Source organism: Pseudomonas sp. FH1 (genome assembly GCF_000510895.2).
GTDB classification, from domain to species: Bacteria; Pseudomonadota; Gammaproteobacteria; order Pseudomonadales; family Pseudomonadaceae; genus Aquipseudomonas; species Aquipseudomonas azotoformans_A.
The window spans coordinates 1-57,671 of record NZ_AOHM01000045.1; the positions used below are offsets into that span (position 1 = coordinate 1).

At 61.0% G+C, this 57,671-nt stretch carries 51 protein-coding genes and 1 pseudogene; 29 read left to right on the forward strand and 23 right to left on the reverse strand.

The window, feature by feature from the left end:
* Positions 1-245 (forward strand): hypothetical protein (locus H096_RS34370; RefSeq protein ID WP_033899644.1); only part of this gene is annotated, 245 nt, incomplete at its 5' end.
* Between the two features lie 2 nt (positions 246-247).
* Positions 248-2,140, forward strand: coding sequence for a penicillin-binding protein 2 (mrdA, locus tag H096_RS15320; RefSeq protein WP_016974809.1), 1,893 nt, complete (start codon positions 248-250; stop codon positions 2,138-2,140).
* 1 nt (position 2,141) lies between these two features.
* Here the strand turns inward: mrdA and H096_RS15325 are convergent, their stop codons facing one another.
* Entirely contained in the window at positions 2,142-2,543 is a 402-nt protein-coding gene (locus H096_RS15325) for a GFA family protein (RefSeq protein WP_033899646.1), read from the reverse strand.
* A gap of 133 nt (positions 2,544-2,676) precedes the next feature.
* Here H096_RS15325 and H096_RS15330 point away from each other — a divergent pair, with 133 nt between their 5' ends.
* The 5 genes and pseudogenes from H096_RS15330 (at position 2,677) to H096_RS15345 (ending at position 7,297) form a co-directional block, all read left to right on the forward strand.
* Positions 2,677-3,207: a sigma-70 family RNA polymerase sigma factor gene (locus H096_RS15330; protein WP_033899648.1), complete on the forward strand. Its 531-nt coding sequence runs from the start codon at positions 2,677-2,679 to the stop codon at positions 3,205-3,207.
* A gap of 2 nt (positions 3,208-3,209) precedes the next feature.
* Positions 3,210-4,160, forward strand: a complete 951-nt coding sequence (locus H096_RS15335; protein ID WP_033899650.1) for a FecR domain-containing protein — start codon at positions 3,210-3,212, stop codon at positions 4,158-4,160.
* A 233-nt stretch (positions 4,161-4,393) separates the two neighbouring features.
* Positions 4,394-6,214, forward strand: a pseudogene (locus H096_RS15340) (TonB-dependent siderophore receptor); the annotation flags it as partial.
* 116 nt (positions 6,215-6,330) lie between these two features.
* Complete coding sequence (locus H096_RS34735; protein WP_277621470.1) at positions 6,331-6,750, forward strand: TonB-dependent receptor; 420 nt, start codon at positions 6,331-6,333, stop codon at positions 6,748-6,750.
* Positions 6,751-6,829: 79 nt separating this feature from the next.
* On the forward strand, positions 6,830-7,297 hold the full coding sequence (locus H096_RS15345) for an SRPBCC family protein (RefSeq protein WP_033899651.1): 468 nt from the start codon (positions 6,830-6,832) through the stop codon (positions 7,295-7,297).
* A gap of 41 nt (positions 7,298-7,338) precedes the next feature.
* Here the strand turns inward: H096_RS15345 and H096_RS15350 are convergent, their stop codons facing one another.
* Complete coding sequence (locus tag H096_RS15350) at positions 7,339-7,926, reverse strand: hypothetical protein (RefSeq protein WP_016974815.1); 588 nt, start codon at positions 7,924-7,926, stop codon at positions 7,339-7,341.
* Between the two features lie 87 nt (positions 7,927-8,013).
* The gene (locus H096_RS15355) at positions 8,014-10,245 is read right to left on the reverse strand and encodes a TonB-dependent siderophore receptor (protein ID WP_033899652.1); all 2,232 of its coding nucleotides are present in this window, start codon (positions 10,243-10,245) and stop codon (positions 8,014-8,016) included.
* Positions 10,246-10,442: 197 nt separating this feature from the next.
* Between H096_RS15355 and H096_RS15360 the strand changes: the two genes are divergently transcribed.
* The 7 genes from H096_RS15360 (at position 10,443) to H096_RS15390 (ending at position 18,927) form a co-directional block, all read left to right on the forward strand.
* On the forward strand, positions 10,443-12,800 hold the full coding sequence (locus H096_RS15360) for a DNA polymerase II (RefSeq protein ID WP_033899654.1): 2,358 nt from the start codon (positions 10,443-10,445) through the stop codon (positions 12,798-12,800).
* 70 nt (positions 12,801-12,870) lie between these two features.
* Entirely contained in the window at positions 12,871-13,449 is a 579-nt protein-coding gene (locus tag H096_RS15365; RefSeq protein ID WP_033899656.1) for a GNAT family protein, read from the forward strand.
* Positions 13,450-13,461: 12 nt separating this feature from the next.
* The gene (locus tag H096_RS15370) at positions 13,462-14,094 is read left to right on the forward strand and encodes a glutathione S-transferase (protein WP_033899657.1); all 633 of its coding nucleotides are present in this window, start codon (positions 13,462-13,464) and stop codon (positions 14,092-14,094) included.
* Positions 14,095-14,258: 164 nt separating this feature from the next.
* Complete coding sequence (locus tag H096_RS15375; RefSeq protein WP_033899659.1) at positions 14,259-14,840, forward strand: DUF4174 domain-containing protein; 582 nt, start codon at positions 14,259-14,261, stop codon at positions 14,838-14,840.
* 112 nt (positions 14,841-14,952) lie between these two features.
* Positions 14,953-15,465, forward strand: a complete 513-nt coding sequence (locus tag H096_RS15380) for a sigma-70 family RNA polymerase sigma factor (RefSeq protein ID WP_033899664.1) — start codon at positions 14,953-14,955, stop codon at positions 15,463-15,465.
* Positions 15,465-16,424, forward strand: coding sequence for a FecR domain-containing protein (locus H096_RS15385; protein WP_033899666.1), 960 nt, complete (start codon positions 15,465-15,467; stop codon positions 16,422-16,424). Before H096_RS15380 ends, H096_RS15385 begins: the two co-directional genes overlap by 1 nt.
* 139 nt (positions 16,425-16,563) lie before the next feature.
* Positions 16,564-18,927, forward strand: a complete 2,364-nt coding sequence (locus H096_RS15390; protein WP_033899793.1) for a TonB-dependent receptor — start codon at positions 16,564-16,566, stop codon at positions 18,925-18,927.
* A 21-nt stretch (positions 18,928-18,948) separates the two neighbouring features.
* Here the strand turns inward: H096_RS15390 and H096_RS15395 are convergent, their stop codons facing one another.
* Genes H096_RS15395 through H096_RS15450 form a run of 12 tightly spaced genes read right to left on the reverse strand, consistent with a single transcriptional unit; the run spans position 18,949 to position 34,318 of the window.
* Entirely contained in the window at positions 18,949-20,004 is a 1,056-nt protein-coding gene (locus tag H096_RS15395) for an acyltransferase family protein (RefSeq protein ID WP_033899668.1), read from the reverse strand.
* Positions 20,005-20,026: 22 nt separating this feature from the next.
* On the reverse strand, positions 20,027-21,436 hold the full coding sequence (locus tag H096_RS15400) for a lipid II flippase MurJ (RefSeq protein WP_033899669.1): 1,410 nt from the start codon (positions 21,434-21,436) through the stop codon (positions 20,027-20,029).
* Positions 21,436-22,863, reverse strand: a complete 1,428-nt coding sequence (locus tag H096_RS15405; RefSeq protein WP_033899671.1) for an O-antigen ligase family protein — start codon at positions 22,861-22,863, stop codon at positions 21,436-21,438. Before H096_RS15405 ends, H096_RS15400 begins: the two co-directional genes overlap by 1 nt.
* Positions 22,864-22,865: 2 nt before the next feature.
* Positions 22,866-23,969, reverse strand: coding sequence for a glycosyltransferase family 1 protein (locus H096_RS15410; RefSeq protein WP_033899672.1), 1,104 nt, complete (start codon positions 23,967-23,969; stop codon positions 22,866-22,868).
* Complete coding sequence (locus tag H096_RS15415; protein ID WP_033899674.1) at positions 23,960-25,177, reverse strand: glycosyltransferase family 4 protein; 1,218 nt, start codon at positions 25,175-25,177, stop codon at positions 23,960-23,962. The genes H096_RS15410 and H096_RS15415 overlap by 10 nt, the downstream gene beginning before the upstream one ends.
* An 8-nt stretch (positions 25,178-25,185) precedes the next feature.
* The gene (locus H096_RS15420) at positions 25,186-26,514 is read right to left on the reverse strand and encodes a cellulase family glycosylhydrolase (RefSeq protein ID WP_033899675.1); all 1,329 of its coding nucleotides are present in this window, start codon (positions 26,512-26,514) and stop codon (positions 25,186-25,188) included.
* Positions 26,504-27,694, reverse strand: coding sequence for a glycosyltransferase (locus H096_RS15425; protein WP_033899676.1), 1,191 nt, complete (start codon positions 27,692-27,694; stop codon positions 26,504-26,506). The genes H096_RS15420 and H096_RS15425 overlap by 11 nt, the downstream gene beginning before the upstream one ends.
* On the reverse strand, positions 27,694-29,685 hold the full coding sequence (locus tag H096_RS15430) for an exopolysaccharide transport family protein (protein ID WP_033899679.1): 1,992 nt from the start codon (positions 29,683-29,685) through the stop codon (positions 27,694-27,696). Before H096_RS15430 ends, H096_RS15425 begins: the two co-directional genes overlap by 1 nt.
* A gap of 14 nt (positions 29,686-29,699) precedes the next feature.
* Positions 29,700-30,476: a polysaccharide biosynthesis/export family protein gene (locus H096_RS15435; protein ID WP_033899680.1), complete on the reverse strand. Its 777-nt coding sequence runs from the start codon at positions 30,474-30,476 to the stop codon at positions 29,700-29,702.
* A gap of 29 nt (positions 30,477-30,505) precedes the next feature.
* Complete coding sequence (locus H096_RS15440; RefSeq protein ID WP_033899681.1) at positions 30,506-31,417, reverse strand: glycosyltransferase; 912 nt, start codon at positions 31,415-31,417, stop codon at positions 30,506-30,508.
* A gap of 1 nt (position 31,418) precedes the next feature.
* Positions 31,419-32,879: a mannose-1-phosphate guanylyltransferase/mannose-6-phosphate isomerase gene (locus H096_RS15445; RefSeq protein ID WP_033899682.1), complete on the reverse strand. Its 1,461-nt coding sequence runs from the start codon at positions 32,877-32,879 to the stop codon at positions 31,419-31,421.
* The gene (locus H096_RS15450) at positions 32,879-34,318 is read right to left on the reverse strand and encodes an undecaprenyl-phosphate glucose phosphotransferase (RefSeq protein ID WP_033899683.1); all 1,440 of its coding nucleotides are present in this window, start codon (positions 34,316-34,318) and stop codon (positions 32,879-32,881) included. Before H096_RS15450 ends, H096_RS15445 begins: the two co-directional genes overlap by 1 nt.
* Before the next feature lie 626 nt (positions 34,319-34,944).
* On the opposite strand from H096_RS15450, the gene H096_RS15455 reads away from it, so the two are divergent.
* Positions 34,945-35,574, forward strand: a complete 630-nt coding sequence (locus tag H096_RS15455; protein WP_033899685.1) for a LysE family translocator — start codon at positions 34,945-34,947, stop codon at positions 35,572-35,574.
* An 803-nt stretch (positions 35,575-36,377) separates the two neighbouring features.
* Here the strand turns inward: H096_RS15455 and inhA are convergent.
* Positions 36,378-37,058, reverse strand: a complete 681-nt coding sequence (gene inhA / locus H096_RS15460; RefSeq protein ID WP_033899691.1) for an isonitrile hydratase — start codon at positions 37,056-37,058, stop codon at positions 36,378-36,380.
* Between the two features lie 90 nt (positions 37,059-37,148).
* On the opposite strand from inhA, the gene H096_RS15465 reads away from it, so the two are divergent.
* The gene (locus tag H096_RS15465; RefSeq protein ID WP_033899693.1) at positions 37,149-38,153 is read left to right on the forward strand and encodes a GlxA family transcriptional regulator; all 1,005 of its coding nucleotides are present in this window, start codon (positions 37,149-37,151) and stop codon (positions 38,151-38,153) included.
* Here the strand turns inward: H096_RS15465 and H096_RS15470 are convergent.
* The 7 genes from H096_RS15470 to H096_RS15500 all read right to left on the reverse strand — a co-directional run bounded on the left by H096_RS15470 (position 38,087) and on the right by H096_RS15500 (position 43,928).
* Positions 38,087-39,001, reverse strand: coding sequence for an alpha/beta hydrolase (locus tag H096_RS15470; RefSeq protein WP_033899796.1), 915 nt, complete (start codon positions 38,999-39,001; stop codon positions 38,087-38,089). The two genes, H096_RS15465 and H096_RS15470, sit on opposite strands and share 67 nt — an antisense overlap.
* Before the next feature lie 90 nt (positions 39,002-39,091).
* Positions 39,092-39,454 carry a glyoxalase/bleomycin resistance/dioxygenase family protein gene (locus tag H096_RS15475; RefSeq protein ID WP_033899695.1) on the reverse strand — a complete coding sequence of 121 codons (363 nt, stop codon included), beginning with the start codon at positions 39,452-39,454 and terminating at the stop codon, positions 39,092-39,094.
* The gene (locus H096_RS15480) at positions 39,451-40,083 is read right to left on the reverse strand and encodes a BRCT domain-containing protein (protein ID WP_033899696.1); all 633 of its coding nucleotides are present in this window, start codon (positions 40,081-40,083) and stop codon (positions 39,451-39,453) included. Before H096_RS15480 ends, H096_RS15475 begins: the two co-directional genes overlap by 4 nt.
* Before the next feature lie 149 nt (positions 40,084-40,232).
* A complete protein-coding gene (locus H096_RS15485; protein WP_033899698.1) occupies positions 40,233-40,793 on the reverse strand; it encodes a GNAT family protein in 561 nt (186 codons plus the stop codon).
* Entirely contained in the window at positions 40,790-41,263 is a 474-nt protein-coding gene (locus H096_RS15490; protein WP_033899699.1) for a cysteine hydrolase family protein, read from the reverse strand. The genes H096_RS15485 and H096_RS15490 overlap by 4 nt, the downstream gene beginning before the upstream one ends.
* A 48-nt stretch (positions 41,264-41,311) precedes the next feature.
* On the reverse strand, positions 41,312-43,135 hold the full coding sequence (locus H096_RS15495) for a glycoside hydrolase family 15 protein (RefSeq protein WP_033899701.1): 1,824 nt from the start codon (positions 43,133-43,135) through the stop codon (positions 41,312-41,314).
* Positions 43,128-43,928: a glucose 1-dehydrogenase gene (locus H096_RS15500; protein WP_033899702.1), complete on the reverse strand. Its 801-nt coding sequence runs from the start codon at positions 43,926-43,928 to the stop codon at positions 43,128-43,130. Before H096_RS15500 ends, H096_RS15495 begins: the two co-directional genes overlap by 8 nt.
* Positions 43,929-44,181: 253 nt before the next feature.
* On the opposite strand from H096_RS15500, the gene H096_RS15505 reads away from it, so the two are divergent.
* The 13 genes from H096_RS15505 to H096_RS15565 all read left to right on the forward strand — a co-directional run bounded on the left by H096_RS15505 (position 44,182) and on the right by H096_RS15565 (position 57,180).
* Positions 44,182-44,886: an HAD-IA family hydrolase gene (locus H096_RS15505; RefSeq protein ID WP_033899703.1), complete on the forward strand. Its 705-nt coding sequence runs from the start codon at positions 44,182-44,184 to the stop codon at positions 44,884-44,886.
* A 17-nt stretch (positions 44,887-44,903) separates the two neighbouring features.
* Complete coding sequence (locus H096_RS15510) at positions 44,904-46,127, forward strand: transaldolase family protein (protein WP_033899704.1); 1,224 nt, start codon at positions 44,904-44,906, stop codon at positions 46,125-46,127.
* Entirely contained in the window at positions 46,124-46,852 is a 729-nt protein-coding gene (locus H096_RS15515) for a sulfotransferase family protein (RefSeq protein WP_033899706.1), read from the forward strand. The genes H096_RS15510 and H096_RS15515 overlap by 4 nt, the downstream gene beginning before the upstream one ends.
* 10 nt (positions 46,853-46,862) lie before the next feature.
* Complete coding sequence (locus tag H096_RS15520) at positions 46,863-47,588, forward strand: SDR family oxidoreductase (RefSeq protein WP_033899707.1); 726 nt, start codon at positions 46,863-46,865, stop codon at positions 47,586-47,588.
* Positions 47,585-48,721, forward strand: coding sequence for a hypothetical protein (locus H096_RS15525; protein WP_033899709.1), 1,137 nt, complete (start codon positions 47,585-47,587; stop codon positions 48,719-48,721). The genes H096_RS15520 and H096_RS15525 overlap by 4 nt, the downstream gene beginning before the upstream one ends.
* A 7-nt stretch (positions 48,722-48,728) precedes the next feature.
* A complete protein-coding gene (locus H096_RS15530; RefSeq protein WP_033899711.1) occupies positions 48,729-49,499 on the forward strand; it encodes a class I SAM-dependent methyltransferase in 771 nt (256 codons plus the stop codon).
* Between the two features lie 10 nt (positions 49,500-49,509).
* Positions 49,510-50,739, forward strand: coding sequence for an MFS transporter (locus H096_RS15535; RefSeq protein WP_033899713.1), 1,230 nt, complete (start codon positions 49,510-49,512; stop codon positions 50,737-50,739).
* Positions 50,736-51,338, forward strand: a complete 603-nt coding sequence (gene cysC / locus H096_RS15540; RefSeq protein WP_033899714.1) for an adenylyl-sulfate kinase — start codon at positions 50,736-50,738, stop codon at positions 51,336-51,338. Before H096_RS15535 ends, cysC begins: the two co-directional genes overlap by 4 nt.
* 96 nt (positions 51,339-51,434) lie before the next feature.
* Positions 51,435-52,079: a CGNR zinc finger domain-containing protein gene (locus H096_RS15545; protein WP_033899715.1), complete on the forward strand. Its 645-nt coding sequence runs from the start codon at positions 51,435-51,437 to the stop codon at positions 52,077-52,079.
* Between the two features lie 83 nt (positions 52,080-52,162).
* A complete protein-coding gene (locus H096_RS15550; RefSeq protein ID WP_033899716.1) occupies positions 52,163-52,663 on the forward strand; it encodes a sigma-70 family RNA polymerase sigma factor in 501 nt (166 codons plus the stop codon).
* Positions 52,664-52,689: 26 nt separating this feature from the next.
* Positions 52,690-53,643, forward strand: coding sequence for a FecR family protein (locus H096_RS15555; RefSeq protein ID WP_033899717.1), 954 nt, complete (start codon positions 52,690-52,692; stop codon positions 53,641-53,643).
* A 97-nt stretch (positions 53,644-53,740) separates the two neighbouring features.
* Positions 53,741-56,146, forward strand: a complete 2,406-nt coding sequence (locus H096_RS15560; RefSeq protein ID WP_033899718.1) for a TonB-dependent receptor — start codon at positions 53,741-53,743, stop codon at positions 56,144-56,146.
* 224 nt (positions 56,147-56,370) lie between these two features.
* Positions 56,371-57,180 carry a hypothetical protein gene (locus tag H096_RS15565; protein WP_241495508.1) on the forward strand — a complete coding sequence of 270 codons (810 nt, stop codon included), beginning with the start codon at positions 56,371-56,373 and terminating at the stop codon, positions 57,178-57,180.
* The last annotated feature ends 491 nt before the right edge of the window (positions 57,181-57,671 follow it).

Here is a 57,671-nt window from a genome sequence, read left to right on the forward strand (position 1 = left end):
AACCCCATTTGCGAAAGCAGATGGGGTTTTGTTTTGGGCGGTCGAAAATCAAGCCACCATACATCAACCTCATAAACACCAAGCGTCCTCAGCGCAATTCCTCTCAAAAACGGCTCATTAGCATGCCGTTCGGGAATTCGATGCAAAGTGTTTCCGCATTTTTGGTATGGTGCAGCACATTTTCACAGGGATTGATCTTTTATCCGCAGGACGCGGCGTCGACCTTCTTCAACGAGATGCTGTAGAAATGCCTGAACCGATACCGATCAAAGATCACGAAAAAGAGAACCGCCTGGTCAACAAGCGCCTGCTCGCCTGTGCACTGTTGGTGATTGGCATCACCTGCGCGCTGGTAGGGCGCATGTACTTCCTGCAGGTCGTACAGTTTGACTACCACTCCACGATTTCCGAAAACAACCGTGTCCACGTGTTGCCGATCACCCCGACGCGTGGGTTGATCTACGACCGTAACGGCGTGGTACTGGCCGACAACCGCCCCAGCTACAACCTGACAATCACCCGTGAACGCACCACCGACCTCAAGGGCGAGCTGGACGCTATCGTCAGCCTGCTGCACCTGCCGGCCGAAGACCGCGCGGTCTTCGACAAAGCACTGAAGCAGGCACGCCATCCCTTCGTCCCTGTGACCTTGTTCTACGAACTGACCGAAGAGCAGATCGCGCTACTGGCCGTGAACGAGTTCCGCCTCCCTGGCGTAGACGTAGAACCGCAGTTCGTCCGCCATTACCCGTTGGGCGCTCACTTTGCGCACTCCATCGGTTACGTAGGCCGGATCAACGAGAAAGAATCCAAAGCTCTCGACTCCGTGGAGTACCGCGGCACGCAGTCCATCGGCAAGACCGGTATCGAGCGCTTTTACGAATCCGAGCTGCATGGCCACGTCGGCTATGAAGAAGTCGAGACCAATGCGCAGGGCCGCGTACTGCGCGTACTCAAGCACACCGACCCGATTCCCGGCAAAAACATCGTGCTGAGCCTTGACGTGCACCTCCAGGAAGCGGCGGAAGAAGCCTTGGGTGATCGCCGTGGCTCGGTGGTTGCACTGGACCCGCAAACCGGCGAAGTTCTCGCCATGGTCAGCAAGCCCAGTTTCGATCCGAACTTGTTTGTCACCGGTATCAGCTTCAAGGAATACGCTGCACTGCACGATTCTATCGACCGGCCGCTGTTCAACCGCGTGCTACGGGGTCTCTACGCGCCAGGCTCGACGATCAAACCGGAAGTCGCCATCGCCGGCCTGGACAGTGGCGTTGTCACTGCACAAACCCGCGTGTTCGATCCTGGCTACTACCAATTGCCGGACTTTGACCATAAATACCGCAACTGGAACCACAGCGGTGACGGCTGGGTAGACATGGACGCGGCCATCATGCGCTCCAATGACACCTACTTTTACGACCTGGCCCACAAGCTGGGCATCGATCGCCTGCACGACTATCTGGCTGAGTTCGGCCTGGGCCAGAAGGTCTCATTGGACATGTTCGAAGAGTCCGCCGGCCTGATGCCTTCCCAGGCCTGGAAGCGCGCCACGCGCCGGCAACCCTGGTTCCCGGGCGAAACCGTGATCCTCGGCATTGGTCAGGGCTACATGCAGGTCACGCCACTGCAACTGGCCCAGGCCACCGCACTGATTGCCAACAAAGGCGTGTGGAACCGACCGCACCTGGCCAAGACCATCAACGGCGTGCCGCCGGTGGATGAAAACCCGATGCCCAACGTGGTCCTCAAGGATCCACGTGATTGGGAACAGGTCAATCACGGCATGCAGTTGGTGATGCACGACCCACGCGGCATTGCACGTGCTGCCGCACAAGGCGCGCAATATCGCATTGCCGGCAAGAGTGGTACGGCGCAAGTGGTGGCGATCAAACAGGGCGAGCGTTACAACCGTGAGAAGACCCTCGAGCGCCATCGCGACAACGCCCTGTTCGTCGGCTTCGCGCCAGCGGAACACCCGAAGATCGTGATTTCGGTGATGATCGAAAACGGCGAGGCCGGCGGTCGCGTGGCGGGTCCGGTGGTTCGCCAGATCATGGACGCCTGGCTACTCGACCAGGAAGGCCACCTGAAACCGCAATATGCGACGCCGGCCAAAGCGCCCGGCGACCCCAAGGTTTGATTCAGGTCTTCCACTCATCCCACTGGTCTACGCCTTCGTAGGCCAGCCAAGGCACATCATGGGCCGTCCAGATGTGCGCGGTGGGCCTGACGCCCGGATCATCGTCCAGCGTCGCCACCCGTACAATGACGTGGGGCTGATGCCCACGCTCCGCCATCAGGTGTGAGCCGCAGCGCGAGCAGAAATGCCGAAGTTTGCCCGGCGACGATTCGAAGGACGCCAGCCACTCCTGGCCCTGTGTCCAGCGAAAGTGCTCACGCATCACGCCGGCTGTCGCCACAAATGCCGCCGCGTGCACCTTGCGGCAGCTGTCGCAATGGCAGTGGCTGATGGGCATATCCAGGCTGTCGAGTTGATAGTGCACGGCCTTGCAGAAGCAACTTCCATGGAGCTGTTGAGTCATCGTGATCACCTCAGGGGGAGGGGAACAATTTACCTTTCGCCGACACGCTGCGCATCACAGTCATACAAGCCATTGCCCTTATTCCTACATTGCTCTAAATTGCGAAGCGTTCTCATTCGTGCGCAATATCATTATGCCTTTGTCTGCTGGGCCTCATTCTTCCCACGAACCCATTGGCCAACTCTATGGTGACCACCACCGCTGGTTGGTCAGCTGGCTGCGTTCGCGCCTGGGTTGCTCCCATCAGGCGGCTGACCTGGCTCAAGACACCTTCATTCGTTTATTGCTGGCCGAACGCACGCAGCCGGTGGCCGCTGAGTTGAAGGAACCACGGCATTTCCTGGTGACAATTGCCAAGCGCGTCATGATCGACAGCTTTCGCCGCAAAGCCCTGGAGCAGGCTTATCTCCAAGCCATGGCCGAGCAGCCGCAGGCCTATGCCATCTCGCCGGAGGAGCGGCTGTTGGTCATCGAAACCCTGCAGCGTCTGGATGCCATGCTCAATGGTTTGGGGCGCAAGGCCAAACGTGCCTTCCTGCTTTCGCAGTTGCAGGGCATGCCTTACAAGGACATTGCTGAACAGCTACAGGTCTCGGTAAGTTCGGTGACCAAATACATCGCCAAAGCCACCGAGCATTGTCTGATCTTCGCCCTGGAGCATTGACGGTGACCCGTGACGCGCAGCGCCAAGCCCTCAGCGGGGCGGCCCACTGGGTCGCACGCCTGGCAGCCGACCCGGGCGACCCTGAGTTGCACGCGGCTTGGCTTGCCTGGCGAGATGAAAACCCGCTGAACCAATGGGCGTGGCAGCGCGTGGAACTCCTGCAAAGCCAACTCCAGAGTCTGCCCGGCACGATGGCCGTCAATGTGCTGGACGTCGCTGCCGACCAATCCCGGCGATTTGGCCGCCGCGCACTGCTCAAGAGTGTGGTGATCGGTGCCGGCGTGAGCGCCATCGGTTGGTCTGGCTATCGACAGGCGCCGCTGTGGATGGCTGATCAACGCACCACCACCGGCGAGCGCCACAGCCTGCGCCTGGACGATGGCACGCGGCTGTCCCTCAACACCGCCAGCGCCGTGGACATCCACTACACCGCCGAGCAACGCTTGCTGATTTTGCGTGCCGGCGAAATCCTCGTGGAAACCGCCCCCGACCCACGCCCTTTGCGAGTACGCAGCGCCCAAGGTGAAATGCGCGCGTTGGGCACGCGTTTTACCGTTCGCCAGTTCGATGACTTCACCGGCATGAGCGTATTGCAACACGCGGTGGCGGTCCGTCAGGTCATCGAACCGGCGGAAACCGTGATCACCGCCGGCCAGACTGTCACGTTCGATACCCGGCGCATGCTCTCCCTTCGGGCCAATGAACCTGGCGAAGGCGAATGGGCGCAGGGTCGGCTGATCGTCGACAACTGGCGCCTGGATCGCCTGCTGGCCGAATTGTCGCGCTACCGGTCGGGTTACCTGGGATGCGCGTCTGAAGTCGGCCATCTGACAGTCTCGGGGGCTTATTCACTGGACGATATCGACCTTGCCCTCAACGCCCTGACTCACGCGCTGCCGGTGCGTCTCAGTGCACGCACCCGTTATTGGACGACCGTCGTCCCGCGCGGCTGAAAATAATTATCAACAACTGTTGTCGATTGGCCGCACCTCGTTCGACTCCTCCTGCAAACCCCTTCATTCGCTTTAAACCATCAGGAGTCAACATGCGCGCAGGGCAAACCTCAGTCGCCACTCAGCCGCTTCGGTCATTTCGCAAAAAGCCTTTGCAGGTCGCGCTGTTTGGCGTGTCGTTGATGGTGCAAACCGGGCTGCTGGCCCCGCTGTTTGTGACAGGTTCCAGCGCAATGGCTGCCAGCCAACAGCAGGCTTTCGCCATTGCCCCTGGCCCGCTGGGCTCGGTATTGAGCCGATTTGCCAGTGATGCCGGCGTGGTGTTGTCCTTCGATTCGGGCCTGACCGCCGGCAAGCAAAGTGCCGGTCTGCAAGGTACTTACAGCATCGAACAAGGCTTTGCCCGACTGTTGGCGGGCAGCAACCTGGCGCTGTCCGTCAATAACGACGGCAGTTATGGCCTGGCGCCCCAAGCCAGCACGGGCACCCTGAGCCTTGGCGCCACCAGCATCAACGCTGAAGGGCTGGGGCTGACTACCGAAAACAGCGGTTCCTACACCACGGGTGCGGCCAGCACGGCGACGAAACTGCCGCTGTCCCTGCGTGAAACCCCGCAGTCGGTCAGTGTGGTCACCCGCCAACTGATGGACGATCAACACCTGTCGACCCTCAGCGAAGTGCTGAGCTTCACACCCGGCGTCAGCAGCAACCATCGAGACAGCGAGCGCTACTCCTTTTACTCCCGTGGGTTCGAGATCCAGAACTTCCAGTACGACGGTATTCCGTCCCAAGTCGCCAACGAATCCCAGCAGTACATCGGCCCGCTTTCCGACATGGTCATCTACGACCGCGTCGAGGTCGTGCGTGGTGCCACCGGCCTGATGAGCGGTGCAGGCACGCCGTCGGCCACCATCAACCTGGTGCGAAAGCGCCCGACCAAAGACTTCCAGGCGCACATCGCGGGAGAAGCAGGCGCCTGGGATCGCTATCGCTCCGAAGTCGACGTGTCCGGCCCGTTGACCGAGACCGGTAATGTGCGCGGGCGTTTTGTCGCGGCGTACCAGAAACAGAAGTCCTTCGTGGACTGGTACATGCAAGAGAAGCGTGTGATGTATGGCGCGCTGGATATCGACCTGAATGACTCCACGACCCTGCGCACCAGCCTGGATTACCAGAACAACGATGCCAATGGCACCAGCTACGGTCATATTCCGTTGTTCTACAACAATGGCCGCCAGACCGATTTCTCGCGCTCCTTCAACCCGGCGACGCGTTCCAGCTACATGGACAACACCAGCTACACCTTCACCACGATGCTGGACCATAAACTCGACAACGACTGGAGCTTGAAGACTGCCTACAGCCATCAGTATTCCTATCGCAAAGGGCAGGGCGCTTCCGCCAGTGGCAGCTACCCGGACCCGATCACCGGCCAGGGCGCCAAGGCGTTCATCTACCGTCTCGACAGCTACCAGACCCAGGACACCCTGGATGTGTATGCCAATGGCCCCTTCCAGCTGGGAGGGCGTGAGCATGAGTTGGTGGTCGGCGCGAGCACTTCGCACACTCACCTGAATTTCCCCAACTACAGCAGTTCCCTGGCCGGCCAGGACAATGACTATGGTGATGTGGACAACATCTTCACGTGGGACGGCCGGCAGTATGGACGCCGTTCCTACAATGAAGTTGGGGGGGCCGTTACCACCCTGCAACAGACCGGTGTGTATGGCGCGCTGCGTTTGAAACCGATGGACCCGCTGACCCTCATTCTCGGCACCCGCGTCAGTTGGTGGAAGCAGCTCGATGAGGTGACGGAATATGCTCCTTACTCGCAAAAGACCGACAAGACCAAGAAGACTGGCGTTGTGACGCCCTACGCGGGCATCATCTACGACCTGAACGACACCTATTCGGTCTACGCCAGCTACACCAGCATCTTCCTGCCGCAGACGTTCTACAAAACCGCCAGCGGCGGCTCGCTGGCGCCGTTGGAAGGTGACAACTACGAGATCGGGCTCAAGGGTGAATTCTTCGACGGTGCGTTGAATGCGAGCATCGCCCTGTTCGACATCGAGCAAAAAAACACCGCCGCCGACTCGGGTAACGACGCCAGTGGCAAACGGTCTACAAGGCCATCGCCGGCACCACCACGCGCGGTGTCGAAACGGAGATTTCCGGTGAAGTTGCCGCCGGTTGGAACGTATTCGGCGGCTACACCTACCGCGAGTCGCACTCCAAGGACGGCGAGCGCGTGCAGGTCAACCAACCGCTCAACCTGTTCAAGCTGGGCACCACTTACCGCCTGCCGGGCGCCCTGAACCGTTTGACCGTGGGCGGCAATGTCACCTGGCAAAGCGAGATGTACGCCACCACCCAGATCAACTACACCGGGCCGTACTACAAGGCGGTCCAAGACCCCTTCGCCGTGGTGGGCCTGTTGGCCAACTACCAAGTGGACGAGCATTTGTCGGTGGGGCTGAACGTCAACAATCTATTCGACAAGAAGTATTACGACGGCATGGGCACGTTCAACTCGGGCTCCTACGGCGAGCCGCGTAACGCGATGGTCAATGCCAAGTGGACGTTCTGAAGTAAGTCGCAACACCAATGCGTGGCTGAAAGGTTGCGCATTGTTCGATGTCGCCTACTGTCAATGGAGGAGGTGACTTATGCACGTATTGGATCGAATCGAACGAAAAGTCCTGCTCAACGCTTCACGTAAACAGGTCTGGGAAGCCCTCACCGATGCCGAGCAATTCGGCCGTTGGTTCGGTATCGCACTCAAGGGTAAAACCTTCGTTGCCGGGCAAAGTATCGAGGCGCCGATCACTTATACGGGCTACGAACATGTGATCTGGAAGGCCAGGATCGAACGTATCCTGCCGCAAACACTGTTTTCTTTCTGGTGGCATCCCTTCGCGGTAGAGGAGGGTGTCGACTACGACCAGGAAACCCCAACCTTGGTGGAGTTCACGATTGAGGATCGGGCGCCGGGCATTCTGCTGCGGGTGGTCGAATCCGGGTTCGATGCCGTGCCTGAGGCACGACGGCAGAAAGCCTTCAAAATGAATTCCCGTGGTTGGGACGAACAGATGGGCAACATCGAAAACTACCTGAGCCAGGCCCGCCAGGCTTGAGGGTAGCGGGCATCATCAGTGATGCCCGCCTTTCACCGGTCTCAGCCTTCGTGAGCGGTGGTGATCTCCAGGGTGTCGGTGTAAGTCACCACCACACTCTGCCCGACCTTGAGGTCTTTGAGGCCGGCGCGGATTTCCGGTTTCTCAACGTTCAACACCTTCGTCGCACCGGCTGGATTCTCCAGGGTGACCTGGTTTTTCTTCAGGTCGATATGGGTGATCTTCAGCTGCACCTGCACCTGACGGAAGGCCGCGCCGCCTGGGTTGGGGTTGTCGGCGGTGGCGCGGATCACGCCGGTTTTTTCGCTGGCGTCCGGTGCGCTCTTGTCTACGTCGGTGTCCAGCACGGCCGCAACCGAGTGGGTGGTCAACACCTTGACCTGGTCGCCGACCTTGAGGTTGCCCAGGTCCTTGGCGGCATCGGTGAGTTGCACATGCACCTCACGGCCCTCGGCACCCGCAAGCACGACTTGATGCTTGGCGGCATCTACCGCCAGCACCTTGGTGGTGACTTCATCGGCTTCAAGGGATTTGGACAGCGGGATATCGGCGGCATGGGCCACCAGGTGGCCGGCGGACAGTAGAGTGGCCAAGGCGATTGCCTGGCGAAGGGAGCGAGATAACTTCATTGTCGGGACTTCCATGTGAGAGGAGTCCTGAGTCTAGTGGTGAGCCGGCGATGCGCAAATCTGCCGGCTCACGTTGTTGCCGTTCTGTTAGAAGTCCACGCTGGCCGACAGCTTGGCGACGCGCGGATCGCCTTGGCTCAGGAAACCGCCCTGGGCCGATTCCCAGTACTTCTCGTTGGCGACGTTCTCCACGGTGGCGCCGAGGGTGACATCACGCTGGGCCACCTTGAAGTTGTAGCGCGCGCCGATATCGAAGCGGTTCCATGCGGGCAGGCTCAGGTTGTTCGCGGCGTCGGCGTACTGCCCACCGGTGCGCAACATGCGACCGTTGAGGGTCACACCTTGCAGGCCGGGCACATCCCAATCCACGCCGGCATTGAGCTGGAACGAAGGCACGCCGATGGCGCGGTTACCGTCGTTGGCGCCGTTTTGTGTGTCCTTGAGTTCGGTCTTCATGACGGTCACACCGCCCAGCAAGCGCAGGCCGCTGACCGGTTCGCCGAAGACGTTCAACTCAACGCCTTTGTTGATCTGCAGGCCTTCGCGAACGTAGCGTGCTGTCGTCGCATCGATGACTTGAACGTAGCCGGCCCCAGGTTGTTCGATACGGTAAACACCCAGCGTTGCTCCATAGGTGCCCATATCCACCTTGACGCCTGCTTCGATTTGCTTGGAACGGGCCGGTGCAAAGGGCTGGCCGCCGCCAATCACGGTCCTGCCCCCGGAATTGACAGGCGACGTCGGGCCTTGGGCCAAGCCTTCGATGCGGTTGGCATAGAAGGACACATGCTCCCACGGCTTGAAGACCAGGCCGTAGACCGGCGTGGTGATCGACTCGTCGTAGTTGGCGGTACGCGTGCCGCTCATGTAGTTGTAGCCCTGCACCACGATCTGCTGGCGGCGTGCACCGACCGTCACTAGCAGGCGGTCATCGAAGAACCCCAGCGTATCGGACACAGCCGTACTGCGCACAAAGGTCTTGGCGGTGATGGTCGGGTCGCTGAAGTCGGTGCCCGGTGTATTGCGTGGGTTGTTCAAGGCCGGTGGCGCACCGGTCACAGGGTTGTAGATATTGGTTAGGGTGCGTGGGCTGGCGAACACATAAGCGTTGCGCGCCTGGGTCCAGATGCCGGCCAAGCCGAAGTTGAGTCGATGGCTCACAGGGCCGGTCTGGAACTTGCCGTTCAGGCCTCCCATGACGCTGCTGTTGTCTTCTTCGTGGGCGATGGTCGAACCGCTGGCGGTGGCATTGCCCAGGTTATCGGTCAGGGTCACCGACGAGTAGCGTCCCATTTCCCGAGTGTGCTTGGCACCGGCCGCCGCATAGGCCGTCCAGTTATCATTCAAGTCATACTCTGCGCGCAGCATCCCCAGGGTGTCCTCAAGGTTGGTGCTGCTCCAGCTCGGCGCGTAGTTGGTGTCGGCCGACGGTGCATCCGGGACATGGGTGGCGGTGCCCAGGAAGACCGAGTTACGCCCGCCGTTGATGCGCTGCTTCTGGTACACAAAGTCACTCGACAGGCGCAACGCATCGCCACGGTAGTCCAGGCCGACGGCAAACAGCTTCGAGCGCTGGCTTTCATCATCGATGCCGGTATCGCCTTCGCGCTGGGACAGGTTCACCCGTGCGCCAAAACGGTTGTCTTCACCGAAGCGCTGGCCAATATCCAAGTGTTCGCCCACCCGGCCATCACTGCTGATATCAGTGCTGAACCGACGCAACGGCACATCATCGGCACGCTTGGGTTGCAGGTTCACACCACCGCCGATCCCCGAGCCGCCGGGCGTCACGCCGTTGATGAAGGCGTTGGGGCCCTTGAACACTTCCACGCGCTCCAGGGCGTCGGTGGAGATGATCTGGCGCGGCAGGATGCCGTACAAGCCGTTGAAGGAAATGTCGTCGCCATTCAGTGGCAGGCCTCGGATCATGAAGGTCTGCGCCTGGTTGGCAAACCCCGACGCCTGGCGCACGGACGAATCATTGAGCAGCACATCGCCGACGGTTTCGGCCTGCTGGTCGCGAATCAGTTTCTCGGTGTAGGAGGCCATGCTGAACGGCACGTCCATGATGTCCTGGTTGCCCAGCACACCCAATTGGCCGCCGCGTGCCACTTGGCCGCCGGCGTACACCGGGGGCAGGGCGCTTGGCGCGGGGGCGTCGGCATTGATGTTGGTGGCGCCCAGCTCCAGCGTGTTGCCTTCCTGGCTGGTGTTCGCATCCTGCGGGGTGGCTGGGGTTGCAGCGTGAGCGCTGAGGCTCAGGGAGCAGCACAGGGCGAGCAGGGTTGGGCGCAACGGCACGGCGAATGGGGCGGGCATGGGCGATCCTGACGGCTAACCGTCATGTGTGAGGAAAAGGGCAACGGCGTTGCGCGTCCTCACTGCGCGGATACGACTCCGGCGCGAATGATAGTAATTATTATTAACGTCACGCAACAAATTTTTACTGACACGGTCTGCGCGCGCGGATGCCGAGTAGAATCACGCCCTGAAAGCGATTCCTGAGGTGCGGTACGGTGGATTTACAGCAGGGTTTTGTCCTGACCCGGCATTGGCGCGATACCCCGGCGGGCACGGAGGTCAGCTTCTGGCTGGCCACCGACCAGGGCCCGAGGTTTGTCCGCCTACCCGTGCAGACCTCGGTGATGTTCATCCCTGAGGCCCATCGCAAGCCGCTGGATTGGCTGCTCAAGGGCGAGCGCGACATCGAGCTGCGCTCCTTGCAGCTGTGCGATTTCCACCACCGGCCCGTCCTCGGCCTGTACACCCGCCAGCACCGCCAGGCGATGGACGTGGAAAAACGCCTGCGCGCGGCGGGCGTCGACGTCTACGAAGGCGACGTGCGCCCGCCCGAACGCTACATGATGGAGCGTTTTATCACCGCCCCGGTGTGGTTCGGCGGCACGCCCGACGCCAACGGCGTACTGTGCGACGCACAGATGAAACCCGCGCCCGACTACCGTCCGCCGCTGAAACTGGTGTCCCTCGACATCGAGACCACCGCCCAGGGCGATCTCTATTCCATCGCCCTCGAAGGCTGCGGCGAGCGCCAGGTGTACATGCTTGGCCCGCCGAACAAAACCGACGCCGTGGACTTCAAGCTCGACTATTGCGACACCCGTGCCCAACTGCTCGAACGCCTCAACCAGTGGCTGGCGCTGCACGACCCCGATGCGATCATCGGCTGGAACGTGGTGCAGTTCGACCTGCGCGTGCTGCACGAACATGCCCAGCGCCTCAATGTGCCGCTCATGCTCGGCCGGGGCGAAGAACCGATGGCCTGGCGCGAACACGGCAGCCGCAATCATTACTTTGCCGCCGCAGCGGGGCGCTTGATCATTGATGGCATCGAAGCCCTGCGTTCGGCCACCTGGAGCTTCGAATCCTTCAGCCTGGAGAACGTCGCGCAAACCCTGCTGGGCGAAGGCAAGGACATTTCCACGCCGTACCAGCGCATGGACGAGATCAACCGCATGTTCGCCGAGGACAAGCCCGCCCTGGCGCGCTACAACCTCAAGGACTGCGAGCTGGTCACGCGGATTTTCGAGAAGACCGAACTGCTCAAGTTCCTGCTGGAGCGCGCCAGCGTCACCGGCTTGCCGGCCGACCGCAACGGCGGCTCCGTCGCCGCGTTCACCCATTTGTACATGCCGTTGATGCATCGCCAGGGCTTCGTCGCGCCGAACCTGGGCGACAAACCGCCCCAGGCCAGCCCCGGCGGATTTGTCATGGACTCACGCCCTGGGCTTTACGAATCGGTGTTGGTGCTCGACTACAAAAGCCTCTACCCGTCGATCATCCGCAGTTTCCTGATCGACCCGGTGGGTCTCATCGAAGGCCTCAAGTACCCCGACGACAGTGACTCGGTAGAAGGCTTTCGCGGCGCACGGTTTTCCCGCACCCGGCATTGTCTGCCGTCCATTGTCGAGCGGGTTTCCGAAGGCCGCGAGGAGGCCAAGCGCGAACACAACGCGCCGCTGTCCCAGGCCCTGAAAATCATCATGAACGCCTTCTACGGCGTACTCGGCTCCAGCGGCTGCCGCTTCTTCGATACACGCTTGGCCTCGTCGATCACGATGCGTGGCCACCAGATCATGCGCCAGACCCGCGAACTGGTCGAAGCCCAAGGTTATGAGGTGATCTACGGCGACACCGACTCCACCTTCGTGTGGCTCGGCAGCGCGCATTCCCAGGAGGACGCCAGCCGTATCGGCAGGGCCTTGGTGCAGCACGTCAACGATTGGTGGCGCGAGCACCTGCTCACCGCGTTCGGCCTGCAAAGCGCCCTGGAGTTGCAGTACGAAACCCACTTCACGCGGTTCCTCATGCCGACCATCCGTGGCGCGGAGGAGGGCAGCAAGAAACGCTATGCCGGTCTGGTGGTGCGCAGCGATGGCAGCGAAGACATGGTCTACAAAGGCCTGGAAACCGTGCGCAGCGACTGGTCGCCCCTGGCCCGTCGATTCCAGCAGGAACTCTACCAGCGCATCTTCCATCGCCAGCCCCACCAGGACTACATCCGCGACTACGTACGCCGTACCCTCAGTGGCGAATTCGATGAATTGCTGATCTACCGCAAGCGCCTGCGCCGCCGGCTGGACGACTACGAGCGCAACGTGCCACCCCATGTGCGCGCCGCGCGTCTGGCCGATGAGTACAACGACCGCCTGAACCGCCCGCGCCAGTACCAGCGCGGTGGCTGGATCAGCTACGTGATCAGCGTCAACGGCCCGGAACCGCTGGAAGTGCGGCAAGCGCCCATCGATTACGACCACTACGTCACCCGGCAATTACAGCCGGTGGCGGATGCGATCCTGCCGTTCGTGAATGACGATTTCAGCACCCTGGTGGGCGGTCAGATGGGCCTGTTTTAAAACGCTTGATTCGTCAGGGCGGCAGCCTGCACTCTCTGTCTCTGATGACCACCCAGACGGCGCTGCCACCATGACCCTGATCACACTGACCGGCACCACGGTCGAACTCCTGCCCCTGCAAAGGGAGCACAAGGCCGCCTTGCTCGACGCCGCCGCCGATGGCGAATTGTGGAACCTGAAGGTCACCAACGTACCCGGCCCGGGCACGGTTGATCAGTACATCGACACTGCCCTGGCGGGGCGTGATGCCGGTAGCGTGATCCCGTTCACCTTGGTGCGTCGTGAAGACGGCCAAGTGGTCGGCAGTACGCGGTTCTGGAAGGTCGACCGGGTCAATCGCAAGTTGGAAATCGGCCATACCTGGCTGGCGCTGTCCACGCAGAAAAGCGCGATCAACACCGAAGCCAAGCTGCTGTTGCTGACCTACGCGTTCGAAGTGCTCGACTGCGTGCGCGTGCAATTCACCACCGATGAACTCAACGAAAAGTCCCGCGCCGCGATCCTGCGCCTCGGCGCCGTGCAGGAAGGCATCGTGCGCCACGAGCGCATCATGCCCGACGGGCGCAAGCGCAACTCGGTGCGGTTCAGCATCATCGATTCGGAATGGCCGCAGGTGAAGGCCCACTTGCAGGCCAAACTGCACCGTTAGGAGGAAAAGCCCATGTACACGCTGTATGGCATCGACGAATCCGGCTCCTGCATGATCGAAATCGCCTTGCAGCGCTGTGCAGTGCCGTGGCGACGGGTGGACGCGGCCTCCTGGGCGGAGGGTGAGGGCAGTGATGAACTGGCCCGGATCAACCCGCTCAAGCAGGTGCCCACCCTGGTCACCGCCGATGGCCAGGTGCTGACCGAAAGTGCCGCGATCCTGATCCACCTCGGCCTGGAATACCCCGTCTCGGACCTGCTGACCGGCAACTGCGCGCAGATCATCCGTGGTCTGGTGTACATCGCGGCCAATTGCTACTCGGCCATCGGCATCATCGACTACCCGCAACGCTGGCTCGGCAACGTCAACGAAACCGTGCAGGCACAATTGGTGACGGGCACCCGGCGCTACCTGCATCAGGCCTGGGTGGTGTTCGCCGATCAGTTCGACGAGCAACTGTTTGCGCCCAACGGCGTGCCGAATGCGTTGGGCCTCATGGCGGCGGCGGTGTCGCGCTGGGATGAAGCGCGAGAGGCATTGAACGGCTTGGCGCCGGGCTTTGCCCAGAGCCTGGCGCAGGTGGATGCCGACCCCATCGTCGCCCCCGTATTTGCACGGCATTGGCCCGAGTGGAAGGTCTCATGATGTTTCCGAAATCAGTGGAAACAATGACACTTGAGCCTACCAAACCCTTGCGTAGCGGGCGTCCTGTCCTACGCTTTCTTAAAGTGGTGTAGGAATCATCCTTGAATTTGACTGTCGCAGACATGAAACTCAAGAACCCTGCATGGAATACAAAGGAGGTGCGCATGCTCATCCGGTCGCTGACCCTGGCTACCTTGATGGCTTTTACGGGGCCGCTGTTGGCTGCTGATGATATCAACCCGCTCAAGCAAGACTTGGGCAAGGCCCGGCCGCTGGTGGTGGTAGAGCTTGATTCCGGCAACGACACCTTGGCGACCCTCAAGAAACAGTTGGACGAGCCTGCAACCAAGCAGTCTTTCGAAGAACGCAACATGGTGTTCTACACCGTGAAGTTCGGCAGCATCGGCGCCGAAGGCGAGAAGTTCGCCAAGGACCCCAAGGACAATAAAAAGCTCACGCCTCCGGAAACGAATGCACTGATCCGTGCCCTCAAACTGGGTGCCGGCAGTGGCACCAAAGTGATCCTGGTGGGCAAGGACGGCGAGAAGAAAGTCGAGAAGACCGTGCCACCGGATACCCTCGACCTGAAGGAGTTCTTCAGCGCCATTGACCAGATGCCGATGGCCGAGAAAGAAACCGCCGCTCCCGCCGAGCCTGAACCGGCTGCCGCTGCTCCGGCGGCGAAACCCGGTGCCAAGGCCGGCAAACCCGCCAAGCACGCAGCCCCGCAACCACTGGACGATTGACCCCCGCCAGGAGCCGGCCAGCCGGCTCCTGCAGCAGAAACTTGCAGCATCGACGCAACGAAGAATATGATAACCGTTATCATTTACGCCTCATTCTTCGCGCGCGCCTTCCATGTCTTCGACTCCTGCGGTAAGCCCCACTGATCTGGCCACCCTGTACCGCCAACAACATCGCTGGTTGCAGCAATGGCTGTGGCGTCGCTTGAACTGCCCGCAGAGTGCCGCCGATCTGGCTCAGGACACCTTTCTGCGGCTGCTGGCAAAAAACCAGCCGGTTGAAATTCTGGCGCCGCGCAGTTTCCTGGCGAAGGTGGCGCAGAGTGTGCTGTCCAATCATTTCCGTCGGCAAAAGCTGGAAAAAGCCTACCTGCAAGCCCTGGCCCTGTTGCCGGAAGAGTCTGCGCCCAGCGCCGAAACCCAGTGGATTCTGCTGGAAACCCTGATGGCCCTCGATGAAGTGCTCAGCCGCCTGGCCTTGCCGGTGCGCCAGGCATTCCTGTGGTCGCAGCTTGATGGTCTCAGCCACGGCGAGATTGCCGAGCGCCTCGGCGCCAGCATTACCACGGTCAAGCGCTACATCGTCAAGGCGGGTGCGCAGTGCATCCTGCTGGACAGCCAACGTTGATGAATCCATCGCCGTTATCCCTCGAAGCCGCCGAGCAGGCGATGCACTGGCAACTGGAATTACAGGCGCCGGACGTCACTGAACAGACCCGCGCCGACTGGCAGCGCTGGCGCGAGCAGGACCCGGCCCATGAACTGGCCTGGCAGCATTCCCAGCGGTTTCTCCAACGCATGCAAGACGTGCGCGCGCCGGCTCATCAGGCCTTGGCTCGCGCAACGTTGCTGCCGGCAATGTCCCGTCGTCGAGTGATCAAGCACCTTGCCGTGCTGCTGGCGGCGGGCACTACTGCCTGGAGCGTCAAGGACACGGCGTTGGTGCAGCACTGGACCAGCGACTACAGCACCACCGTCGGCGAGCAGTGGCGCATCGGCCTGGCGGATAACACCCAGGTGCAGCTCAACACCGACACCGCCATTGATGTGAAATACACGGCGCACGCACGGAAAATCCAGGTGCTGCGCGGTGAAATCCTGGTGGACCCCAACCTCACCGACGCCCGTCCGCTGTGGGTGCAGACCGCCGAGGGCCTGACCCGTGCCGTCAGCAGTCGCTTCAGCGTGCGCCAGCGCGATGGCTTTACGCAGTTGGGGGCCGACCAGGGCGCACTGTCGGTGCAGATCCCGTCACGCAGCCTGGTGCTGCAAGCGAATGAGCTGGTCAGCTTTGATGCCCACACCTTGCTCGCCCGTCGTCCGCAACGGGATGGCGAGCTGGCCTGGAGCCGGGGCATGATCGTCGCCGAAGGCATGCGGTTGGAGGACTTCCTCGACGAGTTGAGCCGCTACCGGCGCGGGCGCCTGGCCTGTGACCCGGCAGTGCGTGGCTTGCGTGTGTCCGGCACTTATCCGCTGTCCGACACCGACCGCATCCTTGCCGCGTTGGGGCAGACCTTGAAGCTGGACGTGCAGCATTTCACACGTTTCTGGGTCACCCTCAACCCCCGCCAGAACCGGGTTTGAATTTAGTTCGCGCCAGGGTGGTCCGTTTGCGTTTCTCACGAGACTTATATCCCCAGACACTACCTTCACTGGGGAATTGGGCATGCAGCCACGCACACCACATCGCAGAACGTTGAACACCTCTCTGGCCCTGGCCGTCATGCAAGGCATCGCCAGCGTGACAGTCGCCACGCCATTGTTGCTGACGTCGGCCTGGGTTCAAGCGGCACCGGACCTGGATTTCGATATTGCGGCCGGCTCATTGGCCGGGGCGCTCAATCAGTTCGGTCAGGCCAGTCAGATCCTGTTGTCGTACCCGGCGACGCTCACGGATGGCAAGACCAGCCCCGGCCTGCACGGCCGGCATGACCTGGACACTGGCCTGGCGATCCTGCTCAGCACCAGCGATCTGCAAGCGGTGCATGGCAGCGGTAACACCTATTCACTGGAGCCACGCCCGGCGGGTGGCGCGCTGCAACTGGGCACCGTATCGATCTCGGGCAAGGCACCGGGCTCGACCACCGAAGGCACCGGTTCCTATACCACGCAGTCGTCCAGCAGCTCGACGCGCCTGAATCTGACGCCTCGGGAAACCCCGCAGTCGCTCACCGTAATGACCCGCCAGCGCCTGGATGATCAGCGCCTCACCAACCTCAGTGACACCCTCGATGCCACTCCCGGCATCATTGTGTTGCGCGATGGCCTGGGCTCGGAGAGTGACGGTTATTTCTCGCGTGGCTTCCAGATCCAGAACTTCGAAATCGATGGTGTGCCCACCGCCACGCGCATGGACAACTACACCCAAAGCATGGCCATGTACGACCGTGTCGAGATCGTGCGCGGCGCCACTGGCCTGATCAGCGGCATGGGCAATCCGGCGGCCACCATCAACCTGATCCGCAAACGCCCGACGGCCGAGGCTCGCGCCAGCGTCACGGCTGAAGGGGGCACCTGGGACCGTTATGGCACGGGCCTGGACGTCTCCGGCCCGCTGACCGAAACCGGCAATGTGCGCGGCCGGCTGGTCGCGGACTACAAGACCGAACACGCCTGGATCGACCGCTACAAGCAGGAAACCCAACTGCTCTATGGCATCACCGAATTCGACCTGGGCGAAGCCACGCTGTTGACCCTGGGCTTCAGCTACCTGCGCACCGACGTCGATTCGCCAGCGCGTTCCGGTTTACCCACACGGTTTACCGACGGTTCGCGCACTAACCTTAACCGTTCGCTGAACACCGCTCCGGCCTGGTCCTACAACGATCATGAACAGACCAGCTTCTTCACGGCGATCGAACATAAGTTCGACAGCGGCTGGAGCGCCAAGGCCGAATTCACCCACACCGAAAACCAGTTCGACGAGGTCTTCAACTACGTCAACGGGTCCCTCAACCCGGATGGCAGCGGCACCACCCAATTGCCGGTGCGTTTCTCCGGTACACCGCGCCAAGACAACCTCGATCTTTACGCCACCGGCCCCTTCGACCTGCTCGGCCGTGAGCACGAGCTGATCGCGGGTATCACCTTGTCAAAATATAAGGAAAGCGTACCGAGTTACGGCGGATGGCATTACGACTATTCCAGCTCGCCTGCCGGTGCCATCGACAACCTGCTCAACTGGGACGGCCAGTCAGCCAAGCCCGTGTTCAATGTCACCGGTAAATCCTCGGTGGATGAGAGCCAGTACGCCGCTTACCTGAGCACGCGGCTGCGGGTCACCGATGACCTGAGCGTGATCCTCGGCAGCCGCGTGATCGACTGGAAGCGCGAAACCGAAGACCGCCCTTACGGCGGCACGGCGACACGCTCCGACGAATCGGAAACCGGCGTCTATATTCCTTACGCTGGCGTGGTGTATGACCTCACCGACAATTGGTCGGCCTATGCCAGCTACACCAAAATCTTCAACCCTCAGGCCAGTTGGGTACGCGACATCAATAACAAGGCGCTGCCGCCCATGGAGGGCAAAGGGTATGAAGTCGGCCTCAAAGGCAGCTTCTTCGACGAGAAGCTGAACACCAGCCTGGCGTTGTTCAAGCTGGAGCAGGACAACCTGGCCATCTGGATCGATACCCCGGGCGGCAACACCTATCGCAACGAGCAGGGCACCACCACCGAAGGCGTGGAGCTGGAACTCAACGGCGAACTCGCTGACGGCTGGCAGGCCTCCGCCGGCTATGCCTATGCGGTCAGCACCGATGCCGACGACAAACGCATCGTCACCACCTTGCCGCGCCAGAGCCTGAAAACCTTTACCTCCTACCGTTTGCCTGGCGCGTTCAACAAACTGACCGTGGGCGGGGGGGTGAACTGGCAGAGCAAGGTCGGGGAAGACCTGCACACCTTCAGCCAGGGCAGCTACGCCATCACTCACCTGCTGGTGCGCTACGACGTGACCCCCAAACTGAGCGCCTCGCTGAACCTCAACAACCTGTTCGACCGTGAATACCTGAGCTACGCCGGCAACCACGGCATGTACGGGCCGCCGCGTAACCTGATGACCAGCGTCAAATACGACTTCTGACGTAGCGATTGAACGGCGCCCTCAAGGCGCCGTTTTTGCGACAGGCGCCTTGCGCACCGGAAACGGAAAGTAGAAAAACCGCAAAAACGCCACCCGCTTGATCACTTCCCCGATCAACAAAGGCACCACCACAGCCACCACGAAACCCACGCAGGCCGCGACAAGCGCGTGCAGCCCCAGGCGCTCCAGCAGGTCCACGGTCTTGTGCTGGATCTCGCCGTGGAAGATCAGCAGGATCAAGGTGTTCTGGCCAATGTAGGTCATCGCCCGTGTGATGACGGTCGACACCATCAGCACCCGCGCCAGCGACCAGCACGCATACACGCCGAGCACCGCCAGCAGGCTGGTCCACAGCCAGTGGTCGTAGCGGCGCTGCGCCAGGTCCATGGTGGCGTGGCTGTAGAGGAACACGGCGGCGAACAACGCCACCGACATCAGCAGCCCCAGCCACGATCCCTCATGTCGACGCAGCCAGTCGCGCAGCAGGTAACCGCAGATGAAGTACGTGCTGCTGATCAGGGTGATTTCCAGGCCGAAGGGCAGGCCGGGCAACGTCCAGGTCTGCCCGCCGACGCTCACCGGTATTTGCCAGAACCACGGCAGAACCCAGATGCCGATCAACAGTTGTACTGCCATCAGCAGGCAGCTCACCGGCAGTGACAGCTTCAAGCGCTGGATCAGGCGTAGCATCACCCAACTGAACAGGATCGCTACCCAGAAATGCGGCAGAAACCACAGTGCCTGCCAGGGAATGGTATCCACCGAGGCATACAGCACGCCGCCGATATCCGGCAACAGGGCTTGGCCGCGGAGCACGTCGCGTACGATCACGTACACCAGCATGGTGAAGAAAAACGGCTTGAGCAGGCCATCGGCCTTGCGCACGGCCATCTCCACAAACGGCTGCTCGGGCTTGAAAAAAACGCCGGAGAGGAAAAAGAACAACGGCAAGATGAACGAGGCGATGATCGGGTACTGCAACTCCAGCGAGTTCGCCACGAACCAACTGTGACCGTACACGATCATCAGGATGCCGATGCCCTTGGCAATGTCCATTTGAATCCAACGATGTTTCATCCGCCTATCCCCGATCGATCATTCATGCCTTGCGCCACGGCTTGAGCCACAGCCCCATGCCCAGCAACACCACGGCGCCGGCCAGGGTGCTCAGCCCCAGTTGCAGCCACACGCCTTCAATCCGAAACAGCGCCAACGCCGCGACGCCCATCAGCACGGCACTGAGCAGCCAGCTCCGCGCCCAGGGCAGGGCGCCGAGCAAGGCCTGGCGTTGCATCAGCAGCAGCGCGGTGCAGATCACCCCGGCCAATGCCGCCAAAGGAATCCCCGCCAGGCCGAACACAAACGGCAGCACGCCGAGCAGCAATACGTTGACCAGGCTGCCGAGCAATTCGCAGCGCAGTGGCTGGCGCGTGTCCCCGGCCGCGTAGGCATACCGCGCGAGCAAAGCGTTCCAGGCGCCGAATACCAACGGCACGGCAAACCAGGCCAGCAGCAGCGGCAATGGCGAGTCCAGCGATTGCTTGGGCAGCAGCAACGCCACCAGGCTCGGAGCCGCCGCCACCAGGCCGACGCCGGCGGGCAGGGTCAGTACGCTGGCGGTTTCCAGGCCGCGCTTGAGCAGGGCCAGGCGTTCATCGCCCTGACGGCGGCTCATCATGCCCAGCAGCACTTGGTTGAGGCTCATCAGCGCAATCAGCGGCAGGTTCATCAGCTTGCGCGCCAGGTTGACCCAGGTCACTGCGCCTTCACCCAGCAGCGACGCCACCAGCCGTTCGATCAGGGCCAGGCCCTGGCTGGCGCCGTTGCTCAGCAACAATGGACCGATGCGCTGGCCCAACTCCCGCAGTGGCGCCCACGAAAACTGCCAGCGCCACGGCCTCCAGCCCTGGTGCCACATCGATGGCAGCAGCGCCAACGGCATCAACAGGCTGCCGGCCAGGCAGGCCAGGGCCAGCGAGTGCGGTTGGGTCGCGGTGCCAGCGAGGGCGAGGTAAGTTACCGGCGGCAGGTTGAACAATAACGAACCCAGGCCGGCCAGCACAAACCGTTCGCGGGCCTGCAACGGGATGCTGAACAGCGCGTGCAGCATCAGCCCCGGCACGCACCAGGCCACGATCTGCAAGTTGCTGCTGGCGAGCGCCGTGGCACTCGCCGCCAAGCCCGGGCCGAGCAGTTGCACCAGCCACGGCGCCAGCAGCGTCAGCAACAGGCTGGTGACCAGCGCGATCAGCAGCAGCGCCGGGAACAACATGGCCAGCCAGCCCAGTCGCTCGTGGTCCTTGCGCGCCAGGTACAGCGGCAGCGCCGCGGCACTCAGCACGCCGCCGGCGAGTGACATGCGCAGCGCTTCCGGCAAAAACAGCGCAATCAGGAACGCATCACTGCGCTCGCCCGCGCCCCAGGCCGCCACCAGCAACCATTCGCGGGCAAAGCCCAGGCACAGGCCCAGCAGTGTCGCCAGTGTCAGCCAGACGGCGGAGCCCAGCATCAGGGCTTCGCGCCATCAAGCACGGGTTTGCGAAAGACCACCGGTTTCACCTGCGGCAGGCGTGCCGGAAATAGCCGGCGTGCCTCCAGTACGTTGATGCCGACCATCAGCCAGAACAGCGCGACCATCACCACGGCGAAGCTGAAGTAGTGGTCGAACAGGCCGCTGACCAGCGCCGAGAGAATCCCGGCCGTGGTGCCCAGCCACAGCGCATTGTCCTTGGTCAGACGGATCGGGCCGTTTTCCGGGCACGCTTCACGCCACCAGCGCACGGTCACTGCGATAAAGAACAGCATGCCGATGATGCCGGTTTTGTAGATGTAGTTCAGCCACAGGTTGGAGATGCCCAGCAAGTGGGTGTCAGGCACCGGTGGGTCGACCTTGAAGCCGATGCCGAACGGGTACGACGCCACCGCCTGCGGGAACATGCGGTATTCGTCGAAACGTACTTCGGTACTGGCGTTGCTCGAAGAGAAGATCGTCGCCAAGCGTTCCTGCAACGGCGGGTAGGCCATCACCAGCACGACGGTCAACACCGCGCCGATCATCAGCAGACGCCCGGTGTAGGGCACCCGGCGCGTGGCCATCCATAGCAGCACCAACGCCAGGCTGACCATTGCCCCCCGGCTACTCGCCAGCAGCAAGGCCGCCGCGCCCAGGCACGCCACGCCCAGGCCCAATGCACGTTTCCAGCCTTGTTCGGTCATGCCGAAACAGAAGGCCAGGGGCAGCAACAGCGCCATGATCCCGCCGATGGCATTCGGGTGCATCCACGGCGAGCCCATGCGTGAAGCCATAGCCTCCAGGCCGAATTTCAGCATGTCGAAGTTGCCGTAGTTGAACAGCGCCAGCACCGGCGCGATGCCGGCCCCGGAGCGCGTGCGCACGAACACCGCGATCGACAGCACCAGCATCGCCAGGCTGCCCAGCAGCAGGGCGATCACCAGGGACTCGCGGTGCTTGTGGTCCACCAGCAACTTGGCGCAGAGGAACACCCCCGACAAGTTCAGCAACCAACGCAACCAGTTGGCCACGCCGCTGCTGTCGGCGTGGATGGTGACCTGGCCGACAATAAAGGGAAACACACTGAACAGCATCAGCCACAACAGCATCTGGTCGGTCGGGCGCCGGGTGAGGCTCGGCGTATCCGGCAGGCGCACCAGGAAGCTGTTCCACAGCACGGCGCCCCAGGTCATCGCCAAAATGGCTTCGCTGACGGTACTGCGAATGCCCAGGTTGATCGTGGAATACGGCATGAACGTCGCCACCAGGGCAAAGAGCAGGAGGCCCCAGAATGGAAAGCGCAGGATGGTCACCGCCCCGGCCAGGCCGATCACGGCGAGGAACGCCTTGGCCGGCGACAACAACAGGGCAACGGCGCCAAACAACAGGCCGAAGAGGATGGCGACGAGGCTGGGCAGGGTCATTCTCACTTCAGTTCCTCGATCAATTCGGCCAGGCGTCGGCGATAGGCGTGATGGTTGAAGCGTTGCGCCCATTGCCGGTGTTGCTCGGGGGATGCTTCTTCAGTGCGTTCGCCGAGGCTGAGCATCAGTTGCGTCAATGCCGGGCCGTCGGTGGGCGAAAAACGCGGCGCCGAGGGCGGCGTGATTTCATCCAGCGAGGTGCCGCTGGCCACCGCCACCGGGGTGCCGACGCTCAAGGCTTCGATCACCGGCAGGCCAAAACCTTCGGCATAGGAAGGCTGCCACAGGCGCGAGGCGTGGCGGTACAGCGCGTGCAATTCGGCGTCCGACACGCCACTGAGTGCGCGTATCCCCGGCAGGGTACGCTGGGCCTCGGGCAAATGCTCAAGACTGCCCACCAGCACCAACTCCGGCACGGCGGGGGATTGCTGTCGCGCCCGCTGCCAGGCGTCGACCAGGAACGGCACGTTCTTGCGCAGCTCACGCGTGCCCACCAGCAACCAAAAGCGCTCGGGCAATTGGCGAGCGCTGAGGTCCGCCGCCAGGTCGGTAAAGCCATCGACCTGGTTGGGCAGTACGCGAATCTTGCCGGCCGCCTTGGGAAACAACCGCGCGGTTTCATCGGCACTGTATTGCGACGGCGTCCACACCCGGTCGGCGCTGTGCACCGCGTAGGCAATCGACAGGCGATCGCTGGTCTTGTAGATCAGCGCCTTCAGGCGGTTGGCGTGGTAGTTGTTCAGCGTGATCTGAAACAGGTCATGCAACAGCACCACCGTGCGCAGCCCCTTCGGCTTGGGCGGCAAAGGCAGGCCCATGTTGAAGGTGCTGATGTACAGGTCGATCTGCTGTTCACGCAACGCACGCGGCAGAAAACCGGCCTCGAACCGCAGGCGATTCTGCGGCTGGTGCATCGCGGTCTTGGCGCAGCCCCAGGCCGGGCAATGGGCCTGCAAACGGGTTTCATCGCCCAGAGGCGCCACGGTAAACCGCTCAAGCTCGATGCCTGGCAGACCGTGCAGGGCGCTTTCCAGCGCGTACACCTGGCGGCTGATGCCCGATTGCGGCGAGGTGCCGACGGTGCGGTAATCCAGGCCTACACGCATGCGGGCTCCTTGTGAGTCAGGGGCGACAGGCTGGCGTACACCTTTTCCAACTGGCTGGCGGCGACGCCCCAGTCATGGGCGCGGCGCACATAGGCCCGGCCGGCTTCGCCCATGGGCGCGGCGGCGTCGGGAAATTGCAGCAGGCGCACCACGGCGTCGGCCAGGCTTGCGGCGGTCTGCCCGCCGAGGTAATCCAGGCCTTCGACCAGGTCCAACCCCGACACGCCTTGCTCGGTACTCGCCAACGGCAAGCCAGCGGCCAGGGCTTCCAGCACCTTGAGCTTGGAACCGCCGCCGTGACGCAACGGCGCCAGAAACACCGAACAGCTCGACTGCAATTTCAGCAGGTTGGGCACAAAACCCTGCCATTCAATGCGCGGATCCGGCCAGCGTTCACGCCAGCTTTCGGGCATGCCGAAGCCACACACACTCATGCGCGCGTCCGGGCAACGCGCCCAGACCTTGGGCAGGATTTCATCCAGGGCCCACTCGATGGCATCCACGTTGGGCGCGTATTCGTAGTTGCCAAGGAACAGCACGCGGCGAGTCGACGGGTCGGGACGCGCGGCTGCGAAGTGATCGCAATCCACGCCATTGACCACCACCGACACCGGTTTGCCGGCGATTTTTTCCAGGGTCTGGGCGTCGCTGTCGGTCACCGCCACCACCTGCGTGGCCTGGCGCATCACCCTGCGTTCCCAGCGGGTATAGCGCCATTGATCGTAGCGAATGAACGGCAGCGCCCAGCCTGGCAGGCGGTCATAGGTGGCCGCGCCGAGCGCGGACTCGACATTGTGTTCGGTCAGCACGAACGGCTGGGATTTACGTGCCAGCGCATCTTCATACGGTTGAAAGGTGTACGTGTGCTCGATCTGCACCACATCCCAGTGTTCGTTGAGCAGTTGGTTGAAGCGGTCCTGCAACGCGCCCGATAAGCCATTCACGCTGGCCAGCAGCGGGTAGGGCGCGAACAGCCCGGCGATCAGGGTCTTCACGCTGCGCAACGGGCGGCGCGGCAGGATGATCAGTTGCTCGAGAAAGGCCTCCAGCACCTGGCGGTCGGTGAGCGACACCGGGTGTTTGTCATGCAGCAGCAAGGTGATCCGATGCCCACGTGCGGCCAGGCTGCGCAGCAGGTGGAACTGGCGCGTCTTGCCACCGCTGGTGGCGGGCCAGGGCGAGTAGGGCAGGATCCATAAAATGCGCATGGCAGGCCTCACTCCCATAACAGAATTTGCAGGTTCGACTTGACCGGAACGGTCAGGCCATTGGTGCCGCTCACCGGGGTTTGTGTGCCGCGCAGCGGGTCGTACAGGGTGGCGCTGGCCAAGCCCGGCAGGTGCGCGTTGCCGCCCTGGGCCGCCCAGAAGAACCACAGCTTGCGCCCGTCGGTGCGGGTCCAGCCGATGCTGAACAGGCCGTCGGGCAATGCGTCGGCAGCCGGCGGATCGCCCGGCGTGAGCTTCGGCCCGCTGATATCGAGGAAGTTCTTCAGCGCGGTGTAGACCGGCTTGGGGTTGGTGTCGATGTCCAGCAAGCCATAGGAGCGGTCACGCACACTGGCGCGCTGGTCGAGGTCGCTCAAGGTGAACAGGAAAATCTTGTCGTAATCCATCGCGCTCATCAGCGCCAGGCGGCGCACCACGTAGTCGGCCTGTGCCTGTGGCGTGATGATGTCCTGAGCGTCTTTTGGGCCCTTGTAGGTCGACCAGCCCCACTCGGTGCTCCACAAGGTTTGCACACCGCCGTTGCGCAGGGCCTGGTTCAGCTGGGTGGTCTTGGCGATGAAGTCCAGGTTGGCCGGGTCGTTGCCTTCGGGCAATTGGGTGTAGGGGTGGTAGGAGATGATCGTGTTCAGACTGACCACGCCCAGCGCGCCCAAGGCATCGAACATGGTCTGGCCGTTGGGCATTTCACTGAAGAACGCCATGCCGGCGGCGACCACCGGTTTGGTCGGGTTCACCGCGCGCAAGGCGTGGGTGGTGACGGTCAACAGGTTCGCGTAGCCGGCAGGATCCGCCACCGGGCGCCAGAAGCCGATCAGGTTCGGCTCGTTCCAGACTTGCCAGGCCTCGACGCTGGGGTAGCGCTGGGAAAGCAACGCCATGCGGTTGGCGAACACATTGGGGTCTTTTGGCGGGTACTGGTCCGGGTACAGCGACAGCGGTGGCGCACTGGTGATAAAGCGTGCCGAACCCACCAGGTAAAACACCGACTTGATCTGGTTCTGTTGCAGCTTGCCCACCAGTTCATCGAGGGTGGCGAGCTTGTATTGGTTCTGCGCGGTTTCCAGTTGATCCCAGTGCAAATCCAGGCGCACCCATTCCAGGCCCAGGGCCTTGAGGCGGTCGATCTGCTTCTGGTAACGCTCGGGGCTGAACCACAGGAACTGCGCATTCACCCCCAGGAAATCCTTCCACACCACCTCCTTGCTGCCCTTGAGCACATGGCTTTCGGCGTCCGCTTGGCGTCCCCATAAAAATGCGGTCAGGCCCAGGGCGGCAACCAGCGCAAAGGTGGCGAGGTAGGTGCGTTTACGCGCCATAAGGGGCTCCGCTGATGGCCTGCTCGAAGAGTTGTTTGAATTTCTGCGCGGTCAACGGCCACAGGCGTTCGCGACCGATTTCCCCGGCACGCTCGGCCCAATCCCGCGCCAGCAATGGCGTGCGCGCCAGGCGCAAAAGCTGTTCGCCCAGTGCGGCCACATCGCCTTCGGGGTAGATCGCGCCGTTGCCGCTGGCGACTTCTTCGGCAAACGCGCGCGCGTCGGAGGTGATCGCGCCACGCCCGCAGGCGGTGGCCCAGGACAACGCGCCACTGGTGCCGCGCTGGCGCCCGAGCAGGCCGAGTTTTTTCGATTCACGGTAGGGCAGCACCATCACATGGTGGGCCTGGATGGTCTGGGCGATCTCATCGGCCGGCAGGTTCAGGCGCCAGTCGATGGCGTCGGTCAGGCCCAGTGCCGCGATCTGTGCGTTCAACTGTTCCAGGTAATTGCCGCCCGCGCCAAACGCCATTTCGGCGGCCGTGCCGCCGGCCAGGGTCAGGCGCACGCGGTCGCGCAATTCGGGGGCTTGCTTGAACACATCCGCCAAGGCTTGCACCAGATCTTCGATGCCTTTGCCACGGTAGATAAAGCCGAAATACAGCAGCCGCAGGGTGTCCAGTGTCGGTAGAGGCGCCGGTGCAATTGCCAGGTTGGCGTGGTTGATCACCGCGACTTTGCCGGCCGGCAGTTGCATGCGCTCGGTCAAGCAGTCGGCGCCCAGGCGGGTGAGGGTCACCAGCCGGGTCAGCCCCTTGGCGACTTGGCGTTCTTCGCGCAGGGTCAGCGGGTCGGCCAGCACCACTGCCGCCTGGGGCAACGGGCTCGGCAAACGTTCCATCAGGTTCAAGGGGAAGGGCAGGTGTTCACGCCGCCACACGATGCGCTCCGGGTCATGCACGGTGGCGGTCAACGGCAGCTGCGGGTAAGCCTTGCGCAGTTCACGCAAGGCCAGGAATTCCCCCAGCCGCCCACCGCCCAACTCGGCGTGCACCAGGTCGACGGACTGCCAGTCGAACGCCGCGATGGCGTGCCGGATCGCCTCGGAATTGCCCGCCACCCCGGCCAACGGTGTCAGCACCGTCACGCCGAGTTGTTCCAGTGCCGTGCGGAAATGGTTCGCGTAGTCGGCGATCCCGTTCTTTTCCGGCGGCAAGGGCGCGAGCAGGGCGATACGCATCAGAACGCTCCCCGGTATTTGCCGATGGTGTGCAGCACTTTGCCCGGCACTTCGAACTTGCGACGGTTGATGATGATGCCGTCCACCTTGCCAAACGCGGTGTTGAGGATCGACAGCGCATGTTCCACCACTGGCACGGTACTTTTGCGCGCTTCCACCACCAGGCCGATCAGGTCGGCGCGGCGCAGGTTGACGAACGCCTCGCGGTTGTCCAGCAGGGCCGAGGCGTCGAGCAGCACCACTTCACCCGGCGCTGCGGCTTCCAGCCCGCCGACCCGCACATTGACACCGTTTTCATGCAGCAACTGGCGCAGTTGCTCCACCACAAAGGTCACCCCTTCGCCGTGGCGCGCCGAGGTCAGGCCCAGGGTCAGGCCTTGTTCGGCAATGCGGTCGGGCTGCAGCAGGCTGTACAAGCGGTAGATGCTCGCATTGAACGCGTTGGTACTTTGCGCGGTGGAGGTGTCCAGCTCCGGCAGGGTGGTCCACAGGGGCAGGCCGAATTTGCGTTCCACCAGGCCACCGTCGTGAATGCGCTGGTCGAGCAGGTAGCACAGGTAGATCACCAGCAGGCCGACCACGATGGCAAACGGGATCGCCAACACCAGCATCACCAGGGTTTTCGGGAAGATACGACCCGGGTTCAGGGTGGCTTCTTCGATCACCGCGATGTTGCTGATCTGGCTGTTGTCCAGCTCGCGGTCGATGCGCGATTTTTCCAGGTTATCCACGTACAGCGCGTAGTTGCGCTCGGTGGTGTTCAGCTCGCGGGAGAGGCGGGCCAGCTCCGGTTCAATCTCCAGGGCCTCTTTGCGTTGCGCTTCCAGGTTCACCAGTTGTTTCTGCTGTTGAACCAGTTGGGTGCGCAGCGCCAGGTTGTTGCTGGTTTCATCCAGCAACACGCGCTGCAAGTGGATTTCCAGGGTGTTCGGCGCACGGTTCTCCGAGGCTTGCACGGTGCTGGCCTCGCTGTTGACCTGCACCTGCATCGCCCGAATCGACGCGTCCAGGGCTTTGACCGGCGGCGCGTTGTCGGTGTAGGTGCGCATCATGTCGGCCTTTTCCAGCAGCTTCTGGTTGAGCAGGCGACGCAAATCCTGCTGCTGCGGGTTTAGTGCGATCTGGCGGACCGTGGTGACTTCCTTGGGCTGGCCCTTGAGCTGGGTGCGCGTGCTCGCAATGGCGCTGTCGGAGGACGCGATCAGCCGCGTGGTATTGAAGGTCTCGCCACGCAGCACGTTGATGCGCTCGGACAAGTCTTCCAGGCGGTCGGTGATACTCGCCGCGCCGATCTCGTTCAGGTGGGTGAGGATCTGTTCCTTGTAGCTCTTGATCTCGGTCGCGCTGTTGGCCACCTGGCCTTCATAGAAGGCATAAAGGCTCTTGCGGCCCAAGGCCTCGGTGCGCTCGTTGATGTAGGTCTCGACCCAATCCTTGACCACCGCCTGGGCGATTTCCGGGTCGCTCCACTTGAACGTGATGTCCATCACCGTGGAACCGGCGGCGTGGCTCACCTCGAAGTTCTTCTCCAGGCCGGCGGCCAGGCGTTCGACCGGGGTGGTTTTCTCAACGATACCCACGGTTTCCATGACCACGCGCACGCCGTCGAACACTGCCCCCACGCCGCTCTTGACGTAGTACTTGGTGCGCTTCCAGAAGCCCTCTGGCGGCGGCGCGTTTTCGATCACTTCCAGGTAATGCTCGGCCACCGCACGCACGATGGGCCGGCCGGTGAGCAGGCGCTCCTCGTCGACAATCGGGTCGCGCTGGGTGCTGGGCATCACCAGCGCCTGGCGGTTGCTGATCTCGATGGGCAAGGTCGAATCACGCCCCGGTTTCACCAATAGCCGCGCGGTGGATTCATACTTGGCCGGCAGCAGGAACGCCCCCAGCAGGATGATCACCAGCGCGGCAATCGCCGCGAGTTTGAACTCGTGCCGGAAGATGAAGAACAAGCGCAGAAGATCACGAAAAGAACGGATCTCGATCATGGGATGTCGCTCCTTTAGTTATTGCCGCCGCTGGTTCGGGTGTAGTTGTAGCCCACCCCAATGGACTTGGTGAACGGGATCAGTTGGTTCATGTAGGTATCCACCCCTTGGATGCGCTCGCCCACGTTGGATTTGGGCACGAACACCACATCGCCGCGTTGCAGGCGCACGGGTTTGCGGCCGTTGGGGCCGGTCTTGAGCAGTTGGCTGAAGTCCAGGAAGTACGCGCGATACGCGCCCTGGGCGTCTTCGCGCAGCAGGGCGACCATGCTCGCGTTGCCCGCCGCGCTGACCCCGCCGGCACCGAGGATGGCCTGCTCCAGGGTGTTGGCCGTGCCGAGCTGCACCGCCGTCGGGTTATTCACCGCGCCGCCGACGATGATCGAGCTGCCCGGCGCCTGGTTGATGTTCACCGTCACGCGCGGTTCGCGGTAGATGGGTGCGAGTTTGCCGGTCAACTCCGTGGCCAGTTCCGAAGGCTGGCGACCGGCGACCTGCACCGGCCCCAGGAACGGGTAGTTGATCTTGCCGTCGGTCTGCACCGTGTACAGCGTCAGCTCATAAATGGTGCTGACGTTGAACGCCGACAGCGTCGGCATTTCGCCGGCATCGCGCACGATGCGCAACTGGTCGCCGATGCGGATGCGTTCCACCGCCGGCGGCAGCTGGGCAAGCTGCTCGAGGGCGCGTTTGCCTTCCTCGACGGTCTTGCCGTCGGGCGGGACGATGCGTGCCGGCGTATTGCAGGCGGCCAGGGCCATCATGGCCACGACGAGCAGGGTTCGTTTCATCAAGGGGGACTTCCTGTAGGTCATGATGCTCACCTCCAATAACCGGGAAACATGCTGATGCGCCGCTTGAGGGCGAGGGGGAGGCGACGCTCCAGATGGCCCAGCCGGTAGCCGAGCAGTTTGAATGCACTGCGCACCAGCACTTCGGGGACGCGGTGCAAGGCCCCGGCTTTGCGCAAGGCCGCGAGTTCGGCCAGCACATAGCGCTTGCCTTCGCCCCCCGCGTCGCCAAAAGCCTGTTTGATCCACGGTTCGCGGCCGTAGAACACGCCGATATCAAAGTAGCGGTGAAACTCATCCATGAGTTTGTAATCGTGGGAGTGATGCACCCGCGCCGTGGCGGCGTAGCGCACCTTGTAGCCTTCAAGCAGCATGCGCGCAGCGACAAAGGCGTCTTCGCTACCGATCACATCCGCTGGAAAACCGCCCACTGCTTCCAGCACGCTGCGCCGGTACACGGAAAACGAGTCGGAACTGAAGCAGGTCTTGATGCCCAACTCCGGCGCATCGGCCAGGCTCTTGCTGCGGCTCTGTTCCGGATAGTTAAAGTGCCGCGATTGCGCACCCAGCACACCGGCATCGGGGTGGGGCAACTGGCGGCCATACGCCACGCCGTTGAGTGGGTCCTGCTGCAATTCGGCGAGCAGGTTGGCGAAGGTCTCGGGGGTGGCGGGAATCGCGTCCTGGGTCATCACGATCAGTGCATCGCCGCCTACCTGTTGGCTAGCCCAGCGCCGCGTACCGCCGTGGTTGAAGTCGCGCGCGTCGATCACCTCGACCCGTGCGCCAAACTCGCGAAAGCGCGCCACGGTGTCATCGCTGGAGGCGCTGTCCACCACCAGCATCTCGTGAGGTTGCAGGGTTTGCATGCGCAGCGCCGGCAGCAGGCGTGCCAGGTGGCTGGAGGCGTTACGGGTCGGGATGATCAGAGACGTACGCATATCATTTTTTCACTTCAGCCGGGGCGCGCCCGTAGATGTCGTCGAAGCGCACGATGTCGTCCTCGCCCAGGTACTCGCCGCTCTGCACCTCGATCATCACCAGGTCGATGATGCCGGGGTTGGTCAGGCGGTGTTTGTGCCCGGCGGGGATGTAGGTGGACTCGTTGGCGTTGATCAGGAATTCGCGCTCGCCGTTGGTGATCTGCGCCGCACCGCTGACCACCACCCAGTGCTCGCTGCGGTGGTGGTGCATCTGCAACGACAGCGACGCCTGGGGCTTGACCACGATGCGCTTGATCTTGAAGCGGCTGCTTTCTTCCAGCACGGTGTAGGTGCCCCACGGCCGGGTGACCGTGCGGTGCAGGCTGTACGCCGGATGGTTCTGGCGCTTGAGCTCGGCGACGATGTAGCGCACATCCTGGCTGCGGTGGGCGTCGGCGATCAACAGGGCGTCCGGGGTGTCGACGATGATCAGGTCACGCACGCCCACGGCACCGAGCACGCGCTTGGGCGAGTCGATGTAGCAGTTGTGTACGTCATGCAGAATCGCTTCGCCATTGACCTGGTTGCCATGGGCGTCGCTGGGGGTGAGCTGGCGCAGGGCTTCCCAGGAACCGATGTCGCTCCAGCCGATGTCGCAGGGCACCACGGCGACTTGCTTGGACTTCTCCATCAGCGCCACGTCGATGGAAATATCCGGCGCGCTGCCAAAGGCCTCCGAGTCCAGTTCGCGCTGGCGCGAGGTCTTGTTCTGCAGGCTCTGGCTGTGGTCCAGCGCGGCGCGGGCGGCTTCGAGCACGTCGGGCGCATGGGCGGCGAGTTCGTCCACCAGCGTGCTGGCCTTGAAGCAGAACATGCCGGCGTTCCACAGGTGTTTGCCGCCGTCGAGGTAGGCCTGGGCAGTGGCCAGGTCGGGTTTTTCGACGAAGCGTTTGACCCGGTTGCCCGTGCTCAACGGCTCGCCTTGCTCGATGTAGCCAAAGCCGGTTTCCGGATGATCCGGCTGGATGCCGAAGGTCACCAGGTAGCCAGCCTCGGCCAGGTCGCGGGCTTGTGTCACGGCTTCGGCGAACGCCACCTCGTTGAGGATCAAATGGTCGGCGGGCATCACCAGCAACTGCGCGTCGCCGCCGAAGTGTTCCTGCACGTGCAACGCTGCCACGGCAATTGCCGCCGCCGTGTTGCGGCCGAACGGCTCCAGCAACAGGTCCAGGGGCAGGTGGGCCTTATTGACCAGGCGATAGTCATCCAGGGTGCGGAACAGCAGGTCGCGGTTGGTCACCGTCAACACGCTTTCCACGCCGGGCAATTTGGCGGCGCGCTGGAAGGTTTTTTGCAGCAGGCTCTGGCCGTCGCGCATGCGCATGAACGGCTTGGGCATGTTCTGCCGGGACACCGGCCACAGCCGCGTGCCCGAACCACCGGAAATGATGCAGGGAATTAATCCGTTGAGGGTATTCATCAATAGACTTCCTTGGTGGAAAGGACGGCCGGGACCGTCATGAAGACGATGTACAAGTCAAACCACACCGACCACTTGGAGATGTACTCCAGGTCGTACTCGACACGTTTCTGGATCTTGAACAGGGTGTCGGTCTCGCCCCGGTAACCATTGATCTGCGCCCAGCCGGTGATACCCGGCTTGACCCGGTGCCGTGAGCTGTACTCGCTTACCGCCACTTCAAAGGGAATGCCGGCCGCCTTGGTCGCCGTGGCATGCGGGCGAGGGCCGACCATGGACATGTTGCCCAGCAGCACATTGAACAGTTGCGGCAGCTCGTCGATGCTGGTCTTGCGGATGATGCGGCCCACGCGGGTGATGCGCGGATCTTCGCGGGTGGTCTGGCGTTCGGCGGTGAAGTCGCTCTGGTCGGTGTACATCGAGCGGAACTTGAACACGCGGATTTCATTGTCGTTGTAGCCGTAGCGATTCTGGCGAAACAGCACCGGGCCCTTGGAGTCGAGCTTGATCGCAATCGCCGTTGCCAGCATCACCGGCGACAGCGCGACCAAGGCCAGGCTGGCGAGCAGCAAATCCTCACAGCGTTTGATCACCGGCGACCAGCCGCGCAGCGGCAGTTGCGAAGTGTTGAACATCAGGATGCCGCCCACGTCGGTAATCTTGCTGTGGCCGTAGCGCAGGGCGGCCATGTCCGGCACCAGCATCACGTTGACAGACAACTGCCGCAGGCGGTTGACCAAACCGTGGATGCGCTGCTCGGCGGCCCAGGGCAGGCAGATCATCACTTGATTGACCTGCTCTGCGCGGATCAGTTTTTCCAGGTCGCGGGTGTTGCCCAGCAACGGCAGGTTGCTCAGTTCCTTGGGAATGCGCTCGGTGCGGTCGTCGATGAAACCGATCAGGCCGGAACGGATATCGCCGTTGCGCTGCAAGTGATCAGCGACGTGCACGGCCGTGTCGGTAAAGCCCAGGATCACCGTGCGTTGCAGGTATTTGCCGGACCGCATCAGCCGACGGTACAGGCGCAACATCACCAGGCGTTCAAGGCAGAACAGCGCCAGGCTGGCGACGTACCAGGTCACTAGGTTGCGCGGGGTCAACTGTGGGAAGAACTGCAGGATTTGGTACATGAACAGCAGGATGCAAAAGGCCGCCGTCCAGGCCTTGATCTTGGTTTTCAAGCGCAGCCGGTTGCTGAACAATTCTTCGGAATAGATGCCCAGGGCCTGGAACAGAATAATGGTCAGGACCGCGAAAAACACCAGCAGCCCCAGGAAATGGGCGCGCAGCTCAGGGTCCATCGGGTCCAGGAAGAGCACCAGGACCAGTGGGGGCAAAATGGCCGTCAGGCCATGGATCAACTTGACGAAAACAACAAAGAACTCAACAAAACCGGCGCGTGTTAGAAACAAACTGTCGACGGACGACTTCTCTCGCATAAAAACATCCCTCATTGCACTCCAGACTTCGCTGTTTGAGGGTGTGTTCAATAAAGCAGCAGACTGCTTTAGAGCTCAGATCAAACCGGCTACTCTGGGTAATACGCAACTTTCCATTCCAAATGCAGCTATCCATTTGAAGGGATTTTGCGGGGGTAGTGACTAAAGGAGTGTTCCCTTACTGTATTCAGTCAATGAATTGACTATGGTGCGGAGGTGGCATGCTAGACAGGTTGATGAGTCTTTTTTTCGGCATTTTATTGACGTTCCTTGTCTGAACACTCGGTCATCAGCTGTGTTTTTGAGTGTAGGAACAAATGTGAGATTTTTCCTGCTTAATGGAAAAACCTTTTTCGAAACGAGGTGGGAAAGGGGGACAGGCAGGGATTGGCAGGGCGCACTAAGTGCCCTGTCTGCTGGGCTTTCGTCTGCAGGGAAGTTGTCTGGAGCAGTAACTAGGAAATGATGCGGGTCACGGTAGAAGTTGCCCCGCGAGGCAGTGTCGGCAGTGTTGTAGTCGCGTGGTCATTCGCAGTTACCACAGAGCATTGTATCCAGCACAATTTTTTGTCCGCTACAGGGACACCGATTAATCTGCAGGCTTTTTCCGGTGGATGGCTTTGAGCATGATCGACCTTGCGACCCTGGCGGTATTTTCCGGAGCTGTGCTGTTGTTGCTGCTATCGCCGGGGCCGAACATGGCCTTTGTGATCAGCCATGGCGTGACCCACGGCTGGCGTGGTGGGATGGCGTCGGCCTTGGGCATCGGCGTCGCTGACCTGTTGCTGACGGCCTTGACTGCTACCGGGGTGACGGCGTTGGTTGCCAGTTGGCCGCCATCCTTTGACCTGATCCGGTATGCCGGGGTGGTCTACTTGCTGTGGTTGGTGTTCAAGACGTTGCAGAAAAATGCTGGAGGCGACGTTGTGCATGTCAGTCGTGTGCCCTTGGGGCGGGTGTTTCTGCAAGCCATGCTCAACAGCTTGCTCAATCCCAAGGCTTTGCTGTTTTTTCTGGTGTTCTTGCCGCAGTTTGTACGGCCGGAGGCGGGGTCTATTGCGGTGCAGTTGATGGTGCTGGGGTGCGTGTTGACTTTGATTGCAGCGGTGTTTCATGTGCTGCTGGGGGTGTTTGGTGGAGCGCTCAGCCGGTTTTTTGCCAGGCGCTCGAAAGGTGCCTGGCTGCAGAAGTGGGGGTTGGCGACGGTGCTGGCGGTGCTGGCGGTGCGTTTGGCGGTGATGTCCCGGCCATCCTGAGTACATATCCGTTGTTTGGGTCACGGCTGGTATTGGTTCCGCCCTTACGGCGGGTCACTTTGGAAAAGCCCCAAAGTAACCAAAGGGCTCTTGCCCCAACACTCGGTACCTCGCCTAGGCTCGGTATGCCCGTAATCCGACAGTGATTTGGGGGGCCGCCGCCACGCGCCATCCATGGCGCGGGGCGGCTAAACCGGCATCCCTGCCGGTTTACCCCCCAAATCCCTGCCGAATTCCGGCCAGCGTGTTTGACGGGGCGCCTAAGATCAAAATCAAAAGCACAGCGGCCTGACAGCCGGCTTGAGTGGTGTAGAGCAAACGCAGAGACAAACGCGGTCCTGTAGGAGCCGGCTTGCCGGCGATGGTCGTTAACGATGACGTGGGGTGTCTGGATGAACGCGGCGCTCTCACGTTTTTCGCCGGCAAGCCGGCTCCTACAAGGACCGCGTATCCACGATGCGAAGCGAGTCGCTCTTGATCTTGATCTGAGGCGCCCCGTCAAACACGCTGGCCGAACGCAGGCTTGAATCCGTGGGTAACCCGGCAGGACGCCGGGTTAGCCGCGCTGGGCCAGGGATGGCCCATCGCGGCGGCCCACGGATTCAAGCCGGAGTGAGGGCACACCGAGCCTAGGCGAGGTGCCGAGTGTTGGGGCAAGAGCGTTTTGGTTACTTTTGGGGCTCTTTTCCAAAAGTGACCCGCCGTAAGGGCGGAACCTATATCAGCCGTTACCCAAATAACGGATATGTCCCCCGCCCCGACCCAAACATCGCTTTTGCAGTATCCACAGGTGCTATACAGAATCACCCCAACCGAGCCGCAGCCCGCGCAACGATCTCCCCACGCACCCTGCGCGATTCAGCCGTACGCTTGTTGGCTTCCTCCAACACATGCTGGGGCGCCGTGTCCGGACGCCCGGAATCAAACGGCGGTGCCGGCGCATATTCAATCTGCAATTGCACCAGTTGCGCCGCCGCTTCGCTGTACAACTCGCCAGCCAACGTCAGGGCAAAGTCGATGCCGGCAGTGATGCCACCACCGGTCAGCAGGTTGCCGTCACGCACCACGCGTTCTTGCACCGCAATTGCACCGAGCGGGGCGAGCAGGTCGTGGTAAGCCCAGTGTGTGGTCGCCTTGCGGCCGCGCAACAAACCGGCGGCGCCGAGCACCAGCGAGCCGGTGCACACCGACGTCACATAGCGGGCGGTCTGAGCTTGTACCTTGAGGAAGTCCAACGTCAGCGGATCTTCCATCAGCGCCCCAACACCTGAGCCTCCGGGCACGCAAATCACATCCAGGCGCGGGCAGTCGGCGTAGGTCATGGTCGGTGTAAACACCAGGCCGGTGCTGGAAGTGACCGGTTCCAAGTCTTTCCACACCAGGTGCAACTTCACATCCGGCAACGAACCCAACACGTCATAAGGACCGGTGAGGTCCAGTTGCTGGATGCCGGGGAACAACACAAAGCCAATCTGCAAGGTCATGAATAGCGCTCCGTCAAAGGGGTGGACGGCTTCACTCTAGAGGCCTAGGCTTTGGCGAATACGCCATTGAACCCACGAATCACGCCAATCATGCCCAGAATCGTCCACGTACTCGCTTTCGATAACGCCCAGGTGCTGGATGTCACCGGGCCTTTACAGGTGTTCGCCTCCACCAATGACCTGGCGCGTCAACGCGGCCTGCCGTTGCCTTACGCCGTGTCGGTGATCGCCGCGCAAGCGGAGCCGGTGATGACGTCGGCTGGCTTGGCACTGCTGGCCCAGCCGCTGCCCGCCGTCGATGCGCCGTGCGATACGTTGGTAATCGCCGGTGGCTGGGGTGTATACGGCGCCGCCGAAGACCCGGCGCTGGTGGAGTGGGTGCGCGAGAAAGCCAGGCATACCCGGCGCATGACCTCGGTGTGTACCGGCGCGTTTTTGCTGGCCGCCAGCGGCGTGCTCGATGGCTGTCGCGTAGCCACCCACTGGACGCGTTGCGAAGAACTGGCGCGAAAATTCCCGGCGTTGACGGTGGAGTCCAACCCGATCTTCATCCAGCAAGGCGCCGTCTGGACATCTGCCGGCGTCACTGCTGGCATCGACCTGTGCCTGGCGCTGGTGGAAGAAGACCTGGGCCGCGCTGTAGCCCTGGAAGTGGCGCGGCACCTGGTGGTTTTTCTCAAGCGTCCCGGCGGCCAGTCCCAATTCAGCGTGACCCTGTCCCTGCAAAAAGACGACAGCCGCTTTGCCGAACTCCACGCCTGGATCGCCGAACACCTCACCCTGGATTTGAGCATCTCGACCCTGGCCGCCCAAGCCGGCATGAGCGAACGCAGCTTTGTACGCCACTACCGCGCCGAAACCGGCCAGACCCCGGCACGCGCCGTCGAATTGATCCGCGTTGAAACCGCGCGCCGGCAGTTGGCTGACAGCCCAGTATCGATCAAACGCATCGCCGTGCAGTGTGGCTTTGGCAGCGAAGAGACCCTGCGTCGCAGCTTCCTGCGCGCCTTGTCGGTCACCCCCCAGGCTTACCGCGAACGCTTTTCGCCCAGCAATTCCAGCAGTGCGTCGAGCGTGGCCTGCGGCGCTTCCTGAGGGATGTTGTGGCCCACGCCCGGTAGCACCTGGCGTCGGTAAAACCCGCTGAAATGCTCGACATCATCATCCACTTCAGGCGGCGGGCCCACGCCATCATCGGCACCGCACAGCGAAATGCTCGGTACCGAAATTGGCGGCTGCAACGCCAGCGCCTGCTCGATGGCTTCCAGCGCCGGGTCACCGGGGGCATACATGAAACGGTGGCGATAGGAGTGAATCACCACTTCGACAAAATCCGGGTTATCGAACGACGGCGCCGTCTGGTCATACAGGCTCGGCCCCTCGGCCCAGGAGGGCGACCAAAGCGCCCACAGCAACTTGCACAGTTCGCCACGGTTGGCGGTCAACCCGTCTACGCCGCGTTGGGTATGGAAGTAGAACTGGTACCACAAGCGATGCTCCGTCACAGGCCCCCGTGGTTTGAGGGATTTGGCAATGTCCTGGATATTGTAGCCATCCCCGGTCACCAACCCGCGCACCCGCTCGGGCCACAATGCCGCAACGATGCACGCGGCTCGCCCACCCCAGTCGTAGCCGGAGAGGGTGGCCTGCGGGATCGCCAATGCATCCATGAAATCCAGCAGATCCTTGCCCAACGCCGCCTGCTGCCCGGAACGCATCACCTGCTCGTTAATAAACCGCGTCGGGCCGTAACCGCGCAGGTACGGCACCAGTACCCGGTAGCCACGCTCGGCCAGTACCGGCGCCATCGCGTCATAGCCGCGCGGGTCATAGGGGAAACCATGCAGCAGGATCACCGGCTCACCGTCGAGAGGGCCGTGGGCTTCGTAAGCAATATCGAGCATGGGCGTACGCACGTAGAGCAGCGGAGCGGTAATGGTCATGGTCATGGTGAGCGTTCATCGGCTGGCCAGAGAGACTGGAACTCTAGCCGAAAGCCGTGACGGGTAGGGGTGGGATTTGCGGCAGTGGGCTTACTTGTCTAGACCGAGCTGGCGCAACCCGATGCAATTGCCCCACGGATCGCGCACCTGGCAAATCCGATCCCCTCCTTCAATCGCCATTGGTCCGCGATACAGGATTGCCCCCAGTTTCTCCAGCCGTTGCACTGTTTGTGGCAAGTCTTCTACCCGCCAATACACAACCGACCCGGCGGCTCCGCAGGCGACCTTGCTATCGGCGTTGACGATTTCGATAGCCACGCCCTCTACATCCAGATGGCCAAAATCATCCGGCTGGTGGTAGATGCGTGTCGCCAGTGGAAAGGCCGCGCAGTACCACTGCGTGGCTACGCGCCAGTCCGGGACGTGTATGAGCACGGAGACAATAGGTTTCAACCGAACAACACCTGCTGCCAATGGGTTTCGCTGATGATTGCGATGGGCACACCGCTGTTTCGCAACTCCACGGCTTTTTTGATTTTGGTCCCGTAGGAGCTGTGCAGCCATTGCTCATTACCGATGCTGCCCACCACCAGAAAGTGCACCTTTTTACTGACCGAATTACCGATCACGCCGCCGCGTTCGGTGACGAGCGATTCGCAGTCTTTTCGAGGCCCGTAAGCCATGACCCCTGTAAACAGAAACACCCTATCGAGCCAGTCGAGTTCGGGAATCGGATCATTCAGCGGTAGGCTGCTGACGTTTGCAGTGCGTTGAGGCGCCCCGACGGGAAGCCCTGCAAACTGATGCAGTATTTCTAACAATTCGACTGACTCATCTTCATCCAACACCCCATCGCTCAACATGTCAGCGAGGCGTTGGTACAGAATATTCACCACGGGATCTTCCAGATGTACCAGGTGGTTTTCTATCCAGCTCTTGAGAAACTCGGCCTCCAACTGATTGATTTTTCCATCGGCGGTCAAACCGGCGGTGATACCAATCAGAGCATCGGCAGAGCGCCGATCAATACGTGCCTGATGGAAGAACACGCTTTTTTCGAATTCCTGATGAAGATCGACCATGCGTCCTTGCTCCTTAATTCTTCAGTTTCTATCGTCTGATTGATGTACTTGGCTTTGTCGGGAGTGAATGTGAGGTTCAACAGCATGGCGGATGCGTGAGGTCATATTCTTTCCTTGAATACCGAATGGAATGTGCGCTTCAGATACCGCTATATACCTTGCTTTTTCATGTCCGACCATTCTTGCGCCAGTAGCCCAAGCACCTCAAGGTCATGCCGCTGGCCGTTCCAGAATCCGGCTTCTCGCAGTTTTCCTTCGACTTTGAAGCCCAGACGCTCCAGCAACGCGCGGGACGCGTGGTTGTGTGGATGAACCAGCGCTTCGACACGGTGCAAGTGCATCTGCATGAAACCCCATTCCAGTGTTCCACGCAGGGCTTCGCTCATCAGGCCTTGCCCTCGGAAGTCGGGTGCAAGCTCGCAGGCCAGCGCGCAACTGTTCCATCCACGGTTCCACTTGAATAAGCCACAACTGCCGATCAGTCTGCCCTTGAACTCCAGCCCCCAGCGAGTGCCCGGGTTAGGCTGGGTACGCCATTGAGTAAAGGTCTCGATCAGGGCTTGTGCCTGGCTGATTTCGGTCATCGGGTCAGCGCCGAACCAGCGCATGCTGTCGGTATCGCGGTAGATGGCGAACAGCGCCTGGGCATCTTGAGCCACTAATTCCCGCAACTGCAGGCGTGGCGTGCGCAGGGTGGGGAAGGGGGTCATAAGGTGGCAGCGACCTGGTCCCGATCAACCACCTTCCCGAAATGATGCCGCCACAGATCCACCCCCAACTGCCCCGACCGATCCAGCGACGAACCCACCGTCAGATCGCTGATCAAGGTCGGCTGCAATCCTGCGTCAAACAGCGCAAACCCGGCCGCCAGCACGCAGGTGTCGGTCTGGATACCACACACCAGCACGCGTTGCGGCGCGAGGCTTTTGAGGTAGGCGACGGTCTCGGGTGTTGGCGCATAGCCGTGTTTGATAAAGATGCGGTCGGCGGCCACCAGGCTCTGGTCGTTCGGCGCCGGTTGCCAGCCGAGTTGCCGGGCGAAGGGCGTGACGCTCTCGTCGTGGCGCTCCACGGTGGCGACTGACGGCATGCGCCCCAGCAGGGCATTGATGCCGTCCACCAGCCACGCGGGCGGGTTGAAGGAGGGTTGCACATCGATGATCAGCAGTACCTGGCGCATGGCGTTCCTGTCCGTGGTCGAGGGGCTGCCCATTGTGCACAGGCCACTTCAGGGTTGCCAGGTGGTTTTCTCCCCGCTGAGCTTGCGGTCCAGGAACGTCGCCGCGCTGATCAACGCCAGGTGACTCAAGGCCTGGGGCGTGTTACCCAGGTGACGGGCCTGATTGTCGAATTCTTCGGCGTACAAACCCAGGGGGTTGGCATAGCGCAGCAGTTGCTCGAATTCCAGGTGGGCCTTTTCCACTTGTCCGGCGCGGGCCAGGCATTCGACATACCAGAACGAGCAGGCCGCAAATGCGCCTTCGGTGCCTTGCAGGCCGTCGATCTGGCTGTCGTCGTTGCGGTAGCGGTAGACCATGCCGTCGCGCACCAGGCTTTTCTGGATGGCTTCCAGGGTCGAGAGCCAGCGCGGGTCGGTGGCCGCGACAAACCTCACCAACGGCATCAATAGCATCGAACCGTCGAGCGCGGTGGTGCCGGTATGCTGCACGAAATGCCCGCGCTCTTCGTTCCAGAAGTTGCTCCAGATGTCGGCGTAGATCGCTTGGCGCGTCTGGTCCCAGCGTGCGAACGGCGCCGGCAGCGAACGCTTGGAAGCCAAGCGGATGGCCCGGTCCAGTGCTACCCAGCACATGAGTCGTGAGTGCAGGAAGTGATGCTGCTCGCCGCGCATCTCCCAGATGCCCACGTCTTTGGTGTTCCAGATTTCACAGACTTGATCAGCCACCTCCACGGTGTGTTTCCAGCCTTCATGGGAGATCGCCTCGCCGTACTTGTTGACCAGGTACACCGCATCCATCAGCTCGCCATAGATGTCCAGCTGGATCTGGTCGAAGGCTTCGTTGCCGATACGTACCGGCTTGGCGCCGCCATGGCCGCTGAAGTGTTCCAACTCGGCTTCCGGCAGTTCCTGGCGCCCGTCGATGCCGTAGAGAATATTGATCTTGGTCGGCTGGCCACAGCAGTCACTCACACGGCCTTTGAGCCAGCGCATATAGGCGTTGGCTTCCTCGACAAACCCCAGGCGCATGAAGGCGTAGACGGTGAAGGATGCGTCGCGGATCCAGGTGTAGCGGTAGTCCCAGTTGCGTTCGCCGCCGGGCGTTTCCGGCAGGCCGAAAGTGGCAGCGGCGATGATCGCGCCGTGTTTGCGTGACGTCAGAAGCTTGAGCGCCAGGGCCGAGCGGTTGACCATTTCGCGCCAGCGCCCACGGTAGTTCGATTGCGCGATCCAGCCGCGCCAGAACTTCAAGGTGTGGGCCAACGCCAGGTCCGTGCAGCTGCTGTCCACCCGTTCATCCTCCTGACCGCCGAGGACGAATTCGGCACCTTCTTCCTGCTCCAGGGTGAAGCTGGCCACGGCTGCACCGTCTTTGAGCTGCAGTGGATGGCTGCTGGACAAACGCAGGCCGGGTTGGCCTTCGGCGCTGAAACACACCGTGCCATTGTCACGGGTGGCCTGGGTGGGCGTGCGCGCGTAGTCATGGCGCACCGCGCAGCGCAGATGGATATCGGCCTTGCCGCTGACCACCCGCACCCGGCGGATCAACAGCGGCAAGTCGTCGATCTCTTCGCTGATGGCCAACAGGTCGGTGATCTCTACCACGGCCTCGTCGCTGAGCCAGCGGGTTTGCAGCACGTTGGTGTCGGGCAGGTAGATCTGTTCGCGGCGCGCGTTGGGCAGGTCCGGGGTAAGTTGGAAAATGCCGGCGTCGGGGCTGTCCAGCAGGGAGCAGAAGATCGAGGGGCTGTCGAATTCCGGCCAGCAGAAGAAGTCGATACTGCCTTTGTCGTTCACCAATGCGGCACTGCGCATATCGCCAATGATGCCGTGGGCATCGATGGCGCTTTGTGGTTCGTTCAGATCAACCATTGCCACGGAACTCCGGATACAGGCTCATGCCGCCATCAATAAAGAGCGTACTGCCGACCACATAATCGGACGCATCGCTGGCCAGCCACACCACCGCGTTGGCGACGTCTTCCACGTCGCCGATCCGCCCGTAGGGAATCAACTTGAGCAGCTCTTGTGCTGCCGCGCCTTCGGTGGCGGCTCGGTTGATCGCGGTGCGAATCGCCCCCGGCGCAATGCCGTTGATGCGGATGCGTTGCTCACTGACTTCCTGGGCGAGGGTGCGCATCAACATCTCCACGCCACCCTTGGACGCTGCGTAGTTCACGTGCCCGGCCCAGGGGATCAGTTGGTGCACCGAACTCATGTGGATGATTTTGCCCGCCGCCCGCGACACGCCGTCGCGCACGCCCTGGCGGTTGAAGATGCGCACCGCCGCGCGGGCACACAGGAATTGGCCGGTGAGGTTGACGCCGATCACCGCATTCCAGTCATCCAGGCTCATGTCCACCAGGTTGGCGTCCTTCTGCATGCCGGAATTGGCCACCAGGATGTCCAAGTGGCCGAAGGCATCGAGGGCCTGGGCAAAAAGCCGTTCTACCTCTTCTTCTTTAGCCACGTTGGCGCCGATGGCAATCGCCCGACCACCCTCGGCGTTGATCTGTTCTGCCAGTGCCTCGGCCGGCGCGGCCTGGCTGTTGTAATTCAGCACCACCGCCGCTCCGGCTTGCGCCAGAGCCTTGGCCGCGCCGGCACCGATTCCGGAACTGGCACCGGTCACCAGCGCCACTTGTTGCTCCAACGAGATACGCATTGCTCACCGACCTTAAATTCGCGAGTTCAAGTAGCTGACTGATCGCGCGCAAGGGAAGTTCACCCGTGTGAAATTAGCGACTACAACCATGGTGAAAAATGGAATAACAGAACTATAAAAAATAACCATAAGATACTAAAAAACCGCTCAAAAGCGTTTGACAGGCTTTTTCGCCGCGTGTCTTATAGGCACACATCAACCCGCTCCGTTGGTAGTTCGGAAGTCATCGCGGGGCCACCTATAAGAGATTTCTATGTGCCTTTCGGCCGATATAGGGGAACTACCAGTTCAGGTAAAAGCAGCGGCCTTAGTTGGCGTGCCTAAGTTAGTTATCTTCGATTGCGACGGTGTTCTGGTCCAAAGTGAAGAAATAACCCTGTCTGTATTGATCTCCATGCTTAATGCCCTGGCTCAGGGCGACACGCTGCTTGATGTCACACGTTTTATCGAACACTTTCGTGGGCGCAAGATTGCTGAGTGTTTGCGCGAAGCTGAGGAATTATTAAATGTCAGTGTGGACGACGCGTTTGAACAGCGTTTTCGTGAGCGGGCGCTGCACGCACTGACACTCAGTTTAAAAGCCACGGATGGAATGCTGGAAGTCCTGGAAAGTTTGGACGTGCCTTACTGCGTTGCCTCGAGTGCGCCGCGTAACAAGATCGAGCATTGCTTGCGCCTGGCGGGACTGTTTTCTTATTTCGAAGGGCGAATATTCAGTTGTTATGAATTGGGTAGTTGGAAACCTGATCCCTTGGTGTTCCTGACGGCCTGCCGGACTTACAGCATTGATGTGAGTGATGCGCTGGTGGTGGAAGACAGTGTGACGGGTATCCAGGCTGCGGTAGCGGCCAATATAAAAGTGTTGGGCTTTGGTCCTGCGCATCGGCACTCGCAGTTGGCCGCGGCAGGGGCATTGCCGATTGCCGACATACGCGAAGTATTGACCATTTTTAATTGACTCAGGGAGGAGGCGTCGTGAACACACTTGATTACCTGGAACGGCTCAAACGCAACGATCAATCTTCGCAAGTGTGGTGGGATTCATCGCCTGCCGTATACCTGCCGTATAAACAACACCTGCTGGAAAAGTACCCGGCGGCCGCGACCTATATACAAGCGTTGATGCCGGATGAGTTCTCCCAGCCCTGGGGCTTGTGCAGTGCGACCACCAACCCTCGGTTGGTGACGGCCGTCATCCTCGAAAAGCGCGAGTATTGGTCTTCACGTTTCAACCTGGCCAAGCTGTCGCCTAATGAGTTGCGCAAGCAGCTGTACAACGAAGTCATCGTCGAAGGGGCTGCCACGCTCAAGTCGCGGTGGGTTCAATCGGCACAGGCCGAAGGTTGGATTTCCGCCCAGGTTGACCCGGTGGACGTGCGTTGCACCGAGCGTATGACCACCCGGGGGTTGGAACTGCAGCGCCTGGCGCCGAACGTGATGGTCAAGGTGCCGGGCAGCCTGGAAGGGATGGCCACCGTCGAGCAACTGGTGGCTCAGGGCGCCTCGATCAATATCACTTTTTGCTTCACGGTTGCCCAGTTCCAGGCCGGTATCCAGGCCATCGAGCGTGGCAGGGCGACGGCGCGCAGCAACGGTATCGACACCAGCCGCTGCAAGTACGTGATCACGTTCATGATTGGGCGTTTCGCCTGCCAGCCCGAGTTCACCCTGCAGGCTGCCGAGCGTGGCCTTGTCTTGAGCGCCGATGATCTGCGTTGGGCCGAGTTGATGATCTACGAACAGATCCAGGCGTTGGTGGCAGCCTCGAAGGTGCCGGTCAAGACTCTGCTTTCCAGCATAAAGGTCGATGTGGACGAACGTGGCAACAAGCATTGCTGGCACTTGGAAAAGACCGGGCAAACCGCGACCTGCTACACACTGACGCCGGACGTAGTGGAGTTCCTGATTGAGCGCGAAAGCCACGGCAAACCGGTCGTACCCGCGCAGGAGCCCCAGAAACCCCCGGCCTCGACCTTCGCGAAGCTGATCCGTATCCCGTATTTCTACGAAGCCTATTTTGTCGACAGTATCGAGCCGTACGACTTCGGCAACCACGAAGCCTTTATCAATGCCTGCAATGAAGCCAACAGCGCGCATCGGCGCCTGGCGGATTACTGCGTTCGGCTTTGCCCCGTGACGACACCGTTCAAGCGCGCATTCAACGCATTGCTCGCTGCTGAATTTGGGGTGATCGCATGAACCGGATGATCGGGTTGTGGGCCCACCCACGTTCGCGCTCCACGGTGCTCGAACGCGTGTTTATCGAGCGGGGCGATTTCGAGGTCTTCCATGAGCCTTTTGCGCACATGGCCTTTTCCGAGGACTCGGCGATTCCTTCGGATGAGTGGGATCACAGTTTGCCCACGACTTACCCAGGTATAAAAGAGCATCTACTGAGTGCCCGTGAGCGTGCAAACGTCTTCCATAAAGACATGTGTTATCACTGTTTGGACGATTTGAAAGTTGATGTTGGCTTTCTCGCGCAGCAGGACAATATCTTTCTGATTCGTGAACCTGCCAGCAGTATTATTTCCCATCATCGGGTGCATCCCGATATGCCCTTGCAGGCCATTGGGCATAAAGCACTGTATGACATATTTTGTGTGGTCACCAAACTGACCGGCAAAGTGCCCTATGTGATCAATGCGGATGATCTGGCCGCAGAGCCGGAACGAGTGATCCGTAAACTCTGTGACCATTTGAATATAGAGTTTCTGCCACACGCCATGACATGGAAACGTGAGTGTCCCCAACAATGGAAAACGTGGCGTAGTTGGCATGTCGACGCGGAAAACAGTGAGCGGATTGTTTCTCCAGATAATCCGCACGTTGATATCAAGCTATTTGATCAATATCCGAATTTAAAGGCGATGTACGAATATCACCGTACGTATTACGCGCGCATGAATGAATTTTGCCAATAGGGATTGTTGTATGAAAAAGTTGATTGTTACCGGAGCGGCCAACGGAATTGGCCGGGCTACTGTGGAACTGGCGATTCAACAGGGTTATTTCGTTATCGGTGCGGACAAGGATGCCGAGGGTTTGAAAAAGCTGCAAGGTGTCTATGGCGCTGACGTGTTTGAAGCGCATATTGCTGACTTTTCGGACATGGCCGTTATCAAGGGCTTTATTCCAAAACTGTATGAGCGGCATCCAAGTATTTACGGTTTGGTCAACAACGCCGGTATTTATCACGGTAAAAGTGTCTACGCCTACTCCGATGAGCAGATAGACGAGATCCTCACCGTCAACCTCAAGGCGCTGGTCTACCTCTCCAAAGACTTTGCCGAACGGGAGATGAAGCACGAAGCCCCGCGCAGCATCGTCAACATCGCTTCGGTGGCCGGTGAAGTGGGCAGCTGCGACGCACTCTACGGCGCCACCAAGGCAGCGGTGATCGGCCTGACCAAGGCCAACGCCTGGAACTTCGCGCCGTTCGTGCGGGTGAACGTGGTGTCCCCGGCGCTGATCCATGACACCGCGATCTACGGCACCATCCCCGAATACCGACGCGCCGAGTACGCCCGCCAGGAAGTCCTCAAGGACCCGATCCTGCCCAGTGGCGTGGCCGAGGTCATCTTGCTGCTGGTGGGTGATGCGATGCGTCACATCACCGGCCGTGTGATTCCGGTCGACAACGGAGCCTACCCACGATGAACCTTCCGGTGCGCAAGAAAAAGCTGCTGCTGGTAGGCGCCGGCAACCTATGCCTGCAGATCCTGAAGATTCTGGGGCCGAAAAACGCGTTCGACTTTGTGGTGTTGGGGCGCAATGAAGAAGCCACGATCCGCTTGTGCAACCTGGTGACGTTGTCGTGTGCGCAGTTGGGCCAGTTTATCGACATCAAGCCCGTGGTTGCCGACCTGACGGATATCGGCAGGGTCACGCAGCTGCTACGTGAAGAAGCCCCGGATATGCTGGTGAACTGCGCGTCGCTGCAGTCCTGGCGGGTGATCACCGGACTGCCCAAGCTGTCGTTCGAGAAGCTCGACCAGGCCCAGTTCGGCCCCTGGCTGCCCATGCACCTGACGTTGATGCATTGCCTGATGCGGGCGGTGAAAGCCTCCGGCATCACCACTAAAACCGTGAATGCGGCGTTCCCGGATGCGGTCAACCCGATCTTGGCGCGCATCGGCCTGGCGCCGGATATTGGCGTGGGTAATGTGGCCAACCTGATTCCAGCGGTGCGTTTCTCCATCGCACGGTTGCTCGAATGTGCGCCTGCGGATGTGCAAGTGCAGCTGTATGCCCAGCATTACTTCAGCCACTACGTGCCGCGCGGTGGGTTACCTGCGCGGGCCAGCTACCGTCTGTTGTATGAAGTGCGTGACCGGCCAGAGGTGGTGCGTCTGCCAGCCGAGGCGATTTTCTCGACGGTGAAATCCGAGTTCCGTCGCCTGGGCGGAGTGGACGGGCAGTTCCTCACCGCATGCTCTGCCGTCACGGTCATCGAAGGGCTGTTCTCGCCCGTGCCGGTTCTGGTCCATGCGCCGGGGCCTCTCGGGCTTCCGGGTGGGTATCCGGTGTGGCTGCACGATGGGCAGATCCAGGTGCAGTTCTCCGACGCCTGCCCACAGGACGAGGCGGTGCGCATCAACAGCATCTGCCAGAGCCAGGATGGCATCGACGAAATCCATTGTGATGGTTCGGTGACTTACAACCCGCAGTGCATGGCTGTCATGCAATCGATGCTGGGGTATTCCAAGAACACCATGTCCATCGAGCAGTCCGCCGAGTTTGCCCGCGAGCTGGCGAGCAAGTACCTGTCCTTCAAGAATTCAACCTGGTAGGTGTGTGATGAATCAGATATCGGGGCGCAAGCACAACGACGTCGCCAGTTATGCCAAGCAGTACTCGGAGGATTTCGTCGAGCGCTGGGATGAATTGATCGATTGGGAAAAACGCAAAGCGGGGGAGGACGGGTTCTTCGAAAACCTGCTGCGCAGCCACGGCGTGCGGTCGGTGATCGACGTGTCGACGGGCAGCGGCTTCCATGCCGTCCAGCTCAAGCAGGCGGGCTTTGAGGTGGTGGCCACGGACGGCAGCAGCACCATGCTGACCAAGGCGCGGGCGAACTTTCGCAAGCATGGCTTGGACATTCAGTCCCACTATCGCGACTGGCACTCACTTGATCCCCAAGAGCTTGGCCAGTTCGATGCGGTGGTGTGCCTGGGCAGTTCGTTGTGCCATGTCTTCGCTGCCCACGATCGGTTGCGGGTACTGGCGAAGTTCAGGGCTTTGCTCAAGCCGGGCGGCTTGCTGATCGTGGACCAACGCAATTTTTTCGCCATTCGTGCCGGCAACTACAAGGCCAGCGGCAATTACTATTACTGCGGTACGAATGCTTCGGTCAGCTTGGGAGAGGTCGATGAGCACCTGTGTGAGTTCATCTATTCCTTTGATGACGCGGAACAATACCGGCTGCAGGTGTATCCCCTGTTGCCGGGCGAGTTGAAGGGGGAAGTGCTCAAGTCCGGGTTTACCGACCATGAGAGTTACGGCGACTTCGAACGTGACTACGACATGATGGATTGCGACTTCGTCATCCACACCGCGCGCGCCGAATAAGGAGGGTTTGATGAGTACACTCGTACAGAGCAATGCCCGGCCACTGGACAGCGTCGTGCTGGCGGTGGTTCTCACGGGGTTCGTGGCCAGCACCTATGGCTTTGGCGTCTACCTGTTCGCCAACCTGGTGGTCGACATGCGCCGCGACATCGGTTTTGACTACACCACGGTGGGCTTGATCACTGGCGGCGCGCAGATTGGCTTCCTGCTGTTTTCATCGGTGACCAGTTATATCAGCCGGTTTTTCGAAGGGTGGAAGATCAGCCTGGTGTCGACGGTGATGACGTCCCTGGCGCTGCTGGGGTTGAGTGTCAGCAACAGCATCTGGTTGTCGGGGGCGCTGTTGATCCTGCTCGGCGGCTGTTCCGCTTCGGTGTACATCCCGTTGGCAGAGATCGTCACCAAGGGCTTCAGCCCAGGCAATCGCTCGCGGGTCATGGGGCTGATTTCCAGCGGTACCAGCTACGGCGTATTCATCAACGGTTTGCTGGTGTCGTTCCTGACACTCAATGGTGGCTGGCGCTCGATCTGGCTCACTGCGGGGCTGATATCGGTGGCCCTGTGCGTGGTGGCCTGGTTTCTGTTGCGTAACTTCGCTGCGAGCCAAGACACCGGGTTTTCCGGGGAACGCGCCACCGCGTTTGACAGCCACCAGCCCTGGCTCAGCCGCTCGTTGTACCTGACCTGGGCCATCGCCTTTCTCAATGGCATGGCGTTGCTGCCGTTCCAGACTTACCTGGCGCCGTTCCTGCGCGATGAATTGGGTGTGTCGGTACAGGATGCCGGGTTTATCTGGACCACCATCGGCGCGGTAGGCATGGCGTCGGGCTTCCTGGTGGGGTGGATTGCCGACAAGGTCGGGGTGCGCGCGTCGCTGGCGATGTGTTTCCTGAGTGCGGGGCTGGCTGCCACCCTGGTATTCAGTTTCAACAGCCTGCCCTTGTTCTACCTGGCGGCGTTTCTGTTTGCGTTGGCGTTTTATCCCATCTTCGGACTGGTGCCCAGTTACATCGGGCAGATCGTCCCGGTCAGTCGGCTGACCCAGGCCTTTGGCATTGCCAACGTGTTGATCGGCCTGGGGGGCGTGTGCGGCAATTTCCTGGGCGGATTTTCCAAGGACCTGACCGGGTCGTTCTCGACCGTCTACTGGGTGGTGGCGCTGTTGTTGTTCGTGCAATGCGTGATGGTGTTCCTGTTGGGCAAACAGCCTGTTTCGGTCAAGGAGGGTGAACAGTCATGAGTTATTTTCCAGACACGCCGCACCGGAACCTGCACGCGTTTGCGTTCAGTCACCGCTCTGGCATGAAACATAACCCCGTGGTCATCTGGATGACCGGCCTCTCCGCGTCCGGCAAGTCGACCATTGCCGATGCGTTGGACAATGCCCTGCAGGAACAGGGCCGGATCACTGCCATTATCGACGGCGACTCGGTGCGTGGCGGGCTGTGCCGAGACCTGGGTTTTACCGACAGCGACCGTGACGAGAATATCCGGCGGGTCGCCGAAGTGGCGCGGTTGATGCTGGAGGCAGGGCTGATCGTGATCGTGGCGCTGATTTCTCCCTCGTCGGCCAGCCGGCACTACGCGCGCTCGATCATCGGCAATGAGTTTTTTGTCGAAGTGCATGTGGACGCGCTGTTGGAAACCGCCGAACAACGTGACCCCAAGGGCCTGTATAAAAAAGCCCGCGCCGGGTTGATCAAGCACTTTACCGGTATCGACTCCCACTACGATGTCCCGGTGTTTCCGGAGGTGCACCTGGATACCCAGACGCTTTCAGTGGAACAGTCGGTCGCGACGATTCTTGATTGGATCGCGCACAACGACGAGTGCACCTAGCCGTCTGTCTTTGCGCGGGGATGACAATGTCTGCAACTTGAGAAAACAGGGTAATCTGCGCCATCGCAGGGAGAACGCGTTTTTTCAGGAGCAGGCATGACACATTTTACGGGCACTGCAAAATCGATCCGTCTGATTGGTGGGGCCCGGGTATTGGACTTTATCAATACCACCAACGGCCGTCGCCCGGGCACTTCGCTCAAGGTCGTAGAGGAGCGGCTCACCAGCTTTCAGTTCTTCTTCGAATGGGCATTGCATGCGTCGTTGATCTCGGCCCGAGAGTTTGACGACTACAAACCGATGGTGTTTGCCTCCTCCATGGCTTACCAGCCGGACCTGGACGCGATCATTGCGTTCAGGGAATGCCTGTACGCGGTGTTCTATCCGTTGTCGTTACAGGGTGCCGCGCCCGATGAGGCTTTGCAGCAAATCAACCAGGTGTTCCAGCAAGGCGTTGCCTGGCGGGTGCTGCGTTCCGTGGAGGGCAAACCTGCCTGGGCGTGGAAGCCCTGCACCACGGCGCAGGAGCTGACGGCTATGGTGCTCGGGCGCTTGGCCATCGAGGCCACGCAGTTACTGGTGTCCGGTGATCTGCACGCATTGCGCATTTGCGGCGCCGCTGACTGCGATTGGGTGTTCTTCGACATCTCCAAGAACAAGCAGCGCAAATGGTGCCAGATGAGCGTGTGTGGTAGCCGCGAAAAACTCAGCCGTCTCAAGCAGGTGGGCAGCACGCATTAGTTTCCAGGTGCGCGACGGGTAGCAATTGCTCCACTTAATAGGAAGCATTACTATTCACGCCCCGCCTCCCCAGTGCACCCGCGATGATCCCTCAGCCGCCCCGCAGAACAGGCTTTTTCGAACATTACGAAGAGTTGATCGGAACCTGGACGCGTCGCCTGAGAAACCGTCAGCAGGCCGAAGACCTGGCGCATGACACCTTTGTGCGGGTGCTGGAGTCGAAATCCGATCAGGTGGAGCAACCGCGCGCCTACCTGCATCAGACCGCGCGCAATATCGCAGTGGATGCCTATCGACGCGAAGACCGGCGTGAAGCCATCACGCTGGAAGCCTTTGATCAGCGCTCGCCCCACAGCGGCGACCCGGAGCATTTCATGCACGCGATCCAGTTGGCGGACTCCATCGAGCGGGCCTTGGCCGAGCTGCCGCTCAACTGTCGCAAGATTTTTATCTGGCAGAAAATCGAGGGGCTCACCCAGCAGGAAATCGCCGAACGCCTGGGGCTGTCTAAAAACATGGTGGAAAAGTATATGATCCGCACCCTGCGGCATCTGCGCGACCGCCTGGACGCGATGGCGCCATGAATGCCCGCTTTGAAACAGGATCTTCCATGATGGATAACCGTGCCCGAGACGAAGCCGCGCAATGGTTTGTGCGCCTGCAAGACGCCGAGTTGAGCGCTGCCGAGCGCCAGCGCTTTGATGCGTGGCGCAACGAGCATCCCGATCATCAATACGAATTTGATGTGCTACAAGGCCTGTGGAGTGCCACCGACTTGCTGCCCAAGGCCCGCTTGCAGGCGTTATGCGAGGCCCCGGTGGAACGGCCCAAGCGCCGCGCCGTGTTGCGTTACGCGGTGGCCGCCAGTGTGGTCGCCGTCGCGTTGGGCTTGGGCCTGTTCAGCGGGCTCGATCATCCAAAACCCTACAGTGCCGAGTTCAGCACGCGCTTGGGTGAACATCGCCAGGTGGCCTTGCCCGACGGTTCGGTGATGGACCTCAACAGCCGCAGCGTGGTTGCGGTGCATTATGAAAAGGGCCGGCGCGGCGTGGAACTCAAGCAGGGCGAGGCAATGTTCAGCGTCGAGCATGACACCAGCCGGCCGTTCGTCGTGGCCGCCGGGGCAGGGCAGGTGACGGTGACCGGCACGCGCTTTGATGTGCGTCGTGATGACGACCAGACTCGCGTGATGGTCGAGGCCGGCACTGTGAAAGTGCAAGGTCATTCACCGGACAAGGTGGTCACGTTGACGGCAGGCCTGGGGACCCACGTCGACAACAAAGGATCGGTGGCAGCGGCCTACGCTGTGAACACTGAAGAATTGACCGCCTGGCGCACGGGCAAGCTGGTCTTCAACAACGCTTCGCTGGGCGAAGTGGCGCGGGAGGTTTCGCGCTATCGCGAGCAACCGCTGCGGGTCAGTACGCCCGCGGTGGGCAACCTGCGCCTGACCAGCGTGTTCAAGGCCAATGACACCGACGCCTTGCTCAAGGCCTTGCCGCATATCCTGCCGGTGGCCTTGCGCACCTTGCCGGACGGCAGCCAGGAAATTATTTCACGCTGACATTCAGGTTTTTTTCGAGTTCTTCGTCTTCTCCTGCAACTGCAACTGGTTTGCATTAACAGCCGCATACTCTTGCGATCACAGGACTAGGTTCGACGTGAAAAAACTTGCCGTTAACAACAATAAAATCTCCCGCTGGGCGCCGCTGGCCCTGGCGCTTGCGGTCAGTGCCGCGCTGCCTGCGGCCTACGCCGCCGACGCCATTCACATCCAGGCCCAGCCCTTGGGCGCGGCGCTGAGCCAATTGGGCCAGCAGACTTCCCTGCAAGTGTTCTTCAGCCCCGAGTTGGTCGCGGGCAAGCGGGCACCGGCGGTAGACGGCAACCTTTCCCCCGAACAAGCCCTGCGCCAATTGCTGCAAGGCAGCGGCCTGGACTACCAGATCGACGCCGGTTCCGTGACCCTGCGCCCGCTGAACAGCGGCACCGGTGAAGCCGGCTCGCCCCTGGAACTGGGCGCCACCGATATCAAGGTGGTCGGCGACTGGCTCGGCGACGCCAACGCTGAAGTGGTGCAGAACCATCCCGGCGCACGCACGGTGATCCGTCGCGAAGCCATGGTGGAGCAAGGCGCAATGAACGTCGGCGACGTACTGCGTCGCGTGCCTGGCGTGCAGGTGCAGGAATCCAACGGCACTGGCGGCAGTGATATTTCCCTCAACGTCGGCGTACGTGGCCTGACGTCGCGCCTGTCGCCACGTTCTACCGTGCTGATCGACGGCGTGCCGGCTGCGTTTGCGCCTTATGGCCAGCCGCAACTGTCGATGGCGCCGATTTCCGCCGGCAACCTGGAGAGTATCGACGTGGTGCGCGGTGCCGGTTCCGTGCGTTATGGGCCACAAAACGTCGGCGGCGTGATCAACTTCGTGACCCGTGCCATCCCCGAGAAATTCTCCGGGGAAGTCGGCACCACCCTGCAAACCTCCGCCCACGGCGGCTGGAAGCACGTGGACAACGCCTTTATCGGCGGCACCGCCGACAATGGCATCGGCGCCGCTTTGCTGTACTCCGGGGTCAATGGCAACGGTTACCGCAACAGCAACAATTCCAACGACATCGACGACGTGATCTTCAAGACCCATTGGGCGCCGACCGATCAAGACGACTTCTCGCTGAACTTCCACTACTACGACGCCAGCGCCGACATGCCCGGCGGCCTGACCCAGAAGCAGTTCGATGCCAACCCGTACCAATCGGTGCGTGACTGGGACAATTTCAGCGGACGCCGCAAGGACGTGTCCTTCAAGTACATCCGCCAGATCGACGACCGCACCCAGGCCGAAGTGCTGACTTACTATTCCGACAGCTTCCGCGGCAGCAACATCGCCAACCGCGACCTCAAGACGATCGGCTCCTATCCGCGTACCTACTACACCTTTGGCATCGAGCCACGGGTGTCCCATGTGTTCGACGTAGGCCCGAGCACCCAGGAAGTCAGCCTGGGCTATCGCTACCTCAAGGAAGGCATGCATGAGCAGGCCACCAGCCTGAACCTGGTCAACAATGTGCCGACGCCGGGTGGGCAGAGCGACGGTCACGTCTACCAGGACCGCACCGGGGGCACCGAGGCCAACGCGTTCTATATCGATAACAAGGTCGATATCGGCAAGTGGACCATCACGCCGGGCATCCGCTTCGAAGACATCCGTACTGAATGGCACGATCGCCCGGTGGTTGCCTTGAACGGCACGCGTACCCAGGAAAAACGCCGCGAAGTCCACAACAACGAACCACTGCCGGCCCTGAGCGTGATGTACCACGTCTCCGACGCCTGGAAACTGTTCGCCAACTACGAGACGTCGTTTGGCAGCCTGCAATATTTCCAACTGGGCCAGGGCGGCACCGGCGACCAGACCGCGAATGGTCTGAACCCCGAAAAGGCCAAGACCTACGAGATGGGTACGCGCTACAACGACAATGTGTGGGGCGGCGAGCTGACGTTCTTCTACATCGACTTCTCGGATGAGCTGCAATACGTCAGCAACGATGTGGGCTGGACCAACCTCGGTGCGACCAAGCACACCGGCATCGAAGCGTCCGCCCACTATGACCTGTCGAACCTGGACCCGCGCCTGGACGGCCTGACCGCCAATGCCGGCTTCACCTACACCAAGGCCACCTCGGAAGGCGACGTACCGTTCAAGGGCCGTGACCTGCCGCTGTACTCCCGTGAAGTGGCCACCTTGGGCCTGCGCTATGACGTCAACCGTTGGACCCACAACCTGGATGTGTACGCTCAGTCGGGCCAGCGTGCGCCAGGCACGACCAGCACCTACGTCACCCAGGGCACGGCTGACGGTCAGTACGGTGATATCCCCGGTTATGTCTCGGTCAACGTGCGCAGTGGTTATGACTTTGGCGAACAGTTGTCCAACCTGAAGTTGGGCGTGGGCGTGAAAAACGTGTTCGACCAGCAGCACTACACCCGTTCCAGCGACAACAATGCCGGGCTGTACCTGGGCGAGCCTCGTACGTTCTTCGTACAGGCCAGTGTCGGGTTCTGATTGAAATATTGCCGCTCTTCCTGCTTAGGGAGAGCGGCACTGCCTGCCGATAGAGTGGCTTGTCTCTCACTCGATCAGATGTTCTTCCTACTTCGATTCTGGATACTTTCAGCGGTCTCAGGAACCGGTTCCCACCGTTCGGCCACACAGGATATGCCTGCCTTCGCTGGTTTCCTTGACGACTCAAGGCCAGGCACCTGAATAGACCGAACTGGAGAACTGGAATGTCGGTATCAGCATACAATCAGAGCGTTGCTCCTTCCCTCGATAACGCCTCCCTTGGAGATGCAAAACCCGCTGCCGAGCGGTCTGTCACCGGGTCAAATGTCCAGGTCACGGTAGGCGTCAATTTCACTGCGCAGTCCAATCAAGCCGGACCGATATTCGGTGGCCCGCCGCCGCGGCCGTTGCCCGGAAACCTGCGTCCGAATCCTGGCCCGCCGCCGCGTCCGACGCCGACGTTGCCGGACTCTTATTACTCGAAACAGAGCAACGAACAACTGGCGCAGGGCATCTTGAATAATTATGACGCGTTCAAGGGGCGCTGGCCCTCGCGTTACGTCACGCAACAGAGCCTGCAGCAAACAGCTAATCAACCATTGACCGACAACCCTTACAAGGACCCGAATATTCGATTGGCGAACGAAGTGCTGAAGCGTCCAGGGTTGCTGCAATCCCTTGATCGCAATGGCAGTACCGGTGCAGTGGATGGCCGTCTGACCAAGGGCGATATCACCAGCTTCGTTCGTTCGGACAATCCGCTGAAACTGAGTGACGACAAGCAAATCGTCCAAGACGTGCTGAATAATTTCAATGCGTTGAAGGGGGGATACTTCAGCAGCACGATAAAACTCAGGGATCTTAATGCGCGTGCGATTCAACCGTTGACCGGCAATCCGTACAACGACCATCTCACCCAGCTTTCGCGGGAGGTCATGACGCGTTCCGATCTGAGGTCAGCGATGGACAACATTTACAGCTGGCAACGCGATGGCAGGATTTCTCGCCAGGAGTTGTACACATTGCTTGGTTAGGCCTGGGCCCCCTGCTGCGCATGACGCGGCAGGGGAGGCAAACATTTGGCGCAGCCAGTTACACCCTAAGCATGCGGAACTGTTTGCGAAGATCTACCACAAAGACAATATCCACCGGCCATTGAATGCCGATGGGGGCCTTCATCTACCGGATTAGGTCTGGACCATGAACTCGACATCATTTGATTCCCGTCACTCTCCGTATACCGCATCAACCGTGACTGCACTATCGCATGAGGCGCAAAACTCAAGAAAACCTCAAGAGCTGAACCTCACATCCTCACCCAGGTTCAGCTTCAAGGCGCCCACCGCCGAGGATTTTGACAAAGGTTCTCGTTTGTTTACGGAGCAGTCGGCGCCCAACCCTGTGTTTTCAATGTTAGCGAACCTTTGGAGTAAGGTGTCCCGGCGCTAGTTTTCACCGTGTCACACAGCAGGATTTTCCAGAGCATGGATGCACGGCAGGGCAGATGGTTACAAGCGCTTAAGAT

What these genes read in the sequence shown, in the direction of transcription:
- mrdA (WP_016974809.1), top strand. Translation starts at nt 248, where the DNA reads ATGCCTGAACCGATACCGATCAAAGATCACGAAAAAGAGAACCGCCTG.
- H096_RS15325 (WP_033899646.1), bottom strand. Translation starts at nt 2,543, where the DNA reads ATGACTCAACAGCTCCATGGAAGTTGCTTCTGCAAGGCCGTGCACTAT.
- H096_RS15330 (WP_033899648.1), top strand. Translation starts at nt 2,677, where the DNA reads ATGCCTTTGTCTGCTGGGCCTCATTCTTCCCACGAACCCATTGGCCAA.
- H096_RS15345 (WP_033899651.1), top strand. Translation starts at nt 6,830, where the DNA reads ATGCACGTATTGGATCGAATCGAACGAAAAGTCCTGCTCAACGCTTCA.
- H096_RS15350 (WP_016974815.1), bottom strand. Translation starts at nt 7,926, where the DNA reads ATGAAGTTATCTCGCTCCCTTCGCCAGGCAATCGCCTTGGCCACTCTA.
- H096_RS15355 (WP_033899652.1), bottom strand. Translation starts at nt 10,245, where the DNA reads ATGCCCGCCCCATTCGCCGTGCCGTTGCGCCCAACCCTGCTCGCCCTG.
- H096_RS15365 (WP_033899656.1), top strand. Translation starts at nt 12,871, where the DNA reads ATGACCCTGATCACACTGACCGGCACCACGGTCGAACTCCTGCCCCTG.
- H096_RS15370 (WP_033899657.1), top strand. Translation starts at nt 13,462, where the DNA reads ATGTACACGCTGTATGGCATCGACGAATCCGGCTCCTGCATGATCGAA.
- H096_RS15375 (WP_033899659.1), top strand. Translation starts at nt 14,259, where the DNA reads ATGCTCATCCGGTCGCTGACCCTGGCTACCTTGATGGCTTTTACGGGG.
- H096_RS15380 (WP_033899664.1), top strand. Translation starts at nt 14,953, where the DNA reads ATGTCTTCGACTCCTGCGGTAAGCCCCACTGATCTGGCCACCCTGTAC.
- H096_RS15385 (WP_033899666.1), top strand. Translation starts at nt 15,465, where the DNA reads ATGAATCCATCGCCGTTATCCCTCGAAGCCGCCGAGCAGGCGATGCAC.
- H096_RS15390 (WP_033899793.1), top strand. Translation starts at nt 16,564, where the DNA reads ATGCAAGGCATCGCCAGCGTGACAGTCGCCACGCCATTGTTGCTGACG.
- H096_RS15395 (WP_033899668.1), bottom strand. Translation starts at nt 20,004, where the DNA reads ATGAAACATCGTTGGATTCAAATGGACATTGCCAAGGGCATCGGCATC.
- H096_RS15400 (WP_033899669.1), bottom strand. Translation starts at nt 21,436, where the DNA reads ATGCTGGGCTCCGCCGTCTGGCTGACACTGGCGACACTGCTGGGCCTG.
- H096_RS15405 (WP_033899671.1), bottom strand. Translation starts at nt 22,863, where the DNA reads ATGACCCTGCCCAGCCTCGTCGCCATCCTCTTCGGCCTGTTGTTTGGC.
- H096_RS15410 (WP_033899672.1), bottom strand. Translation starts at nt 23,969, where the DNA reads ATGCGTGTAGGCCTGGATTACCGCACCGTCGGCACCTCGCCGCAATCG.
- H096_RS15415 (WP_033899674.1), bottom strand. Translation starts at nt 25,177, where the DNA reads ATGCGCATTTTATGGATCCTGCCCTACTCGCCCTGGCCCGCCACCAGC.
- H096_RS15420 (WP_033899675.1), bottom strand. Translation starts at nt 26,514, where the DNA reads ATGGCGCGTAAACGCACCTACCTCGCCACCTTTGCGCTGGTTGCCGCC.
- H096_RS15425 (WP_033899676.1), bottom strand. Translation starts at nt 27,694, where the DNA reads ATGCGTATCGCCCTGCTCGCGCCCTTGCCGCCGGAAAAGAACGGGATC.
- H096_RS15430 (WP_033899679.1), bottom strand. Translation starts at nt 29,685, where the DNA reads ATGATCGAGATCCGTTCTTTTCGTGATCTTCTGCGCTTGTTCTTCATC.
- H096_RS15435 (WP_033899680.1), bottom strand. Translation starts at nt 30,476, where the DNA reads ATGAAACGAACCCTGCTCGTCGTGGCCATGATGGCCCTGGCCGCCTGC.
- H096_RS15440 (WP_033899681.1), bottom strand. Translation starts at nt 31,417, where the DNA reads ATGCGTACGTCTCTGATCATCCCGACCCGTAACGCCTCCAGCCACCTG.
- H096_RS15445 (WP_033899682.1), bottom strand. Translation starts at nt 32,879, where the DNA reads ATGAATACCCTCAACGGATTAATTCCCTGCATCATTTCCGGTGGTTCG.
- H096_RS15450 (WP_033899683.1), bottom strand. Translation starts at nt 34,318, where the DNA reads ATGCGAGAGAAGTCGTCCGTCGACAGTTTGTTTCTAACACGCGCCGGT.
- H096_RS15455 (WP_033899685.1), top strand. Translation starts at nt 34,945, where the DNA reads ATGATCGACCTTGCGACCCTGGCGGTATTTTCCGGAGCTGTGCTGTTG.
- inhA (WP_033899691.1), bottom strand. Translation starts at nt 37,058, where the DNA reads ATGACCTTGCAGATTGGCTTTGTGTTGTTCCCCGGCATCCAGCAACTG.
- H096_RS15465 (WP_033899693.1), top strand. Translation starts at nt 37,149, where the DNA reads ATGCCCAGAATCGTCCACGTACTCGCTTTCGATAACGCCCAGGTGCTG.
- H096_RS15470 (WP_033899796.1), bottom strand. Translation starts at nt 39,001, where the DNA reads ATGACCATTACCGCTCCGCTGCTCTACGTGCGTACGCCCATGCTCGAT.
- H096_RS15480 (WP_033899696.1), bottom strand. Translation starts at nt 40,083, where the DNA reads ATGGTCGATCTTCATCAGGAATTCGAAAAAAGCGTGTTCTTCCATCAG.
- H096_RS15485 (WP_033899698.1), bottom strand. Translation starts at nt 40,793, where the DNA reads ATGACCCCCTTCCCCACCCTGCGCACGCCACGCCTGCAGTTGCGGGAA.
- H096_RS15490 (WP_033899699.1), bottom strand. Translation starts at nt 41,263, where the DNA reads ATGCGCCAGGTACTGCTGATCATCGATGTGCAACCCTCCTTCAACCCG.
- H096_RS15495 (WP_033899701.1), bottom strand. Translation starts at nt 43,135, where the DNA reads ATGGTTGATCTGAACGAACCACAAAGCGCCATCGATGCCCACGGCATC.
- H096_RS15500 (WP_033899702.1), bottom strand. Translation starts at nt 43,928, where the DNA reads ATGCGTATCTCGTTGGAGCAACAAGTGGCGCTGGTGACCGGTGCCAGT.
- H096_RS15505 (WP_033899703.1), top strand. Translation starts at nt 44,182, where the DNA reads ATGTGCCTTTCGGCCGATATAGGGGAACTACCAGTTCAGGTAAAAGCA.
- H096_RS15515 (WP_033899706.1), top strand. Translation starts at nt 46,124, where the DNA reads ATGAACCGGATGATCGGGTTGTGGGCCCACCCACGTTCGCGCTCCACG.
- H096_RS15520 (WP_033899707.1), top strand. Translation starts at nt 46,863, where the DNA reads ATGAAAAAGTTGATTGTTACCGGAGCGGCCAACGGAATTGGCCGGGCT.
- H096_RS15525 (WP_033899709.1), top strand. Translation starts at nt 47,585, where the DNA reads ATGAACCTTCCGGTGCGCAAGAAAAAGCTGCTGCTGGTAGGCGCCGGC.
- H096_RS15530 (WP_033899711.1), top strand. Translation starts at nt 48,729, where the DNA reads ATGAATCAGATATCGGGGCGCAAGCACAACGACGTCGCCAGTTATGCC.
- H096_RS15535 (WP_033899713.1), top strand. Translation starts at nt 49,510, where the DNA reads ATGAGTACACTCGTACAGAGCAATGCCCGGCCACTGGACAGCGTCGTG.
- cysC (WP_033899714.1), top strand. Translation starts at nt 50,736, where the DNA reads ATGAGTTATTTTCCAGACACGCCGCACCGGAACCTGCACGCGTTTGCG.
- H096_RS15545 (WP_033899715.1), top strand. Translation starts at nt 51,435, where the DNA reads ATGACACATTTTACGGGCACTGCAAAATCGATCCGTCTGATTGGTGGG.
- H096_RS15550 (WP_033899716.1), top strand. Translation starts at nt 52,163, where the DNA reads ATGATCCCTCAGCCGCCCCGCAGAACAGGCTTTTTCGAACATTACGAA.
- H096_RS15555 (WP_033899717.1), top strand. Translation starts at nt 52,690, where the DNA reads ATGATGGATAACCGTGCCCGAGACGAAGCCGCGCAATGGTTTGTGCGC.
- H096_RS15565 (WP_241495508.1), top strand. Translation starts at nt 56,371, where the DNA reads ATGTCGGTATCAGCATACAATCAGAGCGTTGCTCCTTCCCTCGATAAC.